Raw genomic sequence first — 57671 nt, forward strand, 5'->3', positions numbered from 1 at the left:
CGTTCGACCAGATGGCGACCTACGACGCGCAGTTCGACGTCGCCGGCTTCTCGCTCTACGAGCACGGGGACGACGGCGTCTGGCGCCCCGAGCAGGTGTTCCCCCTCGGCGCGGATGCCGCGGGAGCGACCGCCTCGTAGGGTTCGGGGCGTGACGTCGCCCCGCCCTGCCGCCCCGCGCGCCGTCACCCGCACGCGCGCGCGGGTGGACGCCCTCGTCGAGCGCTGGAAGGACAGCCGGCCCGGCCGCGCGACCTACCGCTACCTGTACGCGCGCGGCGCGCTCCTGTGCGGCGGCATCGCGTACTCCGCGCTGTTCTCGCTGTTCGCCGCGCTGACGATCGGCTACACCGTCTTCATGCGGGTCCTGGGCGGCCGCCAGGAGCTCATGGACGTCGTCTTCGGCGAGATCAACGAGCTCGTGCCCGGCCTCATCGCCCTCGACGGCCAACCGGGTGCCATCCGGCCCGACCAGCTCCTGCTCGACTCCGGGCTCAGCGTCACGAGCGTCGTCGCGGGCGTGGTGCTGCTCTTCTCCGTCGTGTCGTTCATGTACCACCTGCGTGGCGCCGTGCGGACCATGTTCGGCGTGAGCGACGTCGGCCAGAGCCCCGTGCTCGCCCGGGCGCGCGCCCTGCTCGGGTTCTTCCTCCTCGCGCTGTTCCTCCTCGTCTCCGCCGTCGCCGGCATCGCCGTCACGTCCCTCGGCAACCAGATCCTCGAGGCGATCGGGCTCTCCGGCGGGCCCGCCGTCCTCGTCACCGGTGCGGGCCTCGTCGTGAGCGTCCTGCTCGACGCGCTCGTCGTGGTCGTCGTCGTGCGGCTCCTCGCGGGGGTGCGGGTCCGACGCCGCGACCTCCTCGTCGGCTCGCTCACCGCCGCCGTCGGGTTCGGCGTGCTCCGCTACCTCGGGTCGTCGTTCGTCGAGAGCAGCGCCACGCGGAACGCCCTCCTGGCGTCGTTCGCCGTCCTCGTGACGCTGCTGCTCCTCGTCAACTTCACCGCGCGCATCCTCCTGGCCGTGTGCGCGTGGATGGCGAACCCGCCGCGCCCGCCCGACCCGGTGCCCGACGGCGCCCGGCACGCGCGCGACGGCCGTCCCGAGCTGCCCGTGCTCGACGGCGACCCCCCGGCCGACGGCCGCCACCTCCGGGCGCCCCGCCACTCCGTCGAGAGCCCGCGCGACGACGTCGAGCCGTCCACCGAGGAGCACGTCCGCGCCGGCCACGGATCGCACCGCCCGTGGAGCCCCGTGGTCCGCGGTGTCCGCCGGGCCCGTCTGCCGCGGGGGACGTGACCGCAGCGCTCGGGCGGCGGGGCGAGATCGGCACGCGCTGTCGAGACCGCTGCCGAGATCGGCACGCGCTGCCGAGATCGGCACGGGCGGCTGCCGATCTCAGCCCCAGACGCCGATCTCGGTCGCGAACGCCGATCGCGGTCGTGGTGGTCGGTCACGGTGGCGTTCGTCGAGGAGGCCGCGGCGTGACCGGGGGACGACGAAGGGCGCCGACCGTCCGGTCGGCGCCCTTCGGTGCGGTGCGGGGGGTGTCAGAACGCGCGGGTGATCATCGCGCGCTTGACCTCCTGGATCGCCTTCGTGACCTCGATGCCGCGCGGGCAGGCCTCGGTGCAGTTGAAGGTCGTGCGGCAGCGCCACACGCCCTCCTTGTCGTTGAGGATCTCCAGGCGCTGCGTGGCGCCCTCATCGCGGCTGTCGAAGATGAACCGGTGCGCGTTGACGATGGCGGCGGGGCCGAAGTACTGGCCGTCGGTCCAGAACACCGGGCAGGACGACGTGCACGCGGCGCACAGGATGCACTTGGTGGTGTCGTCGAAGCGCTCGCGCTGCGCGGCGGACTGGAGGCGCTCCTTGCTCGGCTCGTTCCCGGACGTGATGAGGAACGGCATGATCTCGCGGTACGACGCGAAGAACGGCTCCATGTCCACGACGAGGTCCTTGACCACGGGCAGGCCCTTGATGGGCTCGACCGTGATCGGCTTGTCGGGGTTGACGTCCTTGAGGAGCGTCTTGCACGCGAGCCGGTTGCGGCCGTTGATGCGCATCGCGTCCGAGCCGCACACGCCGTGCGCGCACGAGCGGCGGAACGTCAGGGAGCCGTCGTGCTCCCACTTGATCTTGTGCAGGGCGTCGAGCACGCGGTCGGTGCCGTGCGCCTGGACGGTGAACTCGTCCCAGTACGCCTCCTCGCCGTGCTCCGACTCGGGGGAGTAGCGGCGGACGCGGAGCGTGACCTCGAACGAGGGGATCTCCCCGGCCTTGGGCTCGGTGGCCGGGCTCTCGAGTGTGGCAGTCATCAGTACTTCCGCTCCATGGGCTCGTACCGGGTCTGGGTGACGGGCTTGGAGCCCAGGGCGACCTTGTAGCCGTCGAACTGCTCGACGTGGTCGAAGTAGCCCGCGACGTGTCCGTCGGCGACGTCGCTGGCGGACGTCGGACGGCGGTAGGCCATGGTGTGCAGCATGTAGTTGGCGTCGTCGCGGTCCGGGAAGTCCTCGCGGTAGTGGCCGCCGCGGGACTCCTTGCGGTTGATCGCCGCGACCACGGTGACCTCGGCGATGTCGAGGAGGAACCCGAGCTCGATCGCCTCGAGGAGGTCGGTGTTGAACAGGCGGCCCTTGTCCTGCACGGACACGTTCTTGTAGCGCTTCTGCAGGTCGCGGATGTCCGCGAGGGCCTGGTTGAGCGACTCGCCCGTGCGGAACACCTGGGCGTTGGCGTCCATGGTCTCCTGGAGCGCCTTGCGGACGTCGGCGACGCGCTCGCCGTCGGGACGGTTGCGCATCTCCTCGAGCTGCGCGACGACGGCCGCGGCGGGGTTCTCCGGGAGCTCGCTGTACGACGCGGTCGCGGCGTAGGCGGCGGCCGTGCGGCCGGCGCGCTTGCCGAAGACGTTGATGTCGAGCAGCGAGTTGGTGCCGAGACGGTTGGAGCCGTGCACGCTGACGCACGCGACCTCACCGGCGGCGTAGAGGCCCTTGACGACGTTGTGGCTGTCGCGCAGCACCTCGGCGTCGACGTTGGTCGGGATGCCGCCCATCGCGTAGTGCGCCGTGGGGTACACGGGCACGGGCTCGGTGTACGGCTCGATCCCGAGGTAGGTCCGCGCGAACTCGGTGATGTCGGGGAGCTTGGCGTCGATGTGCGCGGGCTCGAGGTGCGTGAGGTCGAGCAGGACGTAGTCCTTGTTCGGCCCGGCGCCGCGGCCCTCGCGGACCTCGTTCGCCATGGACCGGGCGACGATGTCGCGCGGCGCGAGGTCCTTGATGGTGGGGGCGTAGCGCTCCATGAAGCGCTCGCCGTCCGCGTTGCGCAGGATGCCGCCCTCGCCGCGGGCGGCCTCCGACAGGAGGATGCCGAGGCCCGCGAGGCCGGTCGGGTGGAACTGGAAGAACTCCATGTCCTCGAGCGGCAGGCCGCGGCGGTAGGCCAGGGCCATGCCGTCGCCCGTGAGCGTGTGCGCGTTGGACGTCGTCTTGAAGATCTTGCCCGCGCCACCGGTGGCGAAGATGATCGCCTTCGCCTGGAAGACGTGGATCTCGCCGGACGCGAGGTCGTAGGCGACGACGCCGGTCGCGGTGACCGTCTCGTCGTCGGGGATCTCGCCCGCGGAGAGGTCGTGGTCGGTGATGAGGTCGAGGACGTAGAACTCGTTGAAGAACTCGACGTCCTGCTTGACGCACTGCTGGTAGAGCGTCTGGAGGATCATGTGGCCGGTGCGGTCCGCGGCGTAGCACGAGCGGCGCACCGCGGCCTCGCCGTGGTTGCGCGTGTGCCCGCCGAACCGGCGCTGGTCGATGCGGCCCTCGGGCGTGCGGTTGAACGGCAGGCCCATGCGCTCGAGGTCGAGGACGGCGTCGATGGCCTCCTTGGCCATGATCTCCGCGGCGTCCTGGTCGACGAGGTAGTCGCCGCCCTTGACCGTGTCGAACGTGTGCCACTCCCAGTTGTCCTCCTCCACGTTCGCGAGCGCGGCGCACATGCCGCCCTGCGCGGCGCCCGTGTGCGAGCGCGTGGGGTAGAGCTTGGAGATGACGGCCGTCCGGACCTTGCCGGACGACTCCAGCGCCGCGCGCATCCCGGCGCCGCCTGCGCCGACGATGACGACGTCGTACTGATGGGTTTGCATCGGGGTCGATGCCTCCTGGGAGAGAGCCGGGTGGAGCGAGAGGAAGACGGGGGCGTGCGGTGGTGCGGTGCTCAGGCCGTGCAGAACGACGCGAGCAGCTCGGCCGGGGCGTTCGCGGGGCAGGGCTCGAACGTGAAGATCACGAGCGTGCCGAGGACCGTGACGATCGTGAAGGCGAGGTACAGCGCGAGCTTGAGGACGAGGCGAGTGCCGTCACGCTCGGCGTAGTCGTTGATGATCGTGCGGACGCCGTTGGTGCCGTGGAACATGGCGAGCCACAGCATGAGCAGGTCCCAGATCTGCCAGAACGGCGAGGCCCACTTGCCGGCGACGAAGCCGAAGTCGATCGCGTGCACGCCCTCGCCGACCATGAGGTTGACGAACAGGTGCCCGAAGATGAGGACGATCAGCACGACGCCGGAGGCGCGCATGAAGATCCAGCTGTACAGCTCGTAGTTGCTGCGCGTGGCCTTGCGGCGCTTGTACGGGTCGCGCGGGCTCGCGACCTCGACCGTGGGTGCGGCGGCCATCAGTGCCCCCCTCCGAAGACGTTCATCAGGTGGCGCGGCAGGAACCCGGCCATCGTCACGACGAACAGGCCGACGACGACCCAGAGCATCGTGCGCTGGTACCGCGGGCCCTTGGACCAGAAGTCGACCAGGATGATGCGGATGCCGTTGAAGGCGTGGAAGACGATGGCCGCGACCAGGCCCGCCTCACCGATACCCATGATCGGCGTCTGGTACGTCCCGATGACGGCGTTGTACGCCTCGGGCGAGACCCGCACGAGCGCCGTGTCGAGCACGTGCACGAGCAGGAAGAAGAAGATGAGCACGCCGGTCACGCGGTGCGCGACCCACGACCACATGCCTTCGCGGCCGCGGTAGAGCGTGCCGGCTGGTGCACTGGGCACTTTGGGGGCCTCCTGTGGCGAGATCAGGGGGAGATGTCACGTTCCGGCCGTGGTCCGGAACTCCCTCAGTCCGGACCCCGGGACCGTCGTCGGCATCGGTCTCAGGGCTTCCACCATAGTGACATCGACGTCATGATGCGGACCGCCGGGGGCGGCGGAACGGCCCCGTGCCGTGGGTTTGTGACTGATCCCACAGCCCGCGGGGGAACTGTGGCCCTCACTATGCTGGCCCTCATGGCCTCTTCGCCGCACGACTCCTCCGGCCCGTCCGGGTCGCCGATCCCCGGCTTCTTCGCCGTCGTCCCCGCGGGAGGCGCCGGCACCCGGCTGTGGCCGCTCTCGCGGGCGGGCTCCCCGAAGTTCCTGCTCGACCTCACCGGCTCGGGGCGCTCCCTGCTCCAGGCGACGGTCGACCGGCTCGTGCCGCTCGCGGGGGAGCAGGGCGTCGTGCTCGTCACGGGAGACCGGCACGTCGCGGCGGCGCGCACGCAGCTCCCGGGCCTGCCGGCCGAGAACGTGCTCGCGGAGCCGTCGCCCCGGGACTCGATGGCGGCCATCGGGCTCGCCGCGGCGGTGCTCGAGGAGCGGCACGGCGACGTCGTCGTCGGCTCGTTCGCCGCGGACCAGGTGATCACGGGTCGTGCCGCCTTCGAGTCCTCGGTGCGCGAGGCGGTGGAGGCGGCGCGCGCCGGGTACGTCGTGACGATCGGCATCGCGGCGTCGCGGCCGTCGACGGCGTTCGGGTACGTGCACAGCGGCGCCCCGCTCGGCGTCGCGGGGGCACCGAGCGCGCAGCACGTGCGCGGCTTCACGGAGAAGCCGGACGCCGCGACCGCGCAGCGCTACCTCGCGTCCGGGGAGTACCGGTGGAACGCCGGCATGTTCATCGTGCGCTCGTCCGTGCTCCTCGGGCACCTCGCGGACCAGCGCCCCGAGCTGCACGACGGTCTGCGCGCGATCGCGGCCGAGTGGGACGGCCCCGACCGCGACCGCGTGCTCGCGGAGCGGTGGCCGGCGCTCGAGCGGATCGCGATCGACCACGCGGTGGCCGAGCCGGTCGCCGCGGTCGGGGGCGTCGCCGTCGTCCCCGGCACGTTCGGTTGGGACGACGTGGGCGACTTCAACTCCCTCGCCGCCCTCCTCCCGTCCGTCGACGGGGCGGGCTCCAAGGTGCTCGGCGACACGGGGCGCGTCGTGCGACGCGAGAGCGCGGGCTCGGTCGTCGTGCCCGCGAGCGACCGCGTCGTGACGGTCCTCGGTCTCGACGACGTCGTCGTGGTCGACACCCCCGACGCACTCCTCGTCACGACGCGGGCGCGCGCGCAGCAGGTGAAGTCGATGGTCGACACGGTGCGCGAGCTCGGGATGGACGAGCTCCTGTGAGCGCCGACGTGACCCTCGCCGCCCGCATCGGGGCCGCCGTCGCGCGCCACGTGGACGAGGTCGTGGCGATCCGCCGCGACATCCACGCCCACCCCGAGGTCTCGCGCGCCGAGACGCGCACCACGGCGCTGCTCGCCGACCGCCTGCGCGCCGCGGGCCTCGAGCCGCGGCTCCTGCCGGGCACGGGTCTCGTGTGCGACGTCGGCCCGGAGCCGGGCACGACCGCCGCGGGCGTGCCCGACGGCGCGGCCGCCCCGGAGGGCCGCGTCGCCCTGCGTGCGGACATCGACGCGCTGCCGCTCCAGGACCGCTGCGGCCTCCCGTGGGCGTCGACCGTGCCAGGCGTCGCGCACGCGTGCGGCCACGACGTGCACACGGCCGTCGTGCTCGGTGCCGGGCTCGTGCTCGCGGACCTCCACGCGCAGGGCGAGCTGCGCCGCGGCGTGCGGCTCGTGCTCCAGCCCGCCGAGGAGGTCCAGCCGGGCGGGTCGCTCGACGTCCTCGCGGCCGGGGCGATGGACGGCGTCGACGAGATCTACGCCGTGCACTGCGACCCGAAGGTCGACGTGGGTCGCATCGGCACGCGGATCGGCCCGATCACGTCGGCGTCCGACGAGGTCTCCGTGACGATCGCCTCCCCGGGCGGCCACACGTCGCGACCGCACCTGACCGGCGACGTGGTGTACGCGCTGGGCCAGGTCATCACGCAGGTCCCCGCGGTGCTCGGCCGTCGGCTGGACCCGCGCTCGGGCGTCAACCTCACGTGGGGGGCCGTCCACGCGGGCTCCGCGCACAACGCCATCCCGAGCACCGGCACGGTCCGCGGCACCCTGCGCTGCCTCGACGTGCGCGCGTGGGAGTTCGCGGGGCAGGTGCTGCACGACGCGGTGGAGCAGGTCGTCGCGCCGTACGAGGTCGAGGTGACCGTGCACCACACGCGGGGCGTCCCGCCCGTCGAGAACGACGAGCGCTGCACCGGCCTGCTCGAGGCTGCCGCGCGCGACGTCCTGGGCCCGGACAGCGTGGTGCTCACCGAGCAGTCGCTCGGCGGCGAGGACTTCGCCTGGTACCTGACGAAGGTGCCCGGGGCGATGGCCCGCCTCGGCACGCGGACGCCGGGCGGGCGCAGCTACGACATCCACCAGGGCGACCTCCAGGTGGACGAGCGCGCGATCGGCCTGGGCATGCGGCTCCTCGCGCGCGTCGCCGCGGGCCAGGACGGGTGAACCGGTCCCGACCCGTGGACAGGGGTGTGTCACGCCTCAGACGCAAAGTGACGCTTGCATAACGAAGCGCCCGCGTTACCGGCAAGTAACGTGCTGGACCCCTCGGGCTGATTAGTCTTCGGTCCTATAGAGGCCGACGGACCGGTCCTCCCGTGCAACGGTGCTCGGGAGGGCCCAGGGGTCCTTCCCTGCGCGGCACTGCTACGAGAACGACAGGAGCTATCAGGTGAAGAGAGCGACTCAGGTCACCGCCCTCGCGGCGGTCGCCGCGCTCGCGCTGGCCGCGTGCGGCGCCGCGCCCGAGGACGACGAGACGAGCGGCGGCGGCGACAGCACCGCGGGCGGCAACTCCGACTTCTCCGCGTGCATGGTCTCCGACGCCGGCGGGTTCGACGACCAGTCCTTCAACCAGTCGGGCTACGAGGGCCTCGAGAAGGCCAAGACGGAGCTCGGCATCACGACGCACGAGGTCGAGTCCCAGGCGGACACCGACTACGGCCCGAACATCGACAGCCTCGTCCAGCAGGGCTGCAACCTCATCATCGGCGTCGGCTTCCTCCTCGAGGACCCGATCCAGTCGGCGGCCGAGGCCAACACGGACGTGCACTTCGCCCTCATCGACTCGGCGTTCAGCAACCCGGGCGCCACGTCGGACGACCCGCCGGAGCCGGTCGAGATCGACAACGCGAAGCCGATCCTCTTCAACACCGCGGAGGCGGCGTTCCTCGCCGGCTACCTCGCGGCGGGCATGACGGAGACGGGCACGGTCGCCACGTTCGGCGGCATCCAGATCCCGTCGGTCGCCATCTTCATGGACGGCTACGTCGACGGCGTCGCGAAGTACAACGAGGACAACGGCACCGACGTCAAGGTCCTCGGCTGGGACAAGGAAGCGCAGACCGGCACGTTCACCGGCGACTTCGACAACCAGGCGAACGGCCAGAACGTCACGCAGGGCTTCATCGACCAGGGCGCGGACATCATCATGCCCGTCGCCGGCCCGGTCGGCCTCGGTGCCGCCGCGGCGGCCGAGAGCGGCGGCGCGAAGATCATCTGGGTCGACTCGGACGGCTTCCTCACGACGGACTACGGGAGCATCATCCTCACGTCCGTGATGAAGCAGATCGGCCCGGCGGTCTTCGACACCGTGAGCGAGTCGGCGGACGGCAACTTCACGAGCGAGCCGTACGTCGGCACGCTCGAGAACGAGGGCGTCGGCCTGGCGCCGTTCCACGACTTCGAGGACGCGGTCCCGGCCGAGCTGCAGGACCAGCTCGCCCAGTACCAGGAGCAGATCATCGCGGGCGACCTCGTCGTCGAGTCGCCGAACGCGCCGTGACGCGACGCTGAACCCGCCGGCCGCCCACGGGCGACCGGCACCGGTGGCCCGGGCCCAGCGCCCGGGCCACCGTCATGACGACGACGGTGTCGTCGGGGCCGCGACGACGCGCCGCGCTCCCGCGGGTGCGGTTCGATGGAGTACCTCGACGGGATCGAGGTCGACACCGCGGTACGACTGCGAAGCACGAGGAGAGGCAGACCGGTGAAGCTGGAGCTGCGAGGGATCACGAAGGTCTTCGGGTCCCTGGTCGCCAACGACCACATCGACCTGGTCATCGAGCCCGGCGAGATCCATGCCCTGCTCGGGGAGAACGGGGCGGGCAAGAGCACGCTCATGAACGTGCTGTACGGGCTGTACGACCCGGACGACGGGCAGATCCTCGTCGACGACGTGCCCGTGCAGTTCGCGGGCCCGGGCGACGCGATGGCCGCCGGCATCGGCATGGTGCACCAGCACTTCATGCTGGTCCCGGTGTTCACGGTCGCCGAGAACGTCGCGCTGGGGCACGAGCCCGTGAAGGGCGCGGGTCTCATCGACGCGCGGCGCGCGCGCCGCCTCGTCCAGGAGATCTCGGACCGGTTCGGGTTCGAGGTGAACCCGGACGCGATGGTCGAGGACATCCCCGTCGGCGTGCAGCAGCGCGTCGAGATCATCAAGGCCCTGTCGCGCGACGCGCGCGTCCTCATCCTCGACGAGCCGACCGCGGTCCTCACGCCGCAGGAGACGGACGAGCTCATCGCGATCATGCGCGAGCTCAAGGCCGCGGGGACGTCGATCGTCTTCATCACGCACAAGCTGCGCGAGGTGCGCGCCGTCGCCGACCGCATCACGGTCATCCGCCGCGGCAAGGTCGTCGGCACCGCCGACCCGAGCGCGAGCGAGACCGAGCTCGCGTCCCTCATGGTCGGGCGCTCCGTCTCCCTCGGGGTCGACAAGGCGCCCGCGGAGAACGGTGACACCACGTTCCAGGTCGACGAGCTCACGGTCATGGACGACGCCGGCACGGCCGTCGTCGACCGCGTGAGCCTGGAGGTCGCGCGCGGCGAGATCCTCGTCGTCGCGGGGGTCCAGGGCAACGGCCAGACCGAGCTCACGGAGACGATCGTCGGGCTGCGCAAGCCGGTCGCGGGCTCGATCCTGCTCGACGGCAAGGAGCTCGTGGGGCGCAGCGTGTCCCAGGTGCTCGAGGCGGGCGTGGGCTACGTGCCCGAGGACCGCAGCACCGACGGGATCATCGGGACGTTCTCCGTCGAGGAGAACCTCGTGCTCGACCTCGTGACGTCCGCGCCCTACTCGCGCGGCGGCGCGCTCGCGCGCGGCACGATCCGCGCGAACGCCGAGCAGCGCATCGGCGAGTTCGACGTGCGCACCCAGTCGGTCGAGACCCCGGCGGGCACGCTCTCCGGCGGCAACCAGCAGAAGGTCGTCCTCGCGCGCGAGATGTCGCGCCCGCTGCGCCTGTTCATCGCGTCGCAGCCGACGCGCGGCCTCGACGTCGGCTCGATCGAGTTCGTGCACCGGCGCATCGTGCAGGAGCGCGACAACGGCACCCCCGTGATCATCGTGTCGACGGAGCTCGACGAGGTGCTCGCCCTCGCCGACCGGATCGCCGTCATGTACCGCGGCCGCGTCGTCGGGGTCGTGCCCGGCGACACCGACCGCGACGTCCTCGGCCTCATGATGGCCGGGGTCCCGCTCGAGGAGGCCGTCGTGCAGGCCGCCGAGCACCACACGACCCTCGGCGAGGCGGACGCCGTCGCCGAGGACGCGCCGTCGGGCGCCGCGCAGGACGCGGCCGCCGCCCGCGAGGAGGAGATCCAGTGACCCAGCAGGCCACGCCCGACGACGCGTCGGCGCTCCCGCCGACGGCCGCACCGCCGAGCGACCCGCAGAAGCCGGAGGCGCCGGCCGGGCAGGGCGTCCTGCGCGAGATGCTCGAGAGCAGCTGGCTCGTCTCGCTGCTCGCGATCGTCGCCGCGCTGATCCTGGGCGGCGTCCTCATCGCGGCGGCCGACCCCGCGGTCCAGGAGGCGGCGTCCTACTTCTTCGCGCGCCCGTCGGACTTCTTCCAGGCCGTCTGGGACGCGGTGTTCGGCGCGTACGCCGCGCTCTTCCAGGGCGCGGTCCTCAACGTCGACGCGCCCGACGTCTCGCGGGCGCTGCGCCCCCTCACCGAGACGATGACGGTCGCGACGCCGCTCATCCTCGCGGGCCTCGGGCTCGGCATCGGCTTCCGCGCGGGCCTGTTCAACATCGGTGCGCAGGGCCAGATCATCCTCGGCGGCATCTTCGCCGGGTTCGTCGGCTGGACGTTCGCGCTCCCGCCGGGGCTGCACCTCCTGCTCGCCGTGCTGGGCGCCGCGCTCGGCGGGGCCCTGTGGGCGAGCATCGCGGGCGTGCTCAAGGCCCGCACGGGCGCCCACGAGGTGATCGTCACGATCATGCTCAACAACATCGCGATCTACCTCGTCGCGTACCTGCTCACGACGAAGCCGTTCCAGGCGCCGGGCAGCTCCAACCCGATCAGCCCGCGCATCCCGGGGAACGCGCAGTTCCCGCTGCTGCTGGGCGAGGGCTTCCGCCTCCACGCGGGGTTCGTCCTCGCGCTGCTCGTCGCGGTCGGCGTGTGGTGGCTCATGGAGCGCTCGACGCTCGGCTTCCGCTTCCGCGCCGTCGGAGAGAACCCGCACGCGGCCCGGACCGCGGGCATGTCGGTCCCGTGGACGACGGTGTGGGTCATGGCCATCGCGGGCGCGCTCGCGGGCCTCGCGGGCAGCGCGCAGGTGCTCGGCACGGAGCACGTCCTCACGGCCGGCGTCGCGGCGAGCTTCGGGTTCGACGCGATCACGGTGGCGCTGCTCGGGAGGTCCCGTCCGCTCGGGACGGTGCTCGCCGGCCTGCTGTTCGGCGCGCTGCGCGCGGGCGGGTTCGTCATGCAGGCCCGCACGGGCACGCCGATCGACATCGTCCTCGTCGTGCAGTCGCTGATCGTGCTCTTCATCGCCGCGCCGCCGCTCGTGCGGGCGATCTTCCGCCTCCCGACCCCGGGCGGCCCGACGCGCGCCGAACGGCAGGCAGCCCGCCGCCGCGCGAAGGCCGTCCCGACCACGACGACCACCCAGGAGGCCGGAGCATGAGCACCGCGACCACCACCCCGGCACCGGCCGCCGCGCCGGAGCGCGCGGCCAAGCCGCTGCCGCCCATCAGCTGGAAGGCCCCGGTCGCGTACGGGGTCATCGGGCTGCTGGCCCTCGTCTTCTTCGCGCTGCTCCCCGCGGGCGGCCAGCAGACGACGTTCCGCCTCTCGACGGCGAAGGACTTCTTCCAGATCGAGCCGATCACGGTGAGCTCCACCGGGGCGGCGCTGTTCCTGTCGATCCTCGCGCTGCTGCTCGCCGGCCTGTCGTTCTGGGCCGCGCGCGACCGGCGCAAGGTCGGCGTGTGGCTGCCGATCGTGTACGGCGTCGCGGTCGTCTTCGCGTTCCTCGCCTGGGCCGGGGCCGGGAAGTCGGCGATCCCGCTGACGGGCCTGCTCCAGGGCTCGCTCTTCCTCGCGGTCCCGCTCGTGTTCGGCGCGCTCTCCGGCGTGCTGTGCGAGCGCGTCGGCATCATCAACATCGCGATCGAGGGCCAGCTCCTCGCGGGGGCCTTCCTCGCCGCGGTCGTCGCCTCGCTCACGTCGTCGGCGTACGCCGGCCTCATCGCCGCGCCGATCGCGGGCGCGCTCGTGGGCGTGCTGCTCGTGATCTTCTCGGTGAAGTACTGGGTGAACCAGATCATCGTCGGCGTCGTGCTCAACGTGCTGGTCGTCGGCGTGACGAGCTACCTCTACTCGACGGTCCTCAGCGCGGACCCGGCGACGTGGAACTCGCGCAACCCGCTGCCCGTCATCGAGATCCCGGTGCTGTCGCAGATCCCGGTCGTCGGGCCGGTGCTGTTCCGCCAGACCCTCCTCGTGTACCTCATGTACGTGGTCGTGATCCTGCTGCAGGTCTTCCTGTTCCGCAGCCGCTGGGGCCTGCGCCTGCGCGCGGTCGGCGAGCACCCGAAGGCCGCCGACACCGTCGGCATCAAGGTCAACGCGACGCGCGTGCGCAACACGATCCTGGGCGGCGCGGTCGCCGGCCTCGGCGGCGCGTTCTTCACCGTCGCCGCGGGGCTCGCCTTCGGCAAGGAGATGACGGGCGGCAAGGGCTTCATCGCGCTCGCCGCCATGATCCTCGGGCGCTGGAACCCCGTCGGCGCGCTCGTCGCGGCGCTCCTGTTCGGGTTCTCGGACAACCTCCAGACGGTGCTCGGCATCGTCGGGACGCCGATCCCGAGCCAGATCATGCTCATGACGCCGTACGTCGTGACGATCTTCGCCGTCGCCGGCCTCGTCGGGCGCGTGCGCCCGCCGGCCGCCGAGGGCATCCCCTACGTCAAGTGAGGACGGCATGACGGACGTGCACGACGGCGGTACCCGGCCGGGCGGGGGGACGGACCCGGACGGGTCCGCCGCCGGGCCGGCCGTCGACTGGGACGCGCTGCGCACCGCGGCGCGCGACATCATGACCCGCGCCTACGCGCCGTACTCGGGCTTCCCCGTGGGCGCGGCCGCGCTCGTGGACGACGGCCGCGTCGTCGTCGGCTGCAACGTGGAGAACGCCGCGTACGGCGTGACGCTGTGCGCGGAGTGCTCGCTCGTGAGCTCGCTCGTCGGCTCGGGCGGCGGCCGTCTCGTGGCGTTCGCGTGCGTCGACCGGCACGGCGCGCCGCTCATGCCGTGCGGCCGGTGCCGCCAGCTCCTGTGGGAGCACGGAGGGCCCGACCTGCTCGTCGAGACGGTGCGTGGTATCAAGACGATGAGGGACGTGCTGCCCGACGCCTTCGGGCCCGAGGATCTGGAGGAGCGCTCGTGACCAGCGACGACGTGGCCACGCAGGACGGCATCGAGGACGACGGCGAGGACCGCGGCACCGAGGGGCCCGCGCCGGAGGCGTTCGACACGGTCGACGTCATCCGGACCAAGCGCGACGGGGCGCGGCTCACGCCCGAGCAGATCGACTGGGTGATCGACGCGTACACGCGCGGCGTCGTGGCCGAGGAGCAGATGGCCGCCCTCGCGATGGCGATCTACCTCAACGGCATGGACCGCGCCGAGATCGGCCGCTGGACGCAGGCGATGATCGCGTCGGGCGAGCGCATGGACTTCTCGGGGCTCTCGCGCCCTACGGCGGACAAGCACTCGACCGGGGGAGTCGGCGACAAGATCACGCTGCCCCTCGCGCCGCTCGTCGCGGTGTACGGCGTCGCGGTGCCGCAGCTCTCCGGCCGCGGCCTGGGCCACACGGGCGGCACGCTCGACAAGCTCGAGGCGATCCCGGGGTGGCGCGCGGCGCTGACCAACGCGCAGATGATGAACGCGCTCGAGCACGTCGGCGCCGTGATCTGCCAGGCGGGCTCAGGCCTCGCGCCCGCCGACCGCCTCCTGTACGCGCTGCGCGACGTCACGGGGACGGTCGAGTCGATCCCGCTCATCGCGAGCTCGATCATGAGCAAGAAGATCGCGGAGGGCACGGGCGCGCTCGTGCTCGACGTCAAGGTCGGCTCGGGCGCCTTCATGAAGGAGCTCGGCTCGGCGCGCGAGCTCGCGCGCACGATGGTCGACCTCGGGACCGACGCCGGCGTGCGCACGGTCGCGCTGCTCACCGACATGTCGACCCCGCTCGGCCTCACGGCGGGCAACGCGCTCGAGGTGCGCGAGTCCGTCGAGGTGATGAAGGGCGAAGGGCCGCAGGACGTCGTCGACCTCACGGTCGCGCTCGCGCTCGAGATGCTCGCCGGGGCGGGCCGCCCGCAGGACGAGGACGACGTGCGCCACGCCCTCCTGGGCGGGCGCGCGCTCGACAAGTGGCGCGAGATGATCGCGGAGCAGGGCGGCGACTCGCGCGCCCCGCTGCCCGTCGCGCGCGAGCGCGAGCACGTCGTGGCCGACCGCGACGGGGTGCTCGAACGGCTCGACGCGTACGCCGTCGGGGTCGCCGCGTGGCGCCTCGGGGCGGGCCGGGCCCGCAAGGAGGACCCGGTGCAGGCGGGCGCGGGCGTCGAGCTCTTCGCCAAGCCCGGCGACACCGTCCGCAAGGGTCAGCACCTCATGACCCTGCACACCGACACCCCGGAGCGCTTCGAGCGCGCGGTGCAGGCCCTCGACGGCGCGTGGTCCGTCGCGGAGCCCGGCACCGTGGTCGAGCGCGGCTCGGTCGTCCTGGACCGCGTCGACTGAGCGTGACGGGCGACGAGCAGGCCCCTCGCGAGCCGGCCGACACGCGTCGGCCGCGGTCGGTCTACGGCGTGGGGACCGAGCCCGACGCACGGTTCAGCCTCGCCAACGAGCGCACCGCGCTCGCGTGGGTGCGCACCGGGCTGGGCCTGGTCGCGGGCGGCGTCGCGCTGACGTCGTTCGCGACGTTCGCGGGCATGGCGGGCCTGCTCGACGTCGTCGCGGGGGTCGCGTGCCTCGCCGGCGCCGGGTTCGCGGGCTACGCGCTCGTGTCGTGGCGCCGCAACGAGCGGGCCCTGCGGCTGCGGCGGCGCCTCCCGGCGCCGAGCGGCCTGCCGGTGCTCGTCGTCGGCGTCGTCGTGCTGGCCCTGCTGCTCGCGGGCTACGCCGTTGGGGCGGCGACCGGAGGGTGAGCGTGCCGTCGGGAGAGCCCGGCGCCGTGTCGCCGCGGGACGAGGGCCTGCAGCCCGAGCGCACGGCGCTCGCGTGGCAGCGCACGGTGCTCGGCGTCGTGGTGGGGGCGCTCGTGCTCGCCGCCGCCGGGCTGCGCTCCGGCTCCGTGGTCACGGTGTGCGCGGCGGTCGCGGTGGCGGTGCTCGCGCTCGTCCCCGCGGTGCTGCGCCCGCCGACCGGCGGGCTCCCGCGCGACGGGCGGCTCCACTCGTGGTCGTTCCTCGTGCGCGTCGGCGGCCTCGTCGTCGCGCTCGCCCTCGTGGGCGCGGCCTGGGCGTTCGGCCGGGTCCTCGGCGGTGCCGCGTGAGGCGCGGGCCGGGGGCGCTGCGGGCGACCGACCTCGCGCGCCTCCTCCCGGCGCGCACCCTGCCGCCGTCCCCGCCGTCCGGCGCCTACGCGCCCGACGCCGCGACCTCCCACGTGCTCGACCTCGCGCGCCGCGCGGGGCACCCCGAGCACCGCGTGCGCGCGCTCGCGACGACCCTCGACGGGCTGCGGCCCGCGGACCGGCGTGCCGTCGTCGACCCGCTGCGCCGGCTCGACCGGCCCGACGAGGGGCCCGTGGTCCGGCCGCTCGAGATCGCGGGCGCGCCCGCGCGCCAGACCGACGGGACGACGTGCGGCTCCGCCGTGCTGGGCCTTCTCGCCGCGGCGGGCGACCCGGTGCTCGCCCTGTGGCTCGCCACCGGGCTGCGCCCGGGGGACGCCGCGCGGCACGACCCGGAGGACGCTCGCGCGCGGGGCGGCGTCGAGCGGTTCCGGACGCTCCAGCAGGCGCTCAAGCGCCGCACGAACCGGCGCGCGCTCGGGCCGCTGCCGTGGCCCGCGGCGCTCGGGACGCCGCCCTGGGGCGCCGCTCGGACCGCACGCCACGCGGACGTGCGGTTCGTGGACCGGGTCGTCGTGGGGCCGGGCGCGGAGCGCGTCGTGCGCGCCGCGCTCGCGGCGGCCGCGCGCGGCGTGCCCGTGCCGCTCTTCACCGGCGGAGACCTCGCGCTCGGGCTCGCGACCGCCGTCCCGCGCCACGTCGTGCTCCTCACCGACGCCGACGCCGGGGCCGGGTGGTGCCGGGTCTACGAGCCGTCGTCGGGCACGCTCCGCACCGTCGCGGCAGGCGCGCTCCTCGACGGTGCCCGGGTTCCCGCCGTGCGCCGCGCGCTCGGGGGCTGGCCGCACGTGTGCTGGGCGCTCCTGCCCGACGGCCGCGCTGGCGAGGGCGCGCGCCCGGCGGCAGGATGGGCGCAGCCGCCACAGCCGTGGTGAGCACGCCGATCGTCGAGGAGGAGTCGCGATGAGCACCGTGCCCGGGAACGACGCATGGCGGGACGCCGGTCTGGACGAGCAGGGCGAGGACGCCGTCAGCCTGGTGGAAGAGGTCGAGGACGACGACCCCGGGGTCAACGACCCCGTGCACGAGGTCGACGAGTACCAGCCGCGGACCCCGCGCCCCGACCTGGAGGGCGAGGCCGCCGAGGCCGACGTCGTCGAGCAGGCGTCCGCCGTGCCCGGCAGCGACGACGACTACGCCTGACCCTCCGCACCCGGCCGGTGCGCTCGGCGCGAGGCCGGGCGTACCGGCCGGTACCGTGAGCGCATGACCACCGAGAACGCCCCGCTGACGGTCGACGTCATCCGCGCGCTGCCCAAGGTCGTGCTGCACGACCATCTTGACGGCGGGCTCCGCCCCGCCACGATCCTCGAGCTCGCCGCCGACGTGGGGCACCAGCTCCCCGCGGACGACGCCGAGGCGCTCGGCGCCTGGTTCGCGGAGTCCGCGGACTCCGGGTCGCTGGTGCGCTACCTCGAGACGTTCGACCACACGATCGCCGTCATGCAGACGCGCGAGGCCCTCGCCCGCGTGGCCCGCGAGGCGGTGCTCGACCTCGCGCGCGACGGCGTCGTGTACGCCGAGCAGCGCTGGGCGCCCGAGCAGCACCTCCAGCGCGGCCTCACCCTCCAGGAGACGGTCGACGCCGTGCAGTCCGGCATCGAGCAGGGCGTCGCCGAGGCGGCCGCGGAGGGGCGGACCATCCGCGTCGGGCAGCTCGTCACCGCGATGCGGCACGCCGACCGCTGGTCGGAGATCGCGGAGCTCGCGGTCGCGAACCGCGGGAACGGCGTCGTCGGGTTCGACATCGCGGGCGCGGAGGACGGCTTCCCGCCCTCGCGCCACGTCGAGATCTGGCGCTACCTGGCCGAGCAGAACTTCCCCGTGACGATCCACGCGGGGGAGGCGGCGGGCCCGCAGTCGATCGCCGAGGCCGTGCACCTGGGCCAGGCGAGCCGCATCGGCCACGGCGTGCGCATCGTCGAGGACATCGCGTTCGACCCGGAGTTCCCGCACAGCGCCGAGGGCGAGCCCGGGACGGCCGCGCTCGGCCTCCTCGCGCACTGGGTGCGCGACCACCAGGTCCCGCTCGAGCTGTGCCCGTCGTCGAACGTGCAGACCGGGGCGGCGACGTCGATCGCCGACCACCCGATCACCCGCCTCAAGGAGCTCGACTTCGCGGTCACGCTCAACACCGACAACCGGCTCATGTCGCGCACGACGATGACCCAGGAGATGGCGCTCCTCGTCGAGCACGCCGGCTGGACCATCGACGACCTCGCGGACGTCACGATGACCGCCGCGTGGAGCGCGTTCGTGCACCACGACGAGCGTCGTGCGCTCGTCGACGACGTGATCCTCCCCGGCTACCAGCAGATCGAGGGAGCGCAGCTGTGAGCGACGCGACCGGCACGCAGCCCCTGGACGCGGCGGGCCTGGCCCGCTTCGTCGACCACACGCTGCTCAAGCCCGAGGCCACCCCCGCGGACGTCGCGGCGCTCGTCGAGGAGGGCGTCCGCCTGGGCGTCTACTCCGTGTGCGTCTCCCCGTCGATGCTGCCCCTGGACCCGGCGACCACGCGCGAGCGCGGGCTGCTCGTCGCGACGGTGTGCGGCTTCCCGTCGGGCAAGCACCACAGCGACGTCAAGGCGTTCGAGGCCGCCCGGTCCGTCCGCGACGGCGCCGACGAGGTCGACATGGTCATCGACGTCGGCGCGGCCAAGGCCGGCGCGTGGGACGCGGTGCGCGACGACGTCGCGGCCGTCCGCGCCGCCGTCCCTGCGGACAGGGTCCTCAAGGTCATCATCGAGTCCGCCGCGCTCACGGACCACGAGATCGTCGAGGCGTGCCGCGCGTCCGAGGCGGCGGGCGCGGACTTCGTCAAGACCTCGACGGGGTTCCACCCCGCGGGCGGTGCGTCGACGCACGCCGTCTCGATCATGGCCGAGACCGTCGGCGGTCGCCTGGGCGTCAAGGCGTCCGGCGGCGTCCGCACGCTCGCCGACGCCCTCGCGATGATCGAGCACGGCGCCACGCGCCTCGGGCTGTCCGGCACCGCCGCCGTCCTCGCGGGGTTCGACGGCGCGGACGCCCCCTCCGCGGGGGACACGGGCTACTGAGCGTCGTGACGGCGGCGGTGACCGTCGTCGCGGAGGGCTGACGAGCCGGGGTCCCCGGTCGCCGGGACGTTCCGGCGACCGGGGACCCCGGCTCGTGGTGGCTCAGAGGCCGAGCGCGCGCGTCATGTCGGCCTTGACGCGGTCGATGCGGTCGCGGGCGAAGGCCCGGGCCGCGGTGAGGTCGTCGTGCGAGGCGTCCGGGGCGACCGGGACCACGACCTCCAGGTAGCACTTGACCTTCGGCTCGGTGCCGCTCGGGCGCACGATCACGCGTGTGCCGTCCGCGGTGAGGATTCGCACGCCGTCCGTCGGCGGGAGCCCGTCCAGGCCCGCGGAGAGGTCGGTGACGTCGGAGACGCCGGCGCCCGCGAGGGTGCGCGGGGGAGCGGCCCGCAGGTGGGCCATCGTCTCGCCGATGCGGTCGAGGTCCTCGAACCGGGCGGAGAGCTGGTCGCTCACGTGCAGGCCGTGGGCGCGCGCCAGGTCGTCGAGCGCGTCGACGATCGAGCGCCCCTCGGCCTTGAGGCGGTTCGCGAGCTGCGCGACGAGCAGCGCCGCGCTGATGCCGTCCTTGTCCCGCACGTGGGCCGGGTCGACGCAGTAGCCGAGCGCCTCCTCGTAGCCGAACACGAGGCCGTCGACGCGCGAGATCCACTTGAACCCGGTGAGCGTCGTCGCGAAGCCGAGCCCGTGCGCGGCCGCGATCTTGCCCAGCAGCCGCGACGACACGATCGAGCAGGCGAGCACGCCTCCCGGCGCGCCCGACGCGGCGACGCGGCGCGCGACGTCGTCGCCCAGGAGCGCGCCGACCTCGTCGCCGTGCAGCATGCGCCAGCCGTTCGACCGGGCCGTCTCCGCGCCCTGGTACGTCCCGACGCGCGGGTCGAGCACCGCGACGGCGCACCGGTCGGCGTCGGGGTCGTTGGCGAGCACGACGTCGGCCGCCGCGTCCTGCGCGACGGCGAGCGCGAGGTCCATCGCGCCCGGCTCCTCGGGGTTGGGGAACGCGACGGACGGGAAGTCGGGGTTCGGGTCGAGCTGCTCCTCGACCGGCACGACCGTCGTGAAGCCCGCGTCGCGCAGGACGTGCGCGACCGTCTCGCCGCCCACGCCGTGCAGCGCCGTGGTGACGACCTTGAGGTCGCGCCGTGCGCCGTCGGACAGCGCGAGGACCGACCGCTCGTAGGCGACGACGACCTCGCGGTCCAGCACGGTCCACCCGGACGACGCGCGCGGGACGGACCGCGCCGGCCCGACGGCCGCGATCGCGGCGGCGATGTGCGCGTCGTAGGGCGGGACGATCTGGGCGCCCTGGCCGGAGTCGGTGACGACGCGGCCGCCCAGGTAGACCTTGTACCCGTTGTCGGCGGGCGGGTTGTGGCTCGCGGTCACCATGACGCCCGCGTCGGCGCCGAGGTGGCGCACCGCGAAGGCGAGGACGGGCGTCGGCAGCGCGGACGGCAGGACGAGCACGTCGAGGCCCGCCGCCGTGAGCACGGCCGCGCTGTCCACCGCGAACGTGCGGGAGCGGTGCCGCGCGTCGAACCCGACGACGACGCGCGGTCGCGCCGCGCCGCCCGCGCCCGCCGGGCCCAGGGCGTCGAGCAGGTAGGCGCCCAGGCCCGCGGCCGCGCGGATGACGACCGCGCGGTTCATGCGGTGCGGCCCCGCCTCCATGCGCCCGCGCAGGCCCGCCGTGCCGAACTCGAGCGGGCCGGAGAACCGGTCCTGCAGGTCGGCCAGCGCGCGGACGCGGACGTCGTGCTTGCGCGGGTCGGGGGAGTCGACGAGCTCGAGCAGGCGGCGCAGCTCGTCCTGGTCGCCCGCGTCGACGTCGTCGTCGATCCACGCCGTGACGCGCGCGAGGAACGCCGCGTGGTCGGTCCCCGGGTCGAAGGTCGGGTCGTCGGCCGGGTCGGCCCGGTGCCCCGCAGTGCGGTCCGTCATGTCACACCAGCTTCGCGATGTCGGCCAGGAGGGCGCTGATCCGGGGTCCCGCGGCCTGGCCGGCCTCGATGACCTCGGCGTGGGAGAGCGGCGTCGGGCTGATCCCGGCGGCGAGGTTCGTCACGAGCGAGACGCCGAGCACCTCCAGGCCGCAGTGCCGGGCCGCGATGGCCTCGAGCGTCGTGGACATGCCGACGAGGTCGGCGCCGAGAACCCCGGCCATCCGCACCTCGGCGGGCGTCTCGTAGTGCGGCCCGGGGAACTGGGCGTACACGCCCTCGGGCAGCGTCGGGTCGACGCGGTGCGCGAGCTCGCGCAGGCGCGGCGAGTACACGTCGGTGAGGTCGACGAACGTCGGCCCCTCCAGCGGGCTGCGGGCCGTGAGGTTGATGTGGTCGGAGAGGAGGACGGGAGTGCCCGCGCCCCACTCCTGGTTGAGCCCGCCGCAGCCGTTCGTGAGGATGAGCGTCTCCGCGCCCGTCGCGGCGGCCGTGCGCACGCCGTGCACGACGGCGCGCACCCCCTTGCCCTCGTACAGGTGCGTGCGCGAGCCGAGCACGAGGGCGTGCCGCACCGAGCCGTCGGCGCGCTCGACCCGGATGGACCGCGTCACCGAGAGGTGCCCCGCGACCGCGGGTGCGGCGAAGCCGGGGATCTCGTGCGTCGGGACCTCCGCGACGACCTCACCGAGCAGCTCCGCGGCGCCGCCCCAGCCCGACCCGAGCACGAGGGCCATGTCGTGGCCCTCGACCCCGGTGGCCTGCGCGATGTGGTCGGCCGCGGCCCGGGCCACGAGGAAGGGGTCGGTCGCGGGATCGTCGAGCGGGGGTGTGCTCGGAGGCGTCGTCGTCATGGTCGCAAGGCTAGTCCGTCCCCGGGCCCGCGACCTGACGAGCACCGCCGTCCCGCGCGGCACGCCGGACCTGCCGGGACGTCTCGCATGCTGACACCGAGGGACGCGACGGCCTGACAGAATGTCCGGCGTGACGCACGTGAGCATGGACTCCTCGACTTCCCCGGACAGCACCCGCATCGTCGTCGTGGGGGGTGGGCCCGGCGGCTACGAGGCCGCCCTCGTCGCCCGTCGCCTCGGCGCCGACGTCACCGTCGTCGAGCGCCACGGGCTCGGCGGCGCGGCCGTCCTGACGGACGTCGTCCCCTCCAAGACGCTCATCGCCACCGCCGACTGGATGACGATCGCCGAGCGCGCCGCCGAGCTCGGCATCCGCCTCCCCGTCGACACGGCCAAGGCGCAGCACCCCGCGATGCGGCGGCACATCGTCGACCTCGAGGCCGTCAACACGCGCGTCATGGCGCTCGCGGCGGCGCAGTCCGCCGACATCCACGCCCGGCTCGAGCGCGAGGGCGTGCGCGTCGTCATCGGCGAGGGCCGGCTCGACGGCCCCGAGCGCGTCGTGGTCGACGCGCCCGACGGCACCGACGGCCCGCTCGTGCTCGACGCCGACGTCATCCTGCTCGCGCTCGGCGCGACGCCGCGCGTGCTCCCGACCGCGCAGCCCGACGGCGAGCGCATCCTCACGTGGACCCAGCTCTACAACCTCTCCGAGCTCCCGGAGCGGCTCGTCGTCGTGGGGTCGGGCGTCACCGGCGCCGAGTTCGCGGGCGCGTACAACGCGCTGGGCTCGGACGTCGTGCTCGTGTCGAGCCGCGACCGCGTGCTCCCCGGCGAGGACGCCGACGCCGCCGAGCTGCTCGAGGGCGTGTTCCGCTCGCGCGGCATGACGGTCATGTCCCGCTCGCGCGCCGAGTCCGCCGAGCGCACCGCGGACGGCGTCCGCGTCACGCTCTCCGACGGCCGCGTCGTCGAGGGCTCGCACGTGCTCATCGCCGTCGGCGCGATCCCCTCGACGAGCGGCATCGGCCTCGAGGAGGCCGGGGTCCGGCTCACGCCCAGCGGGCACGTCGAGGTCGACAAGGTGTCGCGTACGTCGGTGCGGGGGATCTACGCCGCGGGCGACTGCACCGGCGTGCTGCCCCTCGCGTCCGTCGCGGCGATGCAGGGCCGCGTCGCCATGTCGCACGCGCTCGGCGACGCCGTCGTGCCGATCAAGCTGCGCACCGTCGCGGCGAACATCTTCACCGCGCCCGAGATCGCGACCGTCGGGTACAGCGAGGAGCAGCTCAAGGCGCAGAGCAGCAAGTACGTCACGACCGTCCTGCCGCTCGCGCGCAACCCGCGCGCCAAGATGCTCGGGATGCGTGACGGCTTCGTCAAGCTGTTCGCCCACCCGGAGGCGGGGGTCGTGCTGGGCGGCGTGGTCGTCGCGCCGCGCGCGAGCGAGCTCGTGTTCCCCATCACGCTCGCGGTCTCGCACCGCCTCACGGTCGACGACGTCGCGTCGGCCTTCACCGTCTACCCGTCGCTCAGCGGCTCGATCGCCGAGGTGGCGCGCATGCTGCACCACCGGGAGGACTGAGCACCCGCAGGCGGTCCCGGCGGGCGGAGCACCTCAGCCGAGCGCGGCGACCAGCCGACGGGCGCTCGCGGCGGGGTCCTCGGTGCCCGTGACGAACGTGCGGTGCGCGAGGCTCCGCGTGCCCGGGTCGTCGAACCACTCGGCGAGGAAGTCGTGCCCCGCGGGGCGCCAGTCGGTGCCCTTGCCGGCGAACGAACGGGCGCGCAGCACGCCGAGCGCGTGCTCGCGGTCGGTGCTCGGCAGCACGAGGACGACGTGCGGGACGGACGCGAGCGCGGCGCGGACGCGGGCGAGCTGCGCGGGGTCGGTGTACGACGCGTGCCCCGCGCCGAGCGCCAGCACCGAGCCCGGGTGCTCCGCGACCGCGCGCTCCGTCGCGTGCGCGCGGGCCGGTTCCCACTCGCGCTCGGCCGCCACGCGGCCCACCACGCCGACGCGCTCGACGAGGCGCTCGACGCTCCAGCCGACCTCGGGGTAGTAGCGGTCGGCCACGGCGTCGAGGTCGACGAACGGCACCCCGAGCCGCTGCGCGACGAGCGCGCCGAGCGTCGACTTGCCGGTCGCCGCGGGACCGAGCAGGACGAGGACGGGCGCCGGGGGACGAGCGTCCGGCACGTCAGAGCCGTCCGTCGAGACGCAGGCTCCCGTCCGACCACGCGAGCTCGGTGAGCTGGAAGCCGGGGAACGTGTGCTCGAGCACGCCGCCCAGGAGCGCCTGCACGTCGACCGCGACGCGCGCCTCGGGCAGCACGCGCACCGCCTCGGGGGGCAGGCCGTGCGAGCGCAGCGCGCCCTGCAGCGGCGCCTCGACGAAGCCGAGGAGCTTGTGGGCGGGCAGGCCGGCCGCGCTCGCCTCGACCGCGAGCACCGCGGTGCCCGCGACGACGGACTCCACGCGCAGCGTCGCGCGGACGACCGGGACGAGCCGGGCCGCGAGCCGGAGGGCCGACGGCGGGTCGGGCACCTCGCGCAGGTCGACGACGACCCGCACGTCGTCGCCCTCGCTCGCGACCGACCGCACGTACGGCGGCAGACCGCCCGTCGCGCGGGCGATCTCGACGGCCTCGGTCACGGTCAGCTCGATGCGCACCCGTCGACCCTAACCCCGCCGCCCCGCGCCCGGGTCGGGCCGCGGGCGCCGGGCTCCCGGGCCGAGGTGGCCGGGACGGGTCTCAGTCCTGCGCGCGGAGCTCGGTGAGCAGCGGGCGGTGGTCGGACGTCGTGACGTCGAGGACCTCGACCGACCGGAACGTCACCGCGGGGGAGCCGAGGACCCAGTCGATGCGGTGCGCGGGGGCCACGGCGGGCGACGTGAGCGCCGCGGGGTCGCCCGCGACGTCCTGCCCGCTCTCGAGACCGGCGTCCTCGAGGAGGGAGATCTCGTCCCAGCCGGGCTCCGCGTTGAGGTCGCCCGCCAGGACGTACGCGTCCTCGACCGGCTCCGCGGCGAGGAGCGCGTCGAGCTGGTCGAGGCGGGTCGGGGTGTTCTCCTCGCGGTGCTGCACGTGCACCGACGTGACGCGCACCGGGACGCCCGCGGCGTCGACCGTGGCGGAGACGGCCGAGCGCTCCTGGGGGCCGGCGCCGTAGGGGAGGGCGTGGCGCACCACGTCGGTGAGGTCGCCCCGCAGCGGGTCCCAGAGGATCGCGTTGCCGAACTGGCGGTCGGCCGCGGGCGCGAAGACGACCCGCATGCCCGTGGCGCGCGCGAGGTAGGTCGCCATGTCGGCGCCGCCGCCGAGCACCCAGCCGCGGGACACCTCCTGGAGCGTCACGACGTCGGCCCCGGACGCCGCGATCGTCGCCGCCATCTCGTCGAGCCGGACCGACGGGTCGGCGCTCACGCCGTAGTGCAGGTTCCAGTCCAGCAGCCGGAGGTCGCCCACCGGGTAGTCGGCGACGGCGGACGTCGTCGTCGGCACGTGGACCTGGGAGACGCCGACGAGCGCGAGCAGCGCGACAGCGCCCCCGAGGGCGAGCGCGAGCGGCCCGCGCTCCCGAGGGGCGGGCCGCTCGTCGTCCGGGGTCGGCGCGGCGCGGTGCGCACGCCTCCCCGCGACCACGGCGGGGACGGCCACGGCGAGCGCGGCCGCGACGGGCAGCAGGGTGTGAGGGAACGGCAGCGGGACGTCGTACTCGAGCTGGTAGCCCAGCAGCGGGACGGCGACGCCGAGACCCGCGGCGCTCGCGGCGCCGGCGAGCCGGAGCCACGTGAGCGGCAGCGCCGGGCGGGTCAGCGCGAGGGCGAGCGTGCGCCCCGCGACCGGGACCAGCAGCACGAGCAGGGCGAGGAGCACCCAACCCCACGCGCCCGGCCCGTCGACGCGGGGGACCGCGAGCAGGACGACGGCGACGCCCACCACGAGCACCGCGGGCGGGAGCCACCCCGCACCGGGACCGGACCGCGCGGGGCGCGGGACGGCCCAGGCCGTGAGCAGCGCGGCGACGGCGAGCCCGGCGACCGCGAACGGGAGCGCGACCCCCGTCTGCGCCGCCGCGAACGCCGGGTTGACCAGCACCTGCACGGCGAGCGCGACGAACGGGCCGAGCACCCACAGCCCGCGCGACCCCGGCAGGGCGTCGCGCCCGCGCAGCACCCACGCGCAGGCGAGCGCCGCGCCCGTGACGACGACCGTCACGACCCACGCGCCGACGTCGGCCCGCCAGTAGGCGTCCCACGTCCCCAGGAGCGCGCTCAGCGCCGCGGCGAGGAGCGCGCCGAGCACGACGCCCAGGGCCACGAGGCGGCCCCGTGCGAGGCCGTCGGCTGCGCCCGCGCGGGCGCCGCTCGCGAACCCCGCCACGAGGACGAGCACGCCGATCCCGAGCGCGACGGTCGCCAGGCCCACGCCGTACCGGACGAGCCCGAGGTCCGCGCCCGAGGCGATCGCCGTGCCGAGCCCCTGGAGCACGAGCCGCGCCAGGACGAGCGCGGAGACGGCGAGCAGCACGACGCGGCCGGTGAGCTCGAGCCGCGCGGCGATCATCGCGACGAGCAGGCCCGGCGCCGCGTACGTCGCGAGGGCCGTCAGGGCCACGGTGACGACCCCCGCGGAGAACGCGTGGTCGAGCAGCGGGCCGCTCGACCGCACGAGCTCGACCACCGTCGCCGTGACGGTGACGACGAGGAGCAGGAGGGCGAGGTCGGCGCGGTCGCGCGGGACGACGGGGGCCGGCGCGGGGGTCACGAGGTGTGACGCTACCGCCCCGGGCGCGCGCGGCACAGGGCGGCCGGCGTCCGGGCGGGCGGGTCGGTGCTCGGGACGGCGCCCGGGCCCTCAATCCTCGGGCGGGCCCTCCAGCAGGGCGCGCAGCCCCGGCCAGGCGTCCGCGAAGGCCGGGAGGAGGTCGAGGCCCGCGACGTCGTCGACGGGGACCCACCGCACCTCGATGCTCTCGGCGTCGGTCGCGCGCGGCTCGACCGGCGTGCCGTCCACGACCTCGGCGAGGACCGTCGTGTACCGCCACGGGCCGTGGTCGAGCACGCGCTCGCCCACGACGCGCACGGCCGCGGGGTCGATCCCCGCCTCCTCCTCCGCCTCGCGCAGGGCTCCCTGCGCGGCGGTCTCGTCCGGCCCGACGGCGCCCCCCGGCACGCCCCACGTCCCGCCCTGGTCGGACCACGGGGCCCGGTGCTGGAGCACGACGTCGGTCGGCCGTCCGGCGCCGTCGCGCCGGGCGAGCAGCAGCCCGGCCGCCCCGAACAGCCCCCAGTGCCGGCGTCCGCACGCGCACTCGACCCAGCCGTCGCCGGGCTGGAGGTGGCGGGGGAGCCTGGTCGGCGGCTCGTCGGGGTCGCGGGGGGCGGTCGGGATCGTCACGAGCCCCATGCTGCCAGCCCGGTGCCGCCCCGCCGCGCGCGGCGGTGCGCCGTCGGCGAATTCCGTGGACCGTGTGGGTGGCGCCCGGCACGATGTCCGGGTGAGCCATACGCCGTACGAGAACACCGACGCCGCGCCCGCGGACGCCGTCGACCGTCCCGCCGAGGACGACACGCTCGCCCGGCCCCGGTGGCGCCGGGACACAGCGGTGTTCCTGTCGGGGCAGACGGTGTCCCTGTTCGGCTCGATGCTCGTCCAGTACGCCGTCATGTGGCACCTGACGATCGAGACCAAGTCCGGCTCGGTGCTCGCGCTGAGCACGCTGTTCGGGTTCCTGCCGCAGGCCGTCGTCTCCATCTTCGGCGGCGTGTGGGCGGACCGGGTGAACCGCAAGGTGCTCGTCATCGCCGCCGACGCCACGATCGCCGTGACGACGCTGGCGCTCGCGCTCCTCATGCTCGGCGGGGCCGACGACCTCTGGCTCATCTACGCCGCGCTCGCGGTCCGCTCGACGGGCGCCGGCGTCCAGACCCCGGCCGTCGCGGCGCTGCTCCCGCAGATCGTGCCCACGAGCAGGCTCCTGCGGGTCAACGGCATCAACCAGTCGATCCAGTCCGCGATGATGCTCCTCGCGCCCGCGGTCGCCGCCGCCCTGTACGCGAGCCTGTCCCTGGTCGCCGTGTTCTTCGTCGACGTCGTCACCGCCGTGGTCGGGATCGGGCTCCTCCTGCTCGTGCCCGTCCCGACCCTCGCGCGCGCCGCCGCGGGCGAGCGTGCGGGGTACTTCGACGACCTCGTCGAAGGGTTCCGCTACCTCGGGTCGCACCCGTTCGTCCGGTGGGTGCTGGGCCTCTACGCCGTCGTGTTCCTGCTCATCGTCGCGCCGTCGTACCTCACGCCGCTCATGGTCGCGCGCACCTTCGGCGAGGAGGTCTGGAAGCTCACCGTCAACGAGGTCGCGTTCTCCGTCGGGATGCTCCTCGGGGGCGTGCTGCTCGCGACGTGGGGCGGCCTCAAGAACCGGATCGCGATGATCGTCGGCTCGACGTTCGTCTTCGGCCTGCTGTCGGTCGCGATGGGCGTCTCGACGAACATGTGGGTGTTCTTCGTCTTCATGTTCCTGCTCGGGCTCTCCGTGCCGCCCTTCTCCACGACGTCGATGACCGTTCTGCAGGAGACCGTCGAGCCGGAGCGCCAGGGTCGGGTCTTCGGGTTCGTCGGCATCGTCATGGCGGTCTCGATGCCGCTCGGCATGGTCGTGTTCGGCCCGCTCGCGGACCGCTTCTCCGTCGAGTCGCTGCTCGTGGTCGCCGGGGTCCTCATGTTCGTCGTCGTGACCGTCGCCGTCGCGCTGCCCTCGGGACGGCGGGCGATGCGCGCCGCCGCCCAGCCCGGCTGACGGCAGACAGACGGCGAGCTCGGCACCCGCGGTCGGGATCGGCAGTCGGTGCTACCGAGCTCGACCTCGGGTGCCGAGCTCGGTCGGAGGTGCCGATCTCGGGACGCTCGTGCCGACCCCGGTCGGTCACCGGGGCGGGACGCGCAGGTCAGTCGACGATCTCGCAGATGGCGGTGCCCGAGCTGACGCTCGCGCCCGCGGTCGCCGAGAGCGAACGGACGGTGCCGGCGCGGTGGGCGAGGAGGGGCTGCTCCATCTTCATCGCCTCGAGCACGACGACGAGGTCGCCCTCGGCGACCTGGGTGCCGTCGGCCACGGCGACCTTGACGATGGTGCCCTGCATGGGCGACGCGAGCGTCGTGCCCGAGCCGCCGCCGTTGGACTTCGCGGCGCTGCGGCGCGCGGGGCGGCGGGCGGCGTTGGCGGTGCGGGCGCGCCCGGCGGCCATGCCGAGCCCGGCGGGCAGCACGACCTCGAGCCGCTTGCCGCCGACCTCGACGACGACGCGCTCGGTCGCGAGCGGCTCGTCGTCCTCGTCCGCGGGCGCCGCCGGGGCCGGCGCGAGCGTGGCGAGCCGGTCGGCGAACTCGGTCTCGATCCACCGGGTGTGCACGCGGAACGGCTCGTCGTCGGTGGGGACGAACGCCTCGGCGTCGAGCACGGCGCGGTGGAACGGGACGACGGTCGGGATGCCCTCGACCTCGAGCTCGCGCAGGGCGCGGCGGGCGCGCTGGACGGCCTGCTCGCGCGTGGCGCCGGTGACCACGAGCTTGGCGATCATCGAGTCGAACGCGCCGGAGATGGTGTCGCCCTCGACGACGCCGGAGTCGACGCGCACGCCCGGCCCGGACGGGAAGCGCAGGCGCGTGATGCGCCCCGGGGCGGGGAGGAAGTTGGCCGCCGGGTCCTCGCCGTTGATGCGGAACTCGATCGAGTGGCCGCGCACCTGCGTGGAGGTGTACCCGAGCGGCTCCCCGGCGGCGATGCGCAGCTGCTCGCGCACGAGGTCGATGCCGGTGACCTCCTCGGAGACGGGGTGCTCGACCTGCAGGCGGGTGTTGACCTCGAGGAAGGAGATGGTGCCGTCGGCGCCGACGAGGAACTCGCACGTCCCGGCGCCCACGTACCCGGCCTCCCGGAGGATGGCCTCGGACGCCTTGTACAGCTCGGCCTCCTGCGCGGCGCTGAGGAACGGCGCGGGAGCCTCCTCGACGAGCTTCTGGTGGCGACGCTGGAGCGAGCAGTCGCGCGTGGACACGACGACGACCGTGCCGTGCTCGTCGGCCAGGCACTGGGTCTCGACGTGCCGGGGGGTGTCGAGGTACCGCTCGACGAAGCACTCGCCGCGCCCGAACGCCGCGGTCGCCTCGCGGACGGCCGACTCGTAGAGCTCGTCGATCTCGTCGGTGGTGCGGGCGACCTTGAGGCCGCGGCCTCCGCCGCCGAACGCTGCCTTGATCGCGATGGGCAGCCCGTGCTCGGCCGCGAACGCGTGGACCTCGCTCGCGTCGGCGACCGGGTCGGGCGTGCCGGGCACGAGGGGGGCGCCCGCACGGTGCGCGATGTGGCGGGCGCTGACCTTGTCGCCGAGCGCGTCGATCGCGGCGGGCGGCGGGCCGATCCAGACGAGCCCGGCGTCGAGCACGGCCTGCGCGAACTCGGCGTTCTCGGCGAGGAAGCCGTACCCGGGGTGCACGGCGTCGGCACCGGAGCGGCGCGCGACGTCGAGCAGCTTCGCGATGTCGAGGTAGGTCTCGGCCGCGCGCGTGCCGCCGAGCGCGAACGCCTCGTCGGCGAGGTGCACGTGCAGGGCCTGGCGGTCGGGGTCGGCGTAGACCGCGACGGACGCGATGCCGGCGTCGGCGCACGCGCGCACGATCCGGACGGCGATCTCGCCACGGTTGGCGACGAGGACCTTGCTCAGGGGGCGGGTGGGGTTCGCGGGCACGGCTCACGGTAACGCGTGCGCACGGCGCGGTTCACGCTCCTGCGCGCGGTACCGGACAAGATTGGAGAACAAGCCAAGCCGCGCCGAGGGCGGTTGTCGGAAACCTCCATAGCGGCCCGTCCCTGGGCTCCGTGAGGTGCGCGGCGTTGTCCGGCCTCGACAACGGGCGCCGCGCAGCACGTCAGGCGCGCAGCGCGTGCCAGGCCACGCCGACCTCGCGCAGGAGCGACCGCACGAGCGGCAGGCTGATCCCGACGACGCCGTGGTGGTCGCCCTCGATCCGCTCGACGTACGGCCCGCCGAGGCCGTCGACCGTGAAGGCGCCGGCCACGTGGAGCGGCTCGCCGGTGGCGACGTACGCGTCGATCTCGTCGTCGGCGAGGTCGGCGAAGTGCACGACGGTCGAGCTCGTCGCGCCGACGGCGGCGCCCGTGCCACCGGCGTCGGCCGGGCGCAGGTCCACGAGCCAGTGCCCGGTGTGCAGGACGCCGGCACGGCCGCGCATGGCGCGCCAGCGGGCGCGCGCGTCGTCCGCGTCGGCGGGCTTGCCGAGCACCTCGCCGTCGAGCTCGAGCATCGAGTCGCACCCGACCAGCAGCGCGGCGTCGTCCTCCGGCGTCCCTGCTGCGGCCGGGTCGAGCGTGCGCACGACCTCCTCCGCCTTGGCGCGCGCGAGCACGAGCACGGCGTCGACGGGCGCGAGCCCGCCGCGCTCCGCGGCGGCGTCGCGCAGCACGGCGTCCTCGTCGACCCCGGACACGCGCACGAGCGGGTCGACGCCGGCCGCGCGGAGCGTCGCGAGGCGGGCGGGGGAGCGGGAGGCGAGGAGCAGTCGGAGCACCCGCGCAGACTACCCGGCGCGGCTCGCCGCCCTGGCTACGCGAGGAGCAGCGCGGCGACGAGGAGCACGACGGGCGAGCCGACCGTCGTGACGAGGATCGCGTCGCGCGCGAGGATCTCGCCGCGCCCGAACCGCGCCGCGTAGTTGTAGACGTTCTGCGCGGTGGGCAGCGCGGCGAGCGTCACCGCCGAGGCGACGGCCGCGTCGTCGAGCCCGAGCACGAGCCGGGCGACGACGAACGCGACCACCGGCATGACGACGAGCTTGGCGGCGCTCGCGACGCCCACGGCCGCGCGCGGCTCGCCGCGCCGCAGCGGTCGCGTGCCGTGCAGCGACATGCCGAACGCGAGCAGGATCATGGGGATCGCGGCCCCGCCGAGGATGTCGAGCGGGGCCATGACCGCGACCGGCGGCGTCCAGCCGCTCACGGAGACGACGGCGCCCGCGAGCGACCCGAGGATGATCGGGTTGCGCACGGGCTGGGCGAGCACGAGCCGCCACGACGCCCGTCCGCTCGTCGTCACGTCGAGCACGAGCAGCGTGACGGGCGCGAGCACGAGGAGCTGGAGCAGGATCACCGGCACGACGGCCGTCGCGTCGCCCAGCACGTAGACCGCGACGGGCAGGCCGATGTTGTTCGCGTTCACGTAGCCGGAGCCGACGGCGCCGACCGTCGCCTCGGGGGCGGGCAGCCGCAGCCAGAGCCGGTCGACGACCACGAACACGCCGGCCGTCACGACGGCGGACGTCGCGGCGACCGCGAGGGGCGCCTGGAACAGCGCGGCGACGTCGGCCCGGGCGAGGACGGTGAACAGCAGGGCCGGGCTCGCGACGAAGAACCCGACGCGGTTGAGCGCGGTCCGCGCGTCGGGACCCCCGATGCCCAGGCGCGCGGTGACGTACCCGGCGGCCACGACGACGGCGATGACGGCGAAGCCGGTGAGGACGGCGCCCACGGGTCAGGACGCCCGGACGCCGGCCGGCCCGGGACGGCGCGCCGCCGTCCCGGGCCGGTCGTGCGCGGGGGTCACGACGAGAGCGCGTCGCGCAGCACGTCGAGGCCCACCGAGCCGAGGTTGAGCGCACGCTCGTGGAACGCCTTCGCGTCGAACTGCTCGCCGCGCGACTGCGCCGCGGCGCGTGCGTCGTCGCGCGTGGCCTCCCACAGGCGCTGCCCGACCTTGTACGACGGCGCCTGCCCCGGCCAGCCGAGGTAGCGGTCGAGCTCGAACCGCACGAACGAGTCGGGCATGTTGACGTTGGCGCGCAGGAACGCGAGCGCCTTGTCGGCGTCCCACGTGCCGCCGCCCCACTCCTGCGGGGCGGGGAGCCCGAGGTGCACGCCGATGTCGAGCACGACGCGCGCGGCACGCATGCGCTGCGCGTCGAGCATGCCGAGGCGGTCGCCGTCGTCGTCGAGGAACCCGAGGTCCGCCATGAGGCGCTCCGCGTACAGGGCCCAGCCCTCGCCGTGGCCCGAGACCCAGCACGCGAGGCGGCGCCACGTGTTGAGCGTCGCGCGCGCGTACACGGCCTGGCCGCACTGCAGGTGGTGGCCGGGAACGCCCTCGTGGTAGACGGTCGTCTTCTCGCGCCACGTGTTGAACTCGGTGACGTCCGCGGGGACGGACCACCACATGCGGCCCGGGCGGGAGAAGTCGTCGCTCGGCGGGGTGTAGTAGATCCCGCCGGTCTGCGTCGGCGCGATCATGCACTCGAGGTCGAGCACCGGCGCCGGGATGTCGAAGTGGACGCCGTTCAGCGCGGTGACCGCGGCGTCCGACGTCTCCTGCATCCAGGCCTTCAGGGCGTCCTTGCCGAGCAGCTTGCGGCTCGGGTCGGCGTCCAGCGCCGCGACCGCGTCCTCGACGCTCGCGCCGGGGCCTGCGATGCGGCGCGCGATCTCCTCCTGCTCCGCGACGACGCGCGCGAGCTCCTCCAGACCCCACGCGTACGTCTCGTCGAGGTCGACCTCGGCGCCGAGGAACGTGCGCGAGAAGAGGGCGTAGCGCTCACGGCCGACGGCGTCCTCGGCGCGGGCCTGCGGGGCGAGGGTCGTCTCGAGGAAGTCCGCGAGCCGGCCGTACGCCTCGCGCGCGGCGGCGGCGCCGTGCTCGAGCTCCTTGCGCACGAGCGAGCACGCGGCGGAGTCGTCGAGGACGGCGTCGGCCTCGGGGCCCGAGACGAAGGTCGTGAAGAAGGAGCCCTGCGGGTCGGCGAGCTCGCGCGACTGCGCCACGCCGATCCGCACCTGGCGGATCGCGGCGACGTTGCCGCGCGACGCCGCCTCCGCGAGCGACGCCATGTAGCCGTCGATCGCACCGGGAAGGCCGTTGAGGCGGGCCGCGATGTTCTCCCACGCCTCGACGGTGCCCGTCGGCATGATGTCGAAGACGTCGCGCAGCTCCTGCACGGGCGACGCGATGTTGTTGAGGCTCGCGAGCGGCTCGCCGGCCTCGTGCAGCTCGAGCTGCAGGCCGATGCGCTCGCGCATCGCCGCGAGGGTGACGCGGTCGACGTCGTCGACCGGCTCGAGGCCGTCGAGCTCGCGCAGCACCGCGCGGTCGGCCTCGGCGCGCGCCTCGTGCCCGGCGGGGGACAGGTCGGTGACGAGGTGGTCGTAGCCGGACAGGCCCATCGAGGTGGCAGCCAGCGGGTCGAGCTCGGCGACCCGCGTGACGTACGCCTCGGCGACGGCGTCGATCGGCGTGGGGGTGCGGTCGGGGGTCCCGGCGGAGGCGCCGGCGGGGGTGGTGGTGGTGTCGCTCACCCGGACGAGACTACTCGGCGCGGGGCGAGGGTTCCGTGCGATTTTCCGGCTCGTCCGGCCCGCCCGGGTGTGCCCCGTCGTCCGCGGCCGGGACGCCCCCGCGCAGCGCGGCGAGCAGGTCGTCGGCCCAGTCGCGCTGGTAGCGGACGAGCAGCACGCCGGTCGCGTCCTCGTCGTCGGCCGCGTGCCAGACGGCGACCGGGTCACCCGGGCGCGGGGCCGCCGTGCCGGTGGGCACGACGACGCGCACCGGCCGTGCCGTCGCCACGCCCGATCCCGTCGTGACGACGAGCGTCCCGCGCACGTCGTGCGCACCGGGCTGCGGGTCGTCGGTGGCCGGCGCGGGCACGGTGAGCGTGCCCGTGGCCCGGACGGGGTCGGCGAGCAGCGCGTCGCGACCGCGCGCGAGGCGCGCAGCGGCGCGGTCGTCCAGGTAGCGCACGAGCGCGAGCACGGCCGTCAGCAGCAGGCCGAGGGTGGCGACGACGACGAGCGCCTCCGGCACGGGCCAGCCGCGCGCCGCGCCCGCGCGCTGGTAGACGAGGAGCGCGACCGTCGGCACGAAGGCGACCGCCCAGGCCCAGCGTCGCCACGCGGCGACGGGCGCGACCGGCGGCAGCGCCGTCGGGTCGGCCTCGACGGCGTCGGCCGTCGGAGCCTGCTCCACGAGCACCGCCCGCTCGGGCAGCCGCCGCACGCGCGGGGAGGGGCCGGGCGTCGTCACGAGCGCAGGCTCCAGCGCCAGGAGTCGGCGTTGTGCCGCCCCGAGCGCCCGCCGAAGCTCTTCGCCGTCGCGCCGTCGCCCGTCCCGCGCAGCACGCGCGCGCGGTTGGTCCACTCGTCCACGGGCGCGACGTCGTCGGGCTCGTCGCCGGCCGCGGCCGCCGCCGCGAGCCCGGCCACGAGCGCGGCGACCTCGAGCTCGTCCGGGGCGCCGCGCACGACGCGCACGCTCGGGGTGGTGCCCACCGGCTGCTGCTCGCTCACGCGTCGTCCTCGTGCTCGTCCGTGCCGCGGCCCACGCCCCACTCCGGGACGTCGTAGCCCGCCTCGGTGAGGCGCGCGTGCGCCTCGTGGCCCCACGAGTCCAGCAGCCCGACGACGTCGTCCAGGTCCGGCCCGCCGGGGTGCGAGACGACGACGTACTCCAGGGTGAACGTGTCGTCCTCCAGGTCCGCCGGGGCGGCGTCCGCGTCGTCGGCCTCCTCGCCCTCCGTCGGCTCCCACACGGACGACGTGAGGTCGGGGTGGATGCCGAGCGCCTCGTGCAGCACGTCGAAGAGCTGGGCGTTGAGCGCGCCGACGCGCGCCTCGAGCGCGAGGACGCGCGGGTCCTCGTCCGCCTCCGACGCCCCGAACTCGGCGCGCACCCCCACGGCGGTGCCGACGTACTCGTGCAGCGCCGCGGCGAGCGCGTCGACCGCGGCGTGCATGGGTGCCGGGTCGACCGCGCCGAGCGGCGCAGGGCCGTGCGTGGCGTCCTCGTGGCTCATGACCGTCCTTCTCTCGGGCCGCTCGTGCGGCGGGTCGTCGGGTGCGTGCGGTCCGCGGCGCTCACAGGGGGATGTTGCCGTGCTTCTTGGGCGGCAGGCTCGCGCGCTTGGTCCGCAGGGCCCGCAGCGCGCGCACCACCTGCACGCGCGTCTCGGACGGGCGGATCACCGCGTCCACGTAGCCGCGCTCCGCGGCGTCCCACGGGTTGACGATCGCGTCCTCGTACTCCGCGACGAGGCGTGCGCGCTCCGCCTCGACGTCGTCGCCCGCGTCGGCCGTCCGCTTGAGCGCCGCGCGCTGCAGGATGTTCACCGCGCCGCCCGCACCCATGACCGCGACCTGCGCCGTCGGCCACGCGAGGTTGACGTCCGCGCCGAGCTGCTTGGACCCCATGACGATGTAGGCGCCGCCGTACGCCTTGCGCGTGATCACCGTGACGAGCGGGACCGTGGCCTCCGCGTAGGCGTAGATGAGCTTCGCGCCGCGGCGGATGATGCCCTGGTGCTCCTGGTCGACGCCCGGCAGGAAGCCCGGGACGTCCACGAGCGTGAGCACGGGGATGTTGAACGCGTCGCACGTGCGCACGAACCGCGCCGCCTTCTCGGCCGCGTCGATGTCGAGCGTGCCCGCCATCGCGAGGGGCTGGTTCGCCACGACGCCGACCGACTGGCCCTCCACGTGCCCGAACCCGACCAGCACGTTCTTCGCGAACAGCGGCTGGACCTCGAGGAACGCGCCCTCGTCGAGCACGTGCTCGATCACCGTGCGCATGTCGTACGGCTGCGAGTCCGAGTCCGGGACGAGCGCGTCGAGCTCCTCGTCCTCCTCCGTGACCGCGAGCTCGACGTCGTCGGGCAGGAACGACGGCGCGTCCGACAGGTTGTTCTGCGGCAGGTACGACACGAGGTGGCGCACGTAGTCGATCGCGTCGTCCTCGTCGCTGCCCAGGTAGTGCGCGACACCGGACTTCTCGTTGTGCGTCAGGCCGCCGCCGAGCTCCTCGAAGCCCACGTCCTCGCCCGTCACCGCGCGGATCACGTCCGGCCCGGTGATGAACATGTTCGACGTCTTGTCGGCCATGACGATGAAGTCCGTGAGGGCGGGGGAGTACACCGCGCCGCCCGCGCTCGGGCCGAGGATGAGCGAGATCTGCGGGATCACGCCCGACGACGCGACGTTGCGGCGGAAGATCTCCGCGAACTGCGTGAGCGCCGCGACGCCCTCCTGGATGCGCGCCCCGCCGCCGTCGGAGATGCCGATGAGCGGCACCCCGGTGCGCAGCGCGAGGTCCTGCACCTTGGTGATCTTCTGCCCGTGGACCTCGCCGAGGCTGCCGCCGAACACCGTGAAGTCCTGCGAGTACACGCACACCTGGCGGCCGTCGATCGTGCCGTGCCCGACGACGACGCCGTCGCCCGCCAGCCGCTTCTTCTCCAGGCCGAAGTTGTGGGAGCGGTGCTTCGCGAACGCGTCGAGCTCGACGAAGCTCCCCTCGTCGAGGAGCGCGTCGATGCGCTCCCTGGCCGTCTTCTTGCCGCGCGCGTGCTGCTTGGTCCGCGCCGCCTCCTCGGGCAGCCCGACCGCCTCCGCGCGACGGCGGTCGAGGTCGGCGAGCTTCGCCGCGGTCCCGGTGAGGCGGGGCGCGTCGGCGCTCTCGGTCGTCGCGGGCGAGGTCGTCGCAGAGTCCGTCACGCACCCGAGCCTAGTTGGAGGATCGCACCCACTCGATGCGGCCGCCGCCAGCACCGCGGGGGCCCGGGTTGGTGGGTCCCCACAACTCGGCCGGTCGCAGGTCGGCCGGTCCCTGCCTCGTGCGGCGCCCGCGCCGTGCGCGAGGATGGCGGGCATGGCGACCGCGCACGACCCCGAGACCCCGTCCGGCGACGAGCGACCCCCGCTGCGGGCCGACTTCCTGCGCGAGCTGCTCGTGGCGCCCGCCGGGCCGCTCGCCCGGCTCGAGGTCGTGCCCGAGTCCGCGTCCACCAACGCGGAGCTCGCGGCCGCCGTCGCGCACGACCCGGCGGCGTGGCCCGCTCCCGCGCTCCTCGTCGCCGAGCACCAGCCCGGGGGCCGCGGCCGGCTCGGCCGCTCGTGGACGACGCCGCCCCGCACCGCCCTGCTCGGCTCCCTCCTGCTGCGGCCCGGCGTGCCGCGCGAGGCCCTCAGCTGGCTCCCGCTGCTCGCCGGGCTCGCGACCGCCCGCGCGCTGCGCGCCACCGCCGGCGTCGAGGCCGTCGTCAAGTGGCCCAACGACGTCCTCGTCCCCGACCCCGGCGCGGGCGAGCCCGCACCGCTGCGCAAGGTCGCCGGCATCCTCGCCGAGGTGCTGCCCGACGGCGGGGTCGTCGTCGGCGTCGGCCTCAACGTCGCGCAGCGGCGCGACGAGCTGCCCGTCCCGACCGCCACCTCCCTCGCCCTCGTCGGGGCCGCGACCACCGACCGGGAGGTCGTGCTCGTCGCGCTGCACGAGGCCTTCGGCGAGGTCCTCGCGCGCTGGCAGGACGCCGGGGGCGACGCGCACGCCGCCGGGCTCGACGCCGACTGCGCCGAGGTCAGCGCCACGCTCGGCACGCGCGTGCGCGTCGAGCGCGTCGCGGGCGGGGACGTCGTCGGGCTCGCGACCGGGCTCGCCCCCGACGGCGGCCTCGAGGTCCGCCTCGACGACGGCACGACGGCCGTTCACCACAGCGGCGACGTGCACCACCTGCGCCCCCACGACTGACCGGCCCACGCCTGACACGCCTGACCCGAGATCGGCGGTCCGCGGCCGGATCGGCGGTCGTGCGTGCCGATCTCGCGTGCGCCCGCCGACGTCGACGAGCCCGGCCGAGGAATAGGATCGCCGGGTGCCAGTGGACCCGGAGAACGAGCTCACCCCCGCACCGTCCGCGACGACCGCGGAGGACGGCGCGCCGACCACCGAGGCCGAGGCGACCGAGGCGGTGCTCGACGAGGCGCTCCTCGGTGGACCCCGCACCCTGACCGTCGAACGGCTCGCCGAGCGGGCCGGCGTCGACGAGGACCGCGTCCGCGCCTACTGGCAGGCGCTCGGCCTCCCGCTCACCGAGGGTGAGGAGCACGCCTTCACCGAGCGCGACGCGCAGGCGCTCGCGGACGTGTTCGCGTTCGCCGAGCAGGAGCAGCTCGACCAGCGCGCGCTCACGACGCTCATCCGCTCGACGGGGCACACGACCGAGCGCCTCGTGCTGTGGCAGGTCGAGGCGCTCGTCGAGCACCTCACGCGGCGGTTCGACCTCGACGACACGAGCGCGCGCCTGCTCGTGCTCGACCGGCTGCCCGAGCTCGCGCCCGTCCTCGAGGAGCAGCTCCTGCACGCGTGGCGGCGCCAGCTCGCGGCCGTCGCCGGCAGGTTCGCGGTCGAGTTCTCCGACGCCCGTGCGACGGCCGTCGACGAGCACGAGCTCCCGCTGCCGCGCGCGGTCGGGTTCGCGGACATCGTGTCCTTCACGCAGCGCACGCGCGGCCTCGGCTCGAGCGAGCTCGCCGAGTTCGTGCAGCTCTTCGAGACGAGCGCGCGCGACGTCATCACCGCGGCGGGCGGGCGCGTCGTCAAGACGATCGGCGACGCGGTGCTCTACGTGGCCGACGACGTCGCGACCGGCGCGCGCGTCGCGCTCGGCCTGGCCGCGGCGGGCGGCCGTGAGGAGGACGTCGACGTGCCGCCCGTGCGCGTGAGCCTCGTGTGGGGCCGCGTGCTGTCCCGGTTCGGCGACGTGTTCGGCCCGAGCGTCAACCTCGCGGCGCGCCTCGTCGACATCGCCGACCCGACGACGGTGCTCGTCGACCGCGAGACGGCGGGCCTGCTCGCCGGCGACCAGCGGTTCGCGCTCACGGCACAGCCCGAGACGGAGGTGCAGGGTCTCGGCACGATCGAGCCCGTGCGCCTCCAGTGGGCCTACCGCGGCTGACCGGCTGCGCCGGGCGCGCGGCCGCTGAGGTGCGCGCGGCAGGACAGGGCCCGGTCAGACCGCCTCGAGGAGTCCCGGGCCGTCGTTCGTCACCGAGTTGACCAGGGTCGAGATCTCGCGCGCGACCATGGGGACGTCGTCGTGCGGGCCGCCGAGCCCGAGGAGGTCGGCGGCGCCCCGCGCGTCGACCGCCGGGTCGAGCCACGCGTCCCAGGCGTCGGACGGCAGGGCGAGCGGCATGCGGTCGTGGATCTCGGCGAGGTAGGGCGCCGCGTCGGTCGTGATGATGGTCGTCGAGACGAGCCAGCGGTCCGGGTCGTCGTCCGCCTTGGTGCGGTCGCGCCAGAACTCGTAGAGCCCCGCGAACGCGGCGCTGCGCCCGTCGTCGGGCGCGATCCAGTACGGCTGCTTGGGGACCTTGCCCCGGCGCGCCGGCGCGCCCGCGGACCCGGCGGGGGACGTGCCGTCGGGCAGGACGCGCCACTCGTAGTAGCCGTCGGCGGGCACGAGGCACCGGCGCACGCCGAACGGCTTGGCGAACGCCGGCTTGTCGAGGATCGACTCCGCGCGCGCGTTGATCATGCGCGCGCCGCCCTTCGGGTCCTTCGACCACGACGGCACGAGGCCCCAGCGCGCGAGCCGCAGCGAGCGGCGCACCTCGCCCGTGTCCTTCGCGGCGCGCTCGACGACGATCCGCACCGGGTCCGTCGGCGCGAGGTTCCACGACGGCGGGAGGAGGCGCGCGTCGTCGGCCACGTCGGCGATCGCGAACTCGTCCGCGAGGTCCTGGGCGTCCCGGAAGGAGGCGTAGCGTCCGCACATGCCTCCAGGGTGCCGCACGCCACCCACGCTCGCGTCGGGCCGGCGGGCGGGCGCACGGGAAGGGCCGCCGGGCTGGGCGCGCGACGCGCGGGCCTGCGCCGGGGGAGAGCAGGGTCACGCCCGTGAGCCCGGTCCGCACGCGATCGAATCGTTACGATGGGAGTCATGCCACCCTCCTCGGTCGACCCCGCCGTGCCCCGACCGAGATCGTCCGCCCGCTGGGTCCTGCTCCTCGGCGCGCTCGCCACGCTGCCCGCGCTCACGGTGGACATGTACCTCCCGCTCCTGCCCGAGGTGGGCGCCGAGCTCGGTGCGCCCGACTCCCTCGCGCAGCTCACGCTGTCCGGCATGCTCCTCGGCGGCGCCGTCGGGCAGCTCGTCATCGGGCCGCTCTCGGACCGCTACGGCCGTCGTCTGCCCGTGCTCGTCGGGCTCTCGCTGCACGTCGTCACGTCGATCCTGTGCGCGTTCGCGCCCAACATCGGCATCCTCGTCGGCCTGCGCGTGCTCCAGGGGTTCTTCAACGCGTCCGCGTCCGTCGTCGCGATCGCCGCCATCCGCGACCGGTTCACCGGGTCCGAGGCCGCGCGCGTCCTGTCGCGGCTCATGCTCGTCATCGGGCTCGCGCCGCTCCTCGCGCCCTCCATCGGGTCGTTCATCGGCGCGCACGCCACCTGGCGGGCGGTCTTCTGGGTCCTCGCGCTCGGCGGCGTCGTGCTCGGCGCGATCGTCCTGTTCTTCATGCCCGAGTCCCTGCCGCTCGAGCGTCGTCGCCCCGCCGGAGCGCGCACCGTCCTGCGCGGGTACGCGGGTCTCCTGCGCGACCGGCACTTCGTCGCGCTCGCCGTGCTCCCCGGTCTCGGGCAGGCCGTGCTCATGAGCTACGTCGTCGGCTCACCCTTCGTCCTGCAGGAGGGGTACGGGCTCAGCCACGGGCAGTTCGCGCTCCTGTTCGCCGTGAACGGCATCGGGCTCGTGCTGTCGGCGCAGGCGAACGCCGCGCTCGTCCGCCGCGTCGCGCCCGTGCGGCTGCTCCGGACGGCGCTCGTGGTGCAGGGCGTGTTCGCCGTCGGCCTCCTCGTGGTCGCCCTGACGGGGGCGGGCGGCATCGTCGGGATCGTCGCCGCGCTGTTCCTCGTCCTGTCCATGCAGGGCCTCATCCCCGCGAACGCCTCCGCGCTCGCGCTCACGCGGCACGGCGAGATCGCCGGCACCGCCGCCGCGGTCATCGGCGCGTTCCAGGCCGGCGTCGCCGGGCTCGTGAGCCCGCTCGTCGGCGTCCTCGGCGGCGACGCCGTCGCGATGTCCACCGTCATGCTCGGGGCGGTCGTCGCGTCGATCCTCGTGCTCGCGCTCGCCACGCCGGCGTTCCGCCGCGGGGGCTGGCACACGCCCGTCTGACCCGGTCTTCGCCGCCCTTTCACACGTCCTCCCGCTGGTCCGGCGCACGCATTCGCGCACGACCCTCTACTCTCGGACCGTGCCAAAGACCGCCCCCGCCTCGCCGCCCGCACGCGCGAGGTCCCGCGCGACGCAGGAGACACGCTCCCGCAAGGGGGCGACGGACAAGCCCGCCGGGGGCCCGCACCACGCCCGCGCGCTTCGCTCGCACCGCGTCGCCCGGGCGATCGGGCTCGTCCTCACCGGCGCGTTCGTCTTCCTGGCCGTCGGCGCCGGAGCCGTGTACCTCGACCTCAAGTCGAAGATCACCGTGAGCGACGTGTCCGAGTACGTGGTCGGCATGCCGACCGAGGAACCGCCGAAGGACCCCTCCGACCCGTTCGCGGGCAAGGCGCTCAACATCCTCGTCATGGGCACGGACTACCGCGACGCCGAGAACGCCGCGCTCGCGGGCGAGGAGGAGGGCATGCGGTCCGACACCACGTTCATCGTGCACGTGTCCGGCGACCGCACGCGCATGGAGGTCGTGTCGATCCCGCGCGACTCGCTCGTCGACCTGCCCGCGTGCAAGCTCCCCGACGGGTCGATGTCCTCGCCCCGGCGCAACACCATGTTCAACGAGGCGTTCCAGATCGGGTCGGGCGGCGTCGACGACATGGAGGCGGCCGCCGGCTGCACGATCTCGTCGGTCTACAGCCTCACGGGGGTGCCCATCACCAACCACGTCGTGGTGAAGATGACCGGGGTCATCGGCGTGGTCGACGCGATCGACGGCGTGACCATGTGCTTCCCGGAGCCCATCGTCGAGAACCCGAAGTACGGCACGCTGAACCTCCCCGCCGGTCAGTACACGCTCAACGGTCACGAGGCGATCGGCTTCCTCCGTGCGCGCCATGGGACGGGCATGGGCCTCGAGGTGGGCTCCGACCTCACCCGCATCGCCCGGCAGCAGGCGTTCATCGACTCGGCGGTGCGCGAGCTGCTCTCGCAGAACATCATCACCAACTCGCCCCAGCTCTACGGGGTCATCGAGGCCGTGCTCGGCTCCATCAGCGCGGACCCGACGATCGCGGACCCGACGGCGCTCGCCGGGCTCGCGTTCAGCCTGCGTGCCATCAAGCCCTCCGAGGTCGTCTTCACCCAGGTCCCCGTCGTGGACGCGGCGAGCGACCGCAACCGCGTCGAGTGGACGGCGGAGGCCGACGCGATCTGGCAGCGGCTGATCGACGACGCGCCCCCGCCCGGCCACGAGCCCGTCACCGACCCGCGCGACGACGCCACGGCCCCCGCGGACGGCGCGACCGACCCCGGAGCGGGGACGGACCCGGGCACCACCGACCCCGGGACCGGTGCCGTCGACCCCGGCACGGGCGCGACGGACCCCGGTGCCGGGACCGACCCGGGAGCCAGTGAGACGGAGGAGCCACGCGACGGCGTGTGCGCCTGACCTCGCTCAGGGCCGCGACGCGCCGAGCGCGGCCAGGCGCCGCACGGCCTCGTGCAGGACGTCCTCGCGCTTGACGAACGTGAACCGGACGCGGGACGCGAGCGCGCGCGCCGTCGTCGACCCCTGGGTGCAGAACGCGCTCACGGGGACGGCCACGACGCCCGCGAGGGCGGGCAGCTCGCGGCACAGCGCGGTGCCGTCCTCGAATCCGAGCGCGGCGCCGTCGGCGATGACGAAGTACGTGCCCTGCGGCACGACGACGTCGAACCCGGCGCGGACCAGGCCCTCGCACAGCAGGTCACGGCGTGCGGCGAGCGAGTCGGCGAGCGCGCGCGGGGTCTCGTCGTCCGCGAGCGCGTCGGCGATCGCGGGCTGGAACGGCGCGCCCGACGTGTAGGTGAGGAACTGCTTCACCGTGCGGACCGCCGTCACGAGCGGCTCGGGGCCGTGCAGCCACCCCACCTTCCACCCCGTGAACGAGAACGTCTTGCCGGCCGAGGAGATGGTGATCGTCCGCTGCCGCATCCCCGGCAGCGTCGCGATCGGCACGTGCCGGGCGTCGTCGAACGTCAGGTGCTCGTACACCTCGTCCGTGACGACCACGACGTCGTGCCGGCGCGCGACGGCGGCGATCGCGTCGAGCTCGTCGAGGTCGAGGACCGTGCCCGTCGGGTTGTGCGGCGAGTTCACGACGATCAGGCGCGTCCGGTCGGTGACGGCGGTGCCCAGCGCGTCCACGTCGAGCCGGAAGCGGTCGGGGCCGGGGAGCAGGGGGACCGTGACGTGCCGCGCGCCGGCGAGCGCGATGCACGCGGCGTGGGAGTCGTAGAACGGCTCCAGCGTCACGACGTCGTCGCCCGGCCCGGCGAGCGCGAGGATCGTCGCCGCGAGCGCCTCGGTCGCGCCCGTCGTCACGAGCACCTCGGTCTCCGGGTCCGGGTCCAGGCCGTAGTGGCGGAGCTGGTGGCTCGCGACGGCGTTGCGCAGCTCGAGGATGCCCGGGCCCGGCGGGTACTGGTTGTGGCCGTCCTCGATCGCACGCACCGCGGCGTGCTTCACCGCGGCCGGGCCGTCGACGTCCGGGAAGCCCTGCCCGAGGTTGATCGCCCCGCTGCGCTGCGCGAGCGCCGTCATCTCGGCGAAGATCGTCGCCGCGACCGCGCCGTCGGCGCCCAGGAGGCCCGTGGCGCGCGCGGCGGCCTGCCAGCGGCCGGGCGGGAGGTCCGTCATGGCCCGACCCTAGCCGTCGCGACGACCACGATGTGGGACGCCGGGAGGGGGGTCCCCTCTCGACGGCGCGGGATTCCGGGGCGCCCGCGACCTTGTCCACAGGGGCGGTTCACGGGGGCGCGTCCATGCCCTACTCTCTGGCGCAGATCGTTGACGACCGGCGGGGCAGCCGGCCGACGGAGCAGGGGGAATGCTCGACATGTCTACGGACACGCACGCCGTCGGCGTGCTCGAGGGCGAGGTGCGCGAGCTCGTCCGACGGCGCGGGGTGGACCCCGCGCGCGACCGCGCGGCCGTCGACCAGCTCGTGCGCGACGTCGTCGCGGACTACGAGACGCGCAGCGCGCTCGGGGCCGTCGCGCCGCTCGCCGACCCGGCCGCCGCCGGTCGCGCGGTCGTCGACGCCGTCGCCGGGCTCGGGCCGCTCCAGCCGTACCTCGACGACCCGGAGATCGAGGAGATCTGGATCAACGCGCCCTCCCAGGTGTTCGTGGCGCGCGGCGGCTCGTCGGAGCTGACGACGACGATCCTCACGTCGCAGCAGGTGCGCGACCTCGTGGAGCAGATGCTGCGGTCGTCCGGGCGTCGGCTCGACCTGTCGAGCCCGTTCGTCGACGCGTGCCTCCCGGGAGGGGAGCGGCTGCACGTCGTCATCCCCGACGTCACGCGCAGCGAGTGGGCGGTGAACATCCGCAAGCACGTCGTCCGGGCGTCGCACCTGGACGACCTGGTCCGGCTCGGCGCGCTCCCGCCCCAGGCCGCCGCGTTCCTGGACGCGTCCGTGCGGGCCGGGCTGAACATCCTCGTCGCGGGAGCCACGCAGGCGGGCAAGACGACGATGCTCAACGCCCTCGCCGGGTCGGTCCCGCCCGCGCAGCGCGTCGTCACGTGCGAGGAGGTGTTCGAGCTGCGCTTCGCCGTGCGCGACGTCGTGTCGCTCCAGTGCCGGCAGCCGAGCCTCGAGGGCACGGGGGAGATCCCCCTGCGGCGCCTGGTGAAGGAGGCGCTGCGCATGCGCCCGGACCGCATCGTCATCGGCGAGGTCCGCGAGGCGGAGAGCCTCGACCTGCTCGTCGCGCTGAACGCCGGAGTTCCGGGGATGTGCACGATCCACGCGAACTCCGCCCGGGAGGCGATCACCAAGATGTGCACGCTGCCCCTGCTCGCGGGCGAGAACGTCTCGGACCGCTTCGTGGTGCCGACGGTCGCGTCCGCGATCGACCTCGTCGTGCACCTGGGCGTCGACGCAGACGGGCGTCGCGGCGTGCGCGAGATCCTCGGTGTGACGGGCCGCGTCGAGCAGGGCGTCGTGGAGGCCGCGGAGATCTTCGTGCGTTCGGGCGACCGGCTGGTGCGGGCGGGAGGCTTCCCGCCGCGCGCGGAGCGCTTCGCGCGCGCGGGCATCGACCTGGCAGCGGTCCTGCGGGCGGGCCCGGCCAGTGCCGACGTGCTCGACGGCGCCGCGCCGACGAGGGTGGGCTGACCGTGGGCGTGGCGGTGGGCCTCCTCCTCGGCGCGGGGCTGTTCTGCGTCTGGTGGTCGTTCTGGGCGCCCGGGCCCCCGCGCGTGCGTCGTGCCGACGGGTGGGCAGCGCGCACGCAGGACCTGCTCGTCCAGGCCGGTGCACCGGCGGTGACACCCGGTGCCCTGGTGGTCGCGAGCGTCGGCGTCGGGCTCGTCGTCCTCGTGGCCGGGGCGGTCCTCGCGCGCTCGTGGACCATCGCGGCCTGCTTCGCCGTGATCGCCGCGGGTGCGCCCTCCCTCCTCGTGCGGTCCCGCGCCCGGCGGCGGCGTGCACGGCTGCGGGAGGTGTGGCCCGAGGTGCTGGACCACCTGTCCTCGGGCGTGCGCGCGGGGCTGTCGCTGCCCGAGGCCGTCGGCCAGCTCGGCGAGCGCGGTCCGGTCGAGCTGCGCGAGCCGTTCACCCAGTTCGCGCGGGACTACCGCGCGTCCGGCCGGTTCGGGGAGTGCCTCGACCTGCTCAAGGACCGGCTCGCGGACCCGGTCGCCGACCGCATCGTCGAGGCGCTCCGGATCACGCGGGACGTCGGCGGCACCGACCTGGGACGCCTCCTGCGCACCCTGTCGACCTTCCTGCGCGAGGACGCCCGCACGCGCGGTGAGCTCGAGGCCCGCCAGTCGTGGACCGTGAACGGGGCGCGACTCGCGGTCGCCGGCCCGTGGGTCGTGCTCGGCTTCCTCGCGACACGCCCGGAGACGGCGGCCGCGTACAACTCCATGGCGGGTGCGGTCGTCCTCGCCGCCGGCGCGGCGTGCTCCGCGGCGGCGTACCAGCTGATGCTGCGGATCGGGCGGCTGCCCGAGGAAGAGCGGGTGCTGCGATGAGCGTCGTCGACGTGTCCTGGACCGGTGCCGCGCTCGGCGCGCTCGGCGGGCTCGGTGTCCTCCTCGTGGTCGCCGGGCTCCGGGGGCGGTCGATCCGCCTCGACGAGCGGCTCGCGCCCTACCTGCGCACCCACGACCGCACGTCCGTCCTGCTGCGCGACCACCCTGTGCGATCACCCTTCCCGACCCTCGAACGACTCCTCGCGCCGCTGCTCGCCGACGCGGGACGCGCGCTGGAGAGGTTCGGCTCGACGGCGTCCGACGTCCGGCGCCGCCTCGACCGTGCCGGCCGCGGACGCAGCGTCGAGCAGTTCCGCGCACGGCAGCTCGTGTGGGGCGTCGTCGGGCTCGGCGGCGGGACGGCGCTCGCCGTGCTGCTCGCGGCGACGCAGGGGTCGTCCGTCGCCGCCCTGGTGATCCTCGTGCTGCTGTGCGGCGTCGGCGGGGTGCTCGCGTGCGACCACGCGCTGACCCGCGCCGTGCGACGTCGGGAGGAGCGCATGCTCGCCGAGTTCCCCACGGTCGCCGAGCTCCTCGCGCTCGCGGTGAACGCGGGCGAGGGGCCGGTCGCCGCGCTCGAGCGCGTCGCGACCACCGCGCACGGCGAGCTCTCCGGCGAGCTGCGCACGACCCTCGCGACCGTGCGTGCCGGGACCCCGCTCGCCCGGGCGCTCGAGCAGCTCGCCGACCGCACCGAGCTGCCGAGCCTCACCCGATTCGCGGAGGGGGTCGCGGTGGCCGTCGAACGGGGGACCCCGCTCGCCGACGTGCTGCGTGCGCAGGCGCAGGACGTGCGCGAGTCGGGACGCCGCGCGCTCATGGAGGCGGGCGGGAGGAAAGAGGTCGTGATGATGGTCCCCGTCGTCTTCCTCATCCTTCCCGTGACGGTGGTCTACGCCGTCTTCCCGTCGCTCGCGACCCTGCGGCTCGGCTTCTGAGCAGCGGCCCACGACCGTCCGGCACGACCGTCCGGCACGACCGATCGAAACGACGACGAAGGAGAAGCATGCAGGGGTGGAGTCGAGGGAACCAGGCCGTGCGCGCCGCAGCGCGCGGTGCGCTCGGGCGGCTGACCGGTCAGGACCCGGAACGCGGTGACGTGCCAGGCTGGGTGCTCATCACCCTGATGACGGCCGGGTTGGTGATCGCCCTGTGGGCCGTCGCCGGGCCGGCGCTGACGCAGGCCTTCAGCAACGCCATCTCGAGCGTCGGCGCCCCCTGAGGTGGTGCGTCGCGGTGGCCCGGGAGTCGGCGTCGAGGACCCGGAGCGGGGCTTCGCCGTCGTCGAGTTCACCCTCGTCTCCGTCCTCGTGCTCGCGCTGTTCCTCGGGGTCGTCCAGGTCGCGCTCGCCGTCCACGTGCGCGCGACGCTGGTGGACTGCGCCGCGGAGGGCGCCCGCGTCGCAGGTCGTGCCGACCGTGGCCCGCACGACGGCGCGGCCCGCACGCGCGACCTCGTCGTGTCCGCGCTCTCGGCGCGGTACGCGCAGGACGTCGTCGCGCGCCAGACCGTCGTGGACGGTCTGCCCGTCGTCGAGGTCACGGTGACCGCGCCGCTCCCGGTCGTCGGGCTGCTCGGCCCGGCCGGAGCACTCACGGTCCGCGGTCACGCGCTGGAGGAGGCCCCGTGACGCGCCTGCTCGCTCGGCTCCGCGCGAGGCTGACGGGGCAGCGCTCGGACCGGGGGAGCGCGGTCGTCGAGTTCCTCGGCGTCGCCCTCGTCCTCCTCCTGCCGGTCCTCTACCTCGTGCTCACGGTGGGTCGGGTGCAGGCCGCGACGTTCGCCGTGGAGGGCGCCTCCCGCGAGGCGGCGCGCGCGTTCGTCACGGCACCGTCGAGCGACGACGGCGCCCGGCTCGCCTCGGCGGCCGTGGCTCTGGCGCTCGGCGACCAGGGGTTCGCCCCGAGCGCGGGCGGTCTGACGATCGCCTGCTCGTCACAGGTCTGCCTGGAGCCGGGCGGCGAGGTGACGGCGCACGTCCGGCTCGACGTGCCGCTCCCGCTCGTGCCCGAGCTCGTGCGGGAGGTCGTCCCTCTCGCGGTCCCCGTGGAGGCGCGGCACGTCGCGTCCGTCGACGCGTACGCGGCGCGGCGGCCGTGAGCGCCCCGTCGCCCGCGAGCGCCGCGTCTCCCATGAGCGCCCCGACACCCATGAGCACCCCGTCGCCCCTGGGCGCCACGACACGCGGAGGCGCGCCGGTACCCGTAGGCACGCCGGCACCCACAGGCGCCCTGACGCCCGCGGGCACCTCGACACCTCTGAGCACGGCGGCACCTCGGGGCACCCCGACACCCGGGGGCGCACCCGGACGCGGTCGCGGGCGGCGGTCCGGCGCGGTCGTGCGCGGGTCGGCGGCGCTCGTCGCGCGGCTCCGGGGCTCGGACGAGCGGGAGGAGGACGGCCGCATCCTGCTGCTCACGAGCGCGTTCGTCGCGTTCGCGCTGCTCCTCGTGACGGTCGTGGTGAGCGCCACGGAGGTGCACCTCGAACGCAAGCGGCTCTACGCGCTCGCCGATGCGCTCGCCCTCACGGCGGCCGACTCGACGACCCCTGAGACGTTCTACTCCGGCGGCGCCGCGCCGCCGGTCGAGGGTGCCGTCCTCACGCTGACCGACACCGGGATCCGCGCGGACGTCGACGACTATCTCGCCCGGAACCCCGCAGCGCTCGCCGGTCTGAGCGAGGTCGTGGTGACCGACGCGTCGACCGGCGACGGGCGCACGGCGTCGGTCGGCCTCGCCGCGCGGGCGCGACCCGCGATGATCAGCTGGGTGACCGGGGCGTGGAGTGATGGCATCATCGTGCGTGCAGAGTCACGTGCCAGAGCGTGGTGAGCACCTGTTGCTGTTCGACGAAGAACGTCCAGGGAAAGGAATACCGCAACGTCGCGTGAGCGCGCTCTCGCGCCTTTGTTCACTTTCTTAACTTTGGATGGCCACTTCTGGTTCGGCCCTGTCAAAACCCCAGGTTCGCCGCTATGGTGATCCGGTCCGACAACAACTCCAACGATGGAGAGCTACAACATGAACGCACGAGCAACGAAGAAGCTCGTCGCCGGGGGTGCCCTCGGTGCGATGCTCATCGGCACGGTCGCCCTCGCGTCCGCTGCCTCCGCCGACCAGGTGGGCGACGACACGAACGTCGACGTCTCCGTCGAGATCGAGTCCAACGTGGAGCCGGGCAACCTCGCCCTCACCGTCGCCGCGAACTCGACCACGCTGACCGAGGCCGACGAGTCGTCGGTCGAGGGCACGCGCGAGTTCAACGGTGCCCTCCCGGAGGTCACCGTCACCGACACGCGGACCGAGGTGCCCGAGGGCGCCTACTGGTACGTGCTGGGCAGCGCGTCGGCCTTCACGGGCGACGCGGGCGAGATCGGTGCCGACAACCTCGGCTGGGCCCCGACCCTCGTCGACGGTGGCGACACCGGCCTGGTCTCCGAGGGCGAGCCGGTCGAGCCCTCCCTCGAGGACGGCCCGGGTCTCGTCGACCAGGAGCTCCTGGTCTCGACGTTCGACTCGGCCGAGGTCAACCCCGAGGGTTCCTGGACCGCCGGCGCGAACCTCACGCTGCGCACGGGTGAGGACGTCGCGCCGGGCGCGTACAACTCGACCATCACGCTGTCCCTGTTCGAGGACTGAGCCGTCCCGACGTCCCGGTGACCGGTTCCGGCCGGGCACCGACCGAGTAGTCACACGACGGGTCGCACCGTCCCGCACGACCACGGTCGTGCCGGGCGGGCGACCCGTCGTCGTACGGAGAGAAGCCCCTGCGTGATCCCCGCACCAACGCACCCCGCCCGCACCGGGTCCCCGTCCCGCCGTCGCGGGCGTCGTCTCGTCCTCGCCGCGACCGCCCTCGCCCTCGGCCTCCTGCCAGCGACCCCGCTCGCCGTCGCCGCGTCCGCGACGACCGCCGCCGCGAGCGCGCACGCCGGCGTCGCGAGCGCGCAGGCCGACGTCGTGAGCGCTCTGCCGACGGCACTGCCCCTCGACACCGAGGACCGCATCACGTGGGGCGCCAAGCCCGCGGACGCGAACGGTCCCGACGGGCGTCGCGGCGTCGACCTCGTCGCCGACCCGGGCACGACGGTCGAGGAGCACATCGCCGTCTCGAACTTCAGCGACGTGCCGGCCACGTTCGCGCTCAAGGCCGCGGACGGCTACCTCACCGCCAACGGGCGCTTCAACATGCTCTCCTCGGACCAGGAGTCCACCGACGCGGGGACGTGGTTCACCGTCCAGGAGAGCGTCGAGGTGGGACCGAAGGAGACGGTGGTCGTCCCGTACACGATCGCGGTCCCCGAGAACGCGACCCCGGGCGACCACCCGGCGGGCATCGCCGCGTCGGTCACGAGCACGGGCGGCGGCGAGGGCGGTACGAGCGTCGGCGTCGAGAGCCGTGTCGGGTTCCGCGTCACGACGCGCGTCACCGGCGACATCCAGCCCGCGCTCGCCGTCGAGGACGTCAAGGCGTCCTACGCGCCGTCGTGGAACCCGTTCGCCGCGGGCGACCTCACCGTCTCCTACGACGTCGCCAACGACGGCAACGTGCGCCTCGGCGCCGAGGGTCAGGTCGCGACGTCCTCCCTCTTCGGCGCCGTGACGGACGAGGCGACGGCGGAGCCGCTCGGGGAGGTCCTGCCGGGCGGATCCCTGCGGAGCAAGGTCGCGTTCGCCGACGTCTGGCCGCTCGGGCCGGTCAGCACGACGATCACCGTGACGCCGATCGTCGTCGGCGACGACCAGGTGGACGCGCCGCTCGACCCGGTGACGGTCACCGTCACCACGTGGGCGGTCCCGTGGCCGCAGCTCCTGCTCCTCGCGATCGTCGTGGTCGTGATCGTGGGCGTCCGGGACGACCGCCGACGCCGGCGCCAGCGCCTCGAGGCGATGCTCGCGAAGGCGCGCGACGAGGGCCGCCAGCAGGCGACGACCGCCGAGCCGGCGCCGTCGACCGCGGGCCGGTCCGCCCCCCAGGGCGGCACGAAGGACTGACGGCGACGCGCCGTCGGGCGGCCCTCGCCCGGTGGCACCGAACCCCCGCGGCGGCCCGCGCGCGGACCCCGCGCGCGGTCCCCTCGCCGTGGCCTCGCGCGACGGCGCCGACCGCGCGCGGGGTCGCGTAACCTTGAACCTCGTGGCCACCATCGACTTCCCGTCCGAGATCAAGGCGCTGCGGAGCACGCTCGAGTCCATCGAGAGCGTGAGCGACCCGGAGGAGCTGCGCGCGACGATCGCGAACCTCTCGGAGAAGGCGTCGGCGCCCGACCTGTGGGACGACCCCGACGCGGCGCAGAAGGTGACGTCGGCGCTCTCCGCCGCGCAGTCGGAGCTGGACCGGGTGAAGAAGCTCGGGCAGCGCATCGCCGACGTCGAGACCCTGGTCGAGATGGGCCAGGAGATGGAGGACGAGGACACCCTCGTCGAGGCCGAGAACGAGGTCGCCGCCATCCGCAAGGATCTCGACCAGCTCGAGGTCCGCACCCTGCTCGCCGGCGAGTACGACGCGCGCGAGGCCGTCGTGACGATCCGCGCGGGCGCCGGTGGCGTCGACGCGGCCGACTTCGCGGAGATGCTGCTGCGCATGTACCTGCGCTGGGCGGAGCGCCACGGCTACCCGACGACTGTCCTCGACACGTCGTACGCGGAGGAGGCGGGGCTCAAGTCTGCGACGTTCGAGGTGAAGGCGCCCTACGCGTTCGGCCACCTGTCGGTCGAGGCGGGCACCCACCGCCTCGTGCGCATCTCGCCGTTCGACAACCAGGGCCGCCGCCAGACGTCGTTCGCGGCGGTCGAGGTGATCCCGCTCATCGAGCAGACGGACTCGATCGAGATCCCGGAGTCGGAGATCAAGGTCGACGTGTTCCGGTCCTCGGGCCCGGGCGGGCAGTCGGTCAACACGACGGACTCCGCGGTGCGCATGACGCACATCCCGACGGGCATCGTCGTCTCGATGCAGAACGAGAAGTCGCAGATCCAGAACCGCGCCGCGGCTCTCCGCGTGCTCCAGTCCCGCCTGCTGCTCGTGCGCCAGGAGGAGGAGAACGCGAAGAAGAAGGAGCTCGCGGGCGACATCAAGGCGAGCTGGGGCGACCAGATGCGCTCCTACGTGCTGCAGCCGTACCAGATGGTCAAGGACCTGCGCACCGAGCACGAGGTGGGCAACCCCTCGGCGGTGTTCGACGGCGACATCGACGACTTCATCGAGGCCGGGATCCGCTGGCGCCGCGGGGTGCAGAAGGAGGCCTGACCCTCCGCGGCCGCCCCGGGCCGATTGATCCGAGCAACGGATCGATGCACCCGGGCGCGGCGTGTCCGCCCCGCCGGGCCGCAGACGCATGCCTACCCTCGGGATCGTGCGACGAACCCCGTTCGTCCACGGATCGACCCCCGACCCGAGGAACGTGCCGCTGTGATCCGCTTCGAGAACGTCACCAAGGTCTACGCGCGCGGCGCGAGGCCGGCCGTCGACGACGTGTCGTTGGAGGTCCGGCGCGGCGAGTTCGTCTTCCTCGTCGGTGCGTCCGGCTCCGGCAAGTCGACGTGCCTGCACCTCGTCCTGCGCGAGGAGCGCCCGACGAAGGGCAAGGTCTTCGTCGCGGGCCGCGACCTCGGGTCGATGTCGAGCTGGAACGTCCCGAAGCTGCGCCGCCAGATCGGGGTGGTCTTCCAGGACTTCCGCCTGCTGCCCAACAAGACCGTGTTCGAGAACGTCGCGTTCGCGCTCCAGGTGATCGGCAAGCCCCGTCACACCATCGCGATCACCGTGCCCGAGACGCTCGAGATGGTCGGCCTCGCGGGCAAGGAGAAGCGCCGCCCGCACGAGCTCTCCGGTGGTGAGCAGCAGCGCGTGGCCATCGCGCGCGCCATGGTCAACCGCCCGCCGATCCTGCTCGCCGACGAGCCGACCGGGAACCTCGACCCCACGACGTCCCTCGGGATCATGCGCCTGCTCGACCGCATCAACCGCACCGGCACGACCGTCGTCATGGCGACGCACGACGAGGAGATCGTCAACCAGATGCGCCGCCGCGTCGTCGAGCTCGACACCGGCACGCTCGTGCGCGACCAGGCGCACGGCTCGTACGGCGCGCGCGGCCAGGTCATCCCCGACCCGGCGACCGGACCGGCGCCCGAGTCGGCGCCGACCGCCGTCGTGCGCCGGACCGCACGCCCGTCCGCGGCGCCCGACCCGGCGCCGTCCTCGGCGCAGGACCCGGCCGAGGCGCCGGACCGGACGCCGGCGACCGGCGCGACGCCCGCGGTCGACGCGTCGGGCCGGCCACCGCTGCCCCGGCGACGCTCGACGCGTCGCCATGTCGACGCGACGGCGGGGGAGTGAGCGGCGTGCGACTCCAGTTCATCCTCGCGGAGCTCGGCCAGGGCCTGCGGCGCAACGTGTCCATGGCCGTCTCCGTCGTGCTCGTCACCTTCGTCTCGCTCACGTTCGTCGGGTCGTCGCTGCTGCTCCAGGCGCAGATCGGCAAGCTCAAGGACGACTGGTACGACAAGGTCGAGGTGTCCGTCTTCCTCTGCCCGGCCGGGTCGCCGTCGCCCACGTGCGCCGCCGGCGAGGCCACGCCCGACCAGATCGCGGCGATCGAGGACCTGTTCGACACGGAGCTCGGCGACGAGATCCAGACGGTCTACTTCGAGTCCAAGGACGACGCGTTCGCGGCGTTCACCGAGCGCTACCCCGACGGGTACCTGGGCACGCAGCTCACGGTCGACGACATGCAGGCGTCCTTCCGCCTCAAGCTCACCAACCCGGAGAACTACGAGGTCGTCAACGACGTCGTGACGGGGCGGCCGGGCGTCGAGGTGGTCGAGGACCAGCGCCGCATCTTCGACTCGCTGTTCCTCGCGCTCAACCGCGCGTCCCTGCTCGCGGCCGGTCTCGCGGCGGTCATGCTGCTCGCGGCCGTGCTGCTCATCACGACGACGATCCGCCTCTCCGCGCTCAGCCGACGGCGCGAGACGGGCATCATGCGGCTCGTCGGGGCGTCGAACCTGTTCATCCAGCTCCCGTTCCTCCTCGAGGGCGCGATCGCCGCCGTGCTCGGCGCGGTCCTGGCGGTCGGCGGGCTCTGGGTCGGCGTGAAGTACCTCGTCACGGACTGGCTGTCCCAGTCCGTGACGTGGGTGGCCTACGTCGACGAGGCGGACGTGCTGCGCATCGCACCCGTGCTCGTCGGGATCGCTTTCCTGCTGGCGGCCGTGTCCTCGGTCGTCACGCTCAACCGCCACACGAGGGTGTGAGATGACCCGGGACCTCCGCCGCGCGACAGCGGCTCTGATCGCCACGACCCTGCTCCTCGTGGGGGGTGTCGCCTCGGCGTCCGCCGACGACATCGACGACCGCCGGGCCGCGGCGGAGCGTCGCCAGTCCGAGATCCTCGGCAACCGCGAGCAGCTGCAGTCCGAGCTCGAGGACACGGACTCGGCGCTCGCGCAGGCCGTCGTCGACCTCCAGGCCATCGAGGCGCGGCTGCCCGTCGCCCAGGCCGAGCTCGACGCGGCCCAGGCCGAGGTCGAGCGGACGCAGCGCGAGGCGGAGCTGCTCGCGCAGCGGCTCGAGGACGCGCTGGGCCAGGAGGCCGCGATCAGCGCCGAGATCGAGCGCGGCGCGACCGAGGTGGCCGACGCCAAGTCGAGCATCGCCGAGATGGCGCGCCAGGCGTACCGCGGCCAGGGCGACGTCTCGAGCCTCGGCATCGTCACGGGTGCGCAGAGCACCGAGGAGTTCATCGCGGAGTACGCCGTCTCCTCGACGGCGGCGCGCAGCCAGTCCCGCTCGCTCCAGGAGCTGCTCGAGGCCGAGTCGGTGTCGCGCAACCGCGAGGCGCGCCTCCAGGCGGTGCGCGAGACGGTCACCGACCTCAAGCAGCAGGCGGACGAGAACCTCGTCGCCGCCGAGGCGGCGCGCACGGCCGCGGCCGACCGCAAGGCCGAGGTCGAGCAGCTCATCGTCGACCAGCAGGCCAAGAAGGCGACGATCGAGGAGCGCAAGTCCGCGGCCGAGGCCAAGGTCGCCGAGAACGAGGCCGCGCAGCAGTCCCTGCAGAGCGAGATCAAGGGCATCATCGCGGAGCAGGCCGAGCGTGACCGCAAGGCCGCCGAGGAGGAGGCGCGCCGCCAGCAGCAGAGCCAGCAGTCCGGCGGCGGTGGCGGGGGCGGTGGCGGCGGCGGGTCGTCCTCCGGCGGTGGTGGCGGCGGAGGTGGCGGTTCGTCCTCCGGCGGCGACCGCGGCAGCATCTCGAGCTTCCTGTCGTACCCGACGGCGGTGCCCTACGTGACCTCGAGCTACGGGATGCGCCTGCACCCCATCCTCGGCTACTACCGCCTGCACGCGGGGACGGACCTGCGCGCCTACTGCGGCACGCCGATCATGGCGGCCGGGCCCGGGACGGTCGTCCACGCCCAGTGGCGCAACGGCTTCGGCAACCAGGTGCTCGTCAACCACGGCACGGTGGGCGGCAAGAACCTCATGACGAGCTACAACCACCTCACGCGCTTCGCGGTGTCGTCCGGCCGGACCGTCAACAAGGGTGACGTCATCGGCTACTCGGGCAACACCGGCCTCTCGGGGGCGTGCCACCTGCACTTCGAGGTGTACGTCAACGGGTCGACGATCGACCCGATGTCCGTGCTGCGCTGACCGGGCCGGGTCGCGCTCCGGGCGTCGCGCCCGACCCGCCCCGGCCCCCGCGCGACCGCACCCGGGGGATAATCGGTACCGGGCGCCGTCGGGCACCCGTACGCTGGGGCGCCCGCACGGCTCGGGGCCGACGCACGGACGGTGCCCCGGACGAGCACCCGGGCGACAGCACCGACAGCAGAGAAGGACGGTAGGACACGGATGGCGAAGGACAGCGGCCGCAAGGTCGTCGCCAGCAACCGCAAGGCACGCCACGACTACGTGATCGAGGACGTGTACGAGGCGGGGATCGTCCTGTCCGGGACCGAGGTCAAGGCGCTGCGGATGGGCAGGGCGTCGCTCGTCGACGGCTACGTCGCGGTCGACCGCGGCGAGGCCTGGCTCGAGAACGTCCACATCCCCGAGTACACCGAGGGCACGTGGAACAACCACGCCCCGCGCCGCAAGCGCAAGCTGCTCCTGCACAAGGAGGAGATCCTGCGCCTCGAGTCCAAGACGCGCGAGAAGGGGCACACGATCGTGCCCCTCGCGCTGTACTTCCTCGACGGCCGCGCCAAGGTCGAGATCGCGCTCGCGCGTGGCAAGAAGGAGTACGACAAGCGCCAGGCGCTCCGCGAGAAGCAGGACAACCGCGAGGCGCAGCGCGCCATGCGGCAGCGCGAGCTGCGCTGACGCCGCGCGGGGCGTCCCGCACGCGGTCCCGTGCCCGACGTCGGCCCTACCCGCTGGTGACGCCGTCGCCCTCGACGTACGGTCGAGGGCGAGACGAAGACCGCGAACCAGGAGGCCCCATGGTCAAGCTCCGCCAGTACATCCCGCGCCTCGCGGCGGGGGCGTACATCCTCAACTCCGGCCTGAGCAAGCGCGGTGCCGACGAGGAGACCGCGCAGGGACTGCACGGGATGGCCGCCGGCACGTACTCGTTCCTCGGGGACGTCGAGCCGAAGCAGTTCACCAAGACCCTGTCGACCGCCGAGATCGCGCTCGGCGCGGCCCTCGTGGCG

At 74.2% G+C, this 57671-nt stretch carries 57 protein-coding genes (2 of these 57 running past the window's edge); 37 read left to right on the top strand and 20 right to left on the bottom strand.

The features are described from left to right. Positions 1 to 140, top strand: partial view of a 2'-5' RNA ligase family protein gene (locus MT994_RS09955; RefSeq protein ID WP_085388256.1) — the 3' portion only. It extends 424 nt beyond the left edge of the window; 140 of the gene's 564 nt are visible here — the last part of the coding sequence; its start codon lies beyond the left edge, outside the window; its stop codon occupies positions 138 to 140. 10 nt (positions 141 to 150) lie between these two features. After that, entirely contained in the window at positions 151 to 1296 is a 1146-nt protein-coding gene (locus MT994_RS09960) for a YhjD/YihY/BrkB family envelope integrity protein (RefSeq protein ID WP_171467666.1), read from the top strand. Positions 1297 to 1547: 251 nt separating this feature from the next. On the opposite strand, the gene MT994_RS09965 is transcribed toward MT994_RS09960, so the two are convergent. The 4 genes from MT994_RS09965 to sdhC all read right to left on the bottom strand — a co-directional run bounded on the left by MT994_RS09965 (position 1548) and on the right by sdhC (position 5060). Next, positions 1548 to 2315 (bottom strand): succinate dehydrogenase iron-sulfur subunit, encoded by a 768-nt coding sequence (locus MT994_RS09965; protein WP_021481376.1) that lies wholly within the window; start codon positions 2313 to 2315, stop codon positions 1548 to 1550. After that, positions 2315 to 4147, bottom strand: coding sequence for a succinate dehydrogenase flavoprotein subunit (gene sdhA / locus MT994_RS09970; RefSeq protein ID WP_021481377.1), 1833 nt, complete (start codon positions 4145 to 4147; stop codon positions 2315 to 2317). Before sdhA ends, MT994_RS09965 begins: the two co-directional genes overlap by 1 nt. 71 nt (positions 4148 to 4218) lie before the next feature. After that, entirely contained in the window at positions 4219 to 4677 is a 459-nt protein-coding gene (locus tag MT994_RS09975) for a succinate dehydrogenase hydrophobic membrane anchor subunit (protein ID WP_021481378.1), read from the bottom strand. Then, on the bottom strand, positions 4677 to 5060 hold the full coding sequence (gene sdhC / locus MT994_RS09980; protein WP_021481379.1) for a succinate dehydrogenase, cytochrome b556 subunit: 384 nt from the start codon (positions 5058 to 5060) through the stop codon (positions 4677 to 4679). The genes MT994_RS09975 and sdhC overlap by 1 nt, the downstream gene beginning before the upstream one ends. Before the next feature lie 234 nt (positions 5061 to 5294). Between sdhC and MT994_RS09985 the strand changes: the two genes are divergently transcribed. The 14 genes from MT994_RS09985 to deoC all read left to right on the top strand — a co-directional run bounded on the left by MT994_RS09985 (position 5295) and on the right by deoC (position 19173). Then, positions 5295 to 6443 carry a mannose-1-phosphate guanylyltransferase gene (locus tag MT994_RS09985; protein ID WP_354806076.1) on the top strand — a complete coding sequence of 383 codons (1149 nt, stop codon included), beginning with the start codon at positions 5295 to 5297 and terminating at the stop codon, positions 6441 to 6443. Beyond that, positions 6440 to 7669 (top strand): amidohydrolase, encoded by a 1230-nt coding sequence (locus tag MT994_RS09990; protein WP_354806077.1) that lies wholly within the window; start codon positions 6440 to 6442, stop codon positions 7667 to 7669. Before MT994_RS09985 ends, MT994_RS09990 begins: the two co-directional genes overlap by 4 nt. A 226-nt stretch (positions 7670 to 7895) precedes the next feature. Then, a complete protein-coding gene (locus MT994_RS09995) occupies positions 7896 to 9008 on the top strand; it encodes a BMP family ABC transporter substrate-binding protein (protein ID WP_086151488.1) in 1113 nt (370 codons plus the stop codon). A gap of 204 nt (positions 9009 to 9212) precedes the next feature. After that, entirely contained in the window at positions 9213 to 10835 is a 1623-nt protein-coding gene (locus MT994_RS10000) for an ABC transporter ATP-binding protein (protein ID WP_354806079.1), read from the top strand. A 107-nt stretch (positions 10836 to 10942) separates the two neighbouring features. Then, positions 10943 to 12148, top strand: a complete 1206-nt coding sequence (locus tag MT994_RS10005; RefSeq protein WP_082774437.1) for an ABC transporter permease — start codon at positions 10943 to 10945, stop codon at positions 12146 to 12148. After that, positions 12145 to 13440, top strand: coding sequence for an ABC transporter permease (locus tag MT994_RS10010; RefSeq protein WP_021482586.1), 1296 nt, complete (start codon positions 12145 to 12147; stop codon positions 13438 to 13440). Before MT994_RS10005 ends, MT994_RS10010 begins: the two co-directional genes overlap by 4 nt. Positions 13441 to 13447: 7 nt before the next feature. Then, positions 13448 to 13912 (top strand): cytidine deaminase, encoded by a 465-nt coding sequence (locus tag MT994_RS10015; protein ID WP_021482587.1) that lies wholly within the window; start codon positions 13448 to 13450, stop codon positions 13910 to 13912. Between the two features lie 29 nt (positions 13913 to 13941). After that, on the top strand, positions 13942 to 15276 hold the full coding sequence (locus tag MT994_RS10020; RefSeq protein ID WP_051027501.1) for a thymidine phosphorylase: 1335 nt from the start codon (positions 13942 to 13944) through the stop codon (positions 15274 to 15276). A 2-nt stretch (positions 15277 to 15278) separates the two neighbouring features. Then, positions 15279 to 15686, top strand: coding sequence for a DUF202 domain-containing protein (locus tag MT994_RS10025; RefSeq protein WP_354806081.1), 408 nt, complete (start codon positions 15279 to 15281; stop codon positions 15684 to 15686). Positions 15687 to 15688: 2 nt separating this feature from the next. Then, positions 15689 to 16033, top strand: coding sequence for a DUF202 domain-containing protein (locus tag MT994_RS10030; protein WP_354806082.1), 345 nt, complete (start codon positions 15689 to 15691; stop codon positions 16031 to 16033). Further along, entirely contained in the window at positions 16030 to 16989 is a 960-nt protein-coding gene (locus tag MT994_RS10035) for a hypothetical protein (protein ID WP_354806083.1), read from the top strand. Before MT994_RS10030 ends, MT994_RS10035 begins: the two co-directional genes overlap by 4 nt. Positions 16990 to 17017: 28 nt before the next feature. Beyond that, the gene (locus MT994_RS10040; protein WP_354806084.1) at positions 17018 to 17257 is read left to right on the top strand and encodes a hypothetical protein; all 240 of its coding nucleotides are present in this window, start codon (positions 17018 to 17020) and stop codon (positions 17255 to 17257) included. Positions 17258 to 17320: 63 nt separating this feature from the next. After that, entirely contained in the window at positions 17321 to 18451 is a 1131-nt protein-coding gene (locus tag MT994_RS10045; RefSeq protein ID WP_021482285.1) for an adenosine deaminase, read from the top strand. Beyond that, a complete protein-coding gene (deoC, locus tag MT994_RS10050) occupies positions 18448 to 19173 on the top strand; it encodes a deoxyribose-phosphate aldolase (protein WP_194522314.1) in 726 nt (241 codons plus the stop codon). The genes MT994_RS10045 and deoC overlap by 4 nt, the downstream gene beginning before the upstream one ends. A 102-nt stretch (positions 19174 to 19275) precedes the next feature. On the opposite strand, the gene MT994_RS10055 is transcribed toward deoC, so the two are convergent. Next, positions 19276 to 21120 (bottom strand): phospho-sugar mutase, encoded by a 1845-nt coding sequence (locus MT994_RS10055; RefSeq protein ID WP_354806086.1) that lies wholly within the window; start codon positions 21118 to 21120, stop codon positions 19276 to 19278. Position 21121: 1 nt separating this feature from the next. Then, positions 21122 to 21973 carry a purine-nucleoside phosphorylase gene (locus MT994_RS10060; protein ID WP_354806087.1) on the bottom strand — a complete coding sequence of 284 codons (852 nt, stop codon included), beginning with the start codon at positions 21971 to 21973 and terminating at the stop codon, positions 21122 to 21124. A 145-nt stretch (positions 21974 to 22118) separates the two neighbouring features. On the opposite strand from MT994_RS10060, the gene MT994_RS10065 reads away from it, so the two are divergent. Then, positions 22119 to 23558 carry an NAD(P)H-quinone dehydrogenase gene (locus MT994_RS10065; protein ID WP_354806134.1) on the top strand — a complete coding sequence of 480 codons (1440 nt, stop codon included), beginning with the start codon at positions 22119 to 22121 and terminating at the stop codon, positions 23556 to 23558. Positions 23559 to 23591: 33 nt separating this feature from the next. Here MT994_RS10065 and MT994_RS10070 read toward each other — a convergent pair whose 3' ends face one another. From MT994_RS10070 to MT994_RS10085, 4 genes are all read right to left on the bottom strand, one after another. Next, positions 23592 to 24173 carry a shikimate kinase gene (locus MT994_RS10070; protein ID WP_354806088.1) on the bottom strand — a complete coding sequence of 194 codons (582 nt, stop codon included), beginning with the start codon at positions 24171 to 24173 and terminating at the stop codon, positions 23592 to 23594. Between the two features lies 1 nt (position 24174). Beyond that, entirely contained in the window at positions 24175 to 24648 is a 474-nt protein-coding gene (locus MT994_RS10075; protein WP_034653947.1) for a hypothetical protein, read from the bottom strand. Between the two features lie 82 nt (positions 24649 to 24730). Continuing rightward, the gene (locus MT994_RS10080; RefSeq protein ID WP_354806090.1) at positions 24731 to 26746 is read right to left on the bottom strand and encodes an endonuclease/exonuclease/phosphatase family protein; all 2016 of its coding nucleotides are present in this window, start codon (positions 26744 to 26746) and stop codon (positions 24731 to 24733) included. A gap of 90 nt (positions 26747 to 26836) precedes the next feature. Continuing rightward, on the bottom strand, positions 26837 to 27388 hold the full coding sequence (locus MT994_RS10085; protein WP_051027483.1) for an NUDIX hydrolase: 552 nt from the start codon (positions 27386 to 27388) through the stop codon (positions 26837 to 26839). 91 nt (positions 27389 to 27479) lie between these two features. Between MT994_RS10085 and MT994_RS10090 the strand changes: the two genes are divergently transcribed. Beyond that, positions 27480 to 28778 carry an MFS transporter gene (locus MT994_RS10090; RefSeq protein WP_031316695.1) on the top strand — a complete coding sequence of 433 codons (1299 nt, stop codon included), beginning with the start codon at positions 27480 to 27482 and terminating at the stop codon, positions 28776 to 28778. Between the two features lie 148 nt (positions 28779 to 28926). Here MT994_RS10090 and MT994_RS10095 read toward each other — a convergent pair whose 3' ends face one another. From MT994_RS10095 to MT994_RS10130, 8 genes are all read right to left on the bottom strand, one after another. After that, on the bottom strand, positions 28927 to 30726 hold the full coding sequence (locus MT994_RS10095; protein ID WP_233140235.1) for a biotin carboxylase N-terminal domain-containing protein: 1800 nt from the start codon (positions 30724 to 30726) through the stop codon (positions 28927 to 28929). Between the two features lie 181 nt (positions 30727 to 30907). Next, positions 30908 to 31567: a nucleoside triphosphate pyrophosphatase gene (locus MT994_RS10100; protein ID WP_034653941.1), complete on the bottom strand. Its 660-nt coding sequence runs from the start codon at positions 31565 to 31567 to the stop codon at positions 30908 to 30910. A gap of 35 nt (positions 31568 to 31602) precedes the next feature. Then, positions 31603 to 32523: an AEC family transporter gene (locus MT994_RS10105; protein ID WP_194522320.1), complete on the bottom strand. Its 921-nt coding sequence runs from the start codon at positions 32521 to 32523 to the stop codon at positions 31603 to 31605. A gap of 71 nt (positions 32524 to 32594) precedes the next feature. Further along, entirely contained in the window at positions 32595 to 34337 is a 1743-nt protein-coding gene (locus MT994_RS10110; protein ID WP_354806093.1) for a DUF885 domain-containing protein, read from the bottom strand. 10 nt (positions 34338 to 34347) lie between these two features. Next, positions 34348 to 35061 carry a hypothetical protein gene (locus MT994_RS10115; RefSeq protein ID WP_354806095.1) on the bottom strand — a complete coding sequence of 238 codons (714 nt, stop codon included), beginning with the start codon at positions 35059 to 35061 and terminating at the stop codon, positions 34348 to 34350. Then, positions 35058 to 35324 carry an acyl-CoA carboxylase epsilon subunit gene (locus MT994_RS10120; RefSeq protein WP_228485279.1) on the bottom strand — a complete coding sequence of 89 codons (267 nt, stop codon included), beginning with the start codon at positions 35322 to 35324 and terminating at the stop codon, positions 35058 to 35060. The genes MT994_RS10115 and MT994_RS10120 overlap by 4 nt, the downstream gene beginning before the upstream one ends. After that, entirely contained in the window at positions 35321 to 35830 is a 510-nt protein-coding gene (locus tag MT994_RS10125) for a hypothetical protein (RefSeq protein WP_137280237.1), read from the bottom strand. Before MT994_RS10125 ends, MT994_RS10120 begins: the two co-directional genes overlap by 4 nt. Positions 35831 to 35891: 61 nt before the next feature. Continuing rightward, the gene (locus MT994_RS10130) at positions 35892 to 37523 is read right to left on the bottom strand and encodes an acyl-CoA carboxylase subunit beta (protein WP_085388242.1); all 1632 of its coding nucleotides are present in this window, start codon (positions 37521 to 37523) and stop codon (positions 35892 to 35894) included. A gap of 154 nt (positions 37524 to 37677) precedes the next feature. Between MT994_RS10130 and MT994_RS10135 the strand changes: the two genes are divergently transcribed. Both MT994_RS10135 and MT994_RS10140 read left to right on the top strand, forming a co-directional pair. Continuing rightward, complete coding sequence (locus MT994_RS10135; protein ID WP_354806097.1) at positions 37678 to 38553, top strand: biotin--[acetyl-CoA-carboxylase] ligase; 876 nt, start codon at positions 37678 to 37680, stop codon at positions 38551 to 38553. Between the two features lie 220 nt (positions 38554 to 38773). Beyond that, on the top strand, positions 38774 to 39760 hold the full coding sequence (locus MT994_RS10140) for an adenylate/guanylate cyclase domain-containing protein (RefSeq protein WP_051027504.1): 987 nt from the start codon (positions 38774 to 38776) through the stop codon (positions 39758 to 39760). A gap of 54 nt (positions 39761 to 39814) precedes the next feature. Here the strand turns inward: MT994_RS10140 and MT994_RS10145 are convergent, their stop codons facing one another. Further along, positions 39815 to 40582 (bottom strand): SOS response-associated peptidase, encoded by a 768-nt coding sequence (locus MT994_RS10145; RefSeq protein ID WP_354806098.1) that lies wholly within the window; start codon positions 40580 to 40582, stop codon positions 39815 to 39817. 165 nt (positions 40583 to 40747) lie between these two features. Between MT994_RS10145 and MT994_RS10150 the strand changes: the two genes are divergently transcribed. Together MT994_RS10150 and MT994_RS10155 are read left to right on the top strand one after the other, a co-directional pair. Further along, entirely contained in the window at positions 40748 to 41983 is a 1236-nt protein-coding gene (locus MT994_RS10150; RefSeq protein ID WP_086151473.1) for a multidrug effflux MFS transporter, read from the top strand. Positions 41984 to 42062: 79 nt separating this feature from the next. Next, positions 42063 to 43430 (top strand): LCP family protein, encoded by a 1368-nt coding sequence (locus MT994_RS10155; protein ID WP_354806100.1) that lies wholly within the window; start codon positions 42063 to 42065, stop codon positions 43428 to 43430. A 6-nt stretch (positions 43431 to 43436) separates the two neighbouring features. Here MT994_RS10155 and MT994_RS10160 read toward each other — a convergent pair whose 3' ends face one another. After that, positions 43437 to 44660, bottom strand: a complete 1224-nt coding sequence (locus MT994_RS10160; RefSeq protein WP_354806101.1) for a pyridoxal phosphate-dependent aminotransferase — start codon at positions 44658 to 44660, stop codon at positions 43437 to 43439. Positions 44661 to 44859: 199 nt separating this feature from the next. On the opposite strand from MT994_RS10160, the gene MT994_RS10165 reads away from it, so the two are divergent. The 15 genes from MT994_RS10165 to MT994_RS10235 form a co-directional block, all read left to right on the top strand. Then, positions 44860 to 46143, top strand: a complete 1284-nt coding sequence (locus MT994_RS10165) for an ATPase, T2SS/T4P/T4SS family (protein WP_354806136.1) — start codon at positions 44860 to 44862, stop codon at positions 46141 to 46143. 2 nt (positions 46144 to 46145) lie between these two features. Further along, on the top strand, positions 46146 to 47006 hold the full coding sequence (locus tag MT994_RS10170; RefSeq protein WP_354806102.1) for a type II secretion system F family protein: 861 nt from the start codon (positions 46146 to 46148) through the stop codon (positions 47004 to 47006). Beyond that, on the top strand, positions 47003 to 47944 hold the full coding sequence (locus tag MT994_RS10175) for a type II secretion system F family protein (RefSeq protein WP_354806103.1): 942 nt from the start codon (positions 47003 to 47005) through the stop codon (positions 47942 to 47944). The genes MT994_RS10170 and MT994_RS10175 overlap by 4 nt, the downstream gene beginning before the upstream one ends. A 98-nt stretch (positions 47945 to 48042) precedes the next feature. Beyond that, positions 48043 to 48228: a hypothetical protein gene (locus MT994_RS10180; protein ID WP_034653966.1), complete on the top strand. Its 186-nt coding sequence runs from the start codon at positions 48043 to 48045 to the stop codon at positions 48226 to 48228. A 4-nt stretch (positions 48229 to 48232) separates the two neighbouring features. Further along, positions 48233 to 48637, top strand: coding sequence for a TadE family protein (locus MT994_RS10185; RefSeq protein ID WP_354806105.1), 405 nt, complete (start codon positions 48233 to 48235; stop codon positions 48635 to 48637). Then, positions 48634 to 49107, top strand: coding sequence for a TadE/TadG family type IV pilus assembly protein (locus tag MT994_RS10190; RefSeq protein ID WP_354806107.1), 474 nt, complete (start codon positions 48634 to 48636; stop codon positions 49105 to 49107). Before MT994_RS10185 ends, MT994_RS10190 begins: the two co-directional genes overlap by 4 nt. Positions 49108 to 49346: 239 nt before the next feature. Next, positions 49347 to 49841 carry a hypothetical protein gene (locus MT994_RS10195; protein WP_354806108.1) on the top strand — a complete coding sequence of 165 codons (495 nt, stop codon included), beginning with the start codon at positions 49347 to 49349 and terminating at the stop codon, positions 49839 to 49841. A 189-nt stretch (positions 49842 to 50030) separates the two neighbouring features. Continuing rightward, on the top strand, positions 50031 to 50648 hold the full coding sequence (locus MT994_RS10200) for a hypothetical protein (RefSeq protein WP_021483459.1): 618 nt from the start codon (positions 50031 to 50033) through the stop codon (positions 50646 to 50648). Positions 50649 to 50780: 132 nt separating this feature from the next. Beyond that, positions 50781 to 52004, top strand: coding sequence for a hypothetical protein (locus MT994_RS10205; protein ID WP_354806110.1), 1224 nt, complete (start codon positions 50781 to 50783; stop codon positions 52002 to 52004). Between the two features lie 142 nt (positions 52005 to 52146). Beyond that, entirely contained in the window at positions 52147 to 53259 is a 1113-nt protein-coding gene (prfB, locus tag MT994_RS10210; protein ID WP_031316541.1) for a peptide chain release factor 2, read from the top strand. A 162-nt stretch (positions 53260 to 53421) separates the two neighbouring features. Next, complete coding sequence (gene ftsE, locus MT994_RS10215) at positions 53422 to 54351, top strand: cell division ATP-binding protein FtsE (RefSeq protein WP_354806111.1); 930 nt, start codon at positions 53422 to 53424, stop codon at positions 54349 to 54351. A 5-nt stretch (positions 54352 to 54356) separates the two neighbouring features. Continuing rightward, entirely contained in the window at positions 54357 to 55268 is a 912-nt protein-coding gene (ftsX, locus tag MT994_RS10220; protein WP_021483124.1) for a permease-like cell division protein FtsX, read from the top strand. 1 nt (position 55269) lies between these two features. After that, entirely contained in the window at positions 55270 to 56667 is a 1398-nt protein-coding gene (locus MT994_RS10225) for a peptidoglycan DD-metalloendopeptidase family protein (RefSeq protein ID WP_354806112.1), read from the top strand. Between the two features lie 201 nt (positions 56668 to 56868). Further along, on the top strand, positions 56869 to 57339 hold the full coding sequence (smpB, locus tag MT994_RS10230; RefSeq protein ID WP_021482407.1) for an SsrA-binding protein SmpB: 471 nt from the start codon (positions 56869 to 56871) through the stop codon (positions 57337 to 57339). A gap of 119 nt (positions 57340 to 57458) precedes the next feature. Continuing rightward, positions 57459 to 57671: the 5' portion of a hypothetical protein gene (locus MT994_RS10235; protein WP_021482408.1), read on the top strand. 201 nt of this gene lie beyond the right edge of the window; the window shows 213 of its 414 coding nt (coding positions 1-213); its start codon is at positions 57459 to 57461; its stop codon lies off the right edge, out of view.

This window comes from Cellulosimicrobium sp. MI9406 (assembly GCF_040595865.1).
GTDB classification, from domain to species: Bacteria; Actinomycetota; Actinomycetes; order Actinomycetales; family Cellulomonadaceae; genus Cellulosimicrobium; species Cellulosimicrobium funkei.

What these genes read in the sequence shown, in the direction of transcription:
- MT994_RS10015 (WP_021482587.1), top strand. Translation starts at nt 13,448, where the DNA reads ATGACGGACGTGCACGACGGCGGTACCCGGCCGGGCGGGGGGACGGAC.
- MT994_RS10165 (WP_354806136.1), top strand. Translation starts at nt 44,860, where the DNA reads ATGTCTACGGACACGCACGCCGTCGGCGTGCTCGAGGGCGAGGTGCGC.
- MT994_RS10150 (WP_086151473.1), top strand. Translation starts at nt 40,748, where the DNA reads ATGCCACCCTCCTCGGTCGACCCCGCCGTGCCCCGACCGAGATCGTCC.
- smpB (WP_021482407.1), top strand. Translation starts at nt 56,869, where the DNA reads ATGGCGAAGGACAGCGGCCGCAAGGTCGTCGCCAGCAACCGCAAGGCA.
- MT994_RS10085 (WP_051027483.1), bottom strand. Translation starts at nt 27,388, where the DNA reads ATGGGGCTCGTGACGATCCCGACCGCCCCCCGCGACCCCGACGAGCCG.
- MT994_RS10125 (WP_137280237.1), bottom strand. Translation starts at nt 35,830, where the DNA reads ATGAGCCACGAGGACGCCACGCACGGCCCTGCGCCGCTCGGCGCGGTC.
- MT994_RS10045 (WP_021482285.1), top strand. Translation starts at nt 17,321, where the DNA reads ATGACCACCGAGAACGCCCCGCTGACGGTCGACGTCATCCGCGCGCTG.
- MT994_RS10200 (WP_021483459.1), top strand. Translation starts at nt 50,031, where the DNA reads ATGAACGCACGAGCAACGAAGAAGCTCGTCGCCGGGGGTGCCCTCGGT.
- MT994_RS09965 (WP_021481376.1), bottom strand. Translation starts at nt 2,315, where the DNA reads ATGACTGCCACACTCGAGAGCCCGGCCACCGAGCCCAAGGCCGGGGAG.
- MT994_RS10065 (WP_354806134.1), top strand. Translation starts at nt 22,119, where the DNA reads ATGGACTCCTCGACTTCCCCGGACAGCACCCGCATCGTCGTCGTGGGG.
- MT994_RS10055 (WP_354806086.1), bottom strand. Translation starts at nt 21,120, where the DNA reads ATGACGGACCGCACTGCGGGGCACCGGGCCGACCCGGCCGACGACCCG.
- MT994_RS10175 (WP_354806103.1), top strand. Translation starts at nt 47,003, where the DNA reads ATGAGCGTCGTCGACGTGTCCTGGACCGGTGCCGCGCTCGGCGCGCTC.
- MT994_RS10060 (WP_354806087.1), bottom strand. Translation starts at nt 21,973, where the DNA reads ATGACGACGACGCCTCCGAGCACACCCCCGCTCGACGATCCCGCGACC.
- sdhA (WP_021481377.1), bottom strand. Translation starts at nt 4,147, where the DNA reads ATGCAAACCCATCAGTACGACGTCGTCATCGTCGGCGCAGGCGGCGCC.
- MT994_RS10160 (WP_354806101.1), bottom strand. Translation starts at nt 44,660, where the DNA reads ATGACGGACCTCCCGCCCGGCCGCTGGCAGGCCGCCGCGCGCGCCACG.
- MT994_RS09975 (WP_021481378.1), bottom strand. Translation starts at nt 4,677, where the DNA reads ATGGCCGCCGCACCCACGGTCGAGGTCGCGAGCCCGCGCGACCCGTAC.
- MT994_RS09985 (WP_354806076.1), top strand. Translation starts at nt 5,295, where the DNA reads ATGGCCTCTTCGCCGCACGACTCCTCCGGCCCGTCCGGGTCGCCGATC.
- MT994_RS10010 (WP_021482586.1), top strand. Translation starts at nt 12,145, where the DNA reads ATGAGCACCGCGACCACCACCCCGGCACCGGCCGCCGCGCCGGAGCGC.
- MT994_RS10005 (WP_082774437.1), top strand. Translation starts at nt 10,943, where the DNA reads ATGCTCGAGAGCAGCTGGCTCGTCTCGCTGCTCGCGATCGTCGCCGCG.
- MT994_RS10040 (WP_354806084.1), top strand. Translation starts at nt 17,018, where the DNA reads ATGAGCACCGTGCCCGGGAACGACGCATGGCGGGACGCCGGTCTGGAC.
- MT994_RS10225 (WP_354806112.1), top strand. Translation starts at nt 55,270, where the DNA reads ATGACCCGGGACCTCCGCCGCGCGACAGCGGCTCTGATCGCCACGACC.
- MT994_RS10135 (WP_354806097.1), top strand. Translation starts at nt 37,678, where the DNA reads ATGGCGACCGCGCACGACCCCGAGACCCCGTCCGGCGACGAGCGACCC.
- MT994_RS10145 (WP_354806098.1), bottom strand. Translation starts at nt 40,582, where the DNA reads ATGTGCGGACGCTACGCCTCCTTCCGGGACGCCCAGGACCTCGCGGAC.